The sequence below is a fragment of the Amycolatopsis sp. NPDC051102 genome (assembly GCF_040682815.1).
In the GTDB taxonomy this organism is placed as follows: domain Bacteria; phylum Actinomycetota; class Actinomycetes; order Mycobacteriales; family Pseudonocardiaceae; genus Amycolatopsis.
On the sequence record NZ_JBFBBT010000001.1, the window covers coordinates 284912 to 340612 of the forward strand.

Sequence of the window (55701 nt, forward strand, 5' to 3'; positions counted from 1 at the left end):
GACGCGGACAATCCGGGAGAGCCATGACCGTCAACACCCTTCCTTCGGCCGACCTCGACCTCGAAGTGCTGCTGGCGCACAAGGAGACGATCGCCGACGGCGTCGTCCGGCTGGTGTTCCGCCACCCCGCCGGGGACCAGCTGCCGCCGTGGGCGCCGGGCGCCCACGTGGACCTGGTGCTCCGCCCGGACCTCGTCCGCCAGTACTCCCTCTGCGGCGACCCCGGCGACCGCTCGGTGCTGGAAGTCGCCGTGCTGCGCGAGCAAACCGGGCGCGGGGGATCCGCGTACGTGCACGACGCGCTGCTCCCGGGTGAGCGGGTCCGGATCCGCGGTCCCCGCAACAACTTCCCGTTCGTTCGCGCCGACCGGTACCTGTTCGTCGCCGGCGGGATCGGCATCACCCCGCTCGTCCCGATGATCGCGGCGGCCGACGCCGGCGGCGCCGGCTGGCGGCTGCTCTACGGCGGACGGTCCCGCACGTCGATGGCGTTCGCCGCGCGGCTGCGGGAGCGGTACGGCGACCGGGTGCTGCTGTGGCCGCGGGACGAAGGGGGACTGCTCGACGTGCCGGGGGTACTGGACACCGCGTTCGACGGCACCGCCGTCTACTGCTGCGGGCCCGAACCGCTCCTGGCCGTGACCGAAGCGGCCTGCGCCGGGCGGCCGGATCTCACCCTGCACCTGGAACGCTTCTCGGCCAGGGAGAACACCGGCCCGGCGACCGGGTTCGACGTCGAACTCGCCCGATCGGGGTTGACCCTGTCGGTGCCCGCCGACCGCTCGATCCTCGAAGTGGCCGAGGACGCCGGGGTGCCGGTGCTGTCGTCGTGCCGCGGCGGAACGTGCGGCACGTGCGAAACCCCGGTGCTCGACGGGGTTCCCGACCACCGCGACTCCCTGCTCACCGGCGAGGAGCGCGCGGCGAACGAGACGATGATGATCTGCGTGTCCCGCTCCTGCGGCCGGAAGCTGGTACTGGACCTCTGAAATGCCTGTGACTACGACGAAACTCGGCAGCCTGGCGGCCGCCCTCCTGGCCGCCGCTTCCTGTGGCTGGGCACTGTGGACGGTGGCGGGGCACCTCGGCGACGTCCCACGGCCACCGGCGGCCGTGGTCGCCGCCCCACGACCGGCGCCCCTTCCCGCCACCTCGGCCATCCCCTCACCGACGCCGACCGGCCCGCCTCCCGCGTCGCCGGTTCCGACGACGGCCCCGGCGGTGCCCGGACCGGATCCCACCATTTCCGGCGGACCGGTCGTGACCGGCCGCCTTCCCCCGGTCGCGACGCCGCCCGGGACACCCGGGACACCCGGACAACCGACGCCGACCGGGGAATACCCGCCTCCGCCGGGAGAACCGCCGGTGACACCGCCGCCGCCGACCCCCACGGAAACTCCGCCACCGGAACCCCCGGTGACCGAACCTCCGCCGCCGCAGCAGCCTGCTCCGGAATGCGATTCGAGCGGATTGCTGGGACCGTTGCTCTGCACCGTCTTCGGCCTGCTCGGCTGAGTGCGGGGAAGTATTCAACGCAAACACGCGAGTCCCTTTTGATGACCCTATTGCTCACTGTGGGAACTATTTTTCGTGGCTGACTATTTCACGTCCAGTTAACATGGAAAATCCGAGCCGACCCCGTTGTTCGTGATTCACTTTTTCTCGTTCGGGCGGCCCGATTTCCGCCGGGCCGGAAAGAGAAAGGAAGCTCATGTCCCCAGAAGCTCCGCCAGGAGCCCGCACGAGGCGGCGTCGCGCCAAGTCGGTGGTCACGGTCACGCTCGCGGTCGCCACCCTCGGCGCCTCCGCGGTGGCCGCGGTCCCGGCCTCGGCGCAGCAGCCGATCGGGATCGGCCCCGTGCCGATCACGTTCCACATGAAGGACGACAACGGCAAGTGGTTCGACTCCGGCCTCAACCTGTTCGGCGACCAGTCCCTGGCCGTGGCCGAAATGCCCCGCCTCGGCACGCTCGGTGGCCTGACGACCGGGGGTGAGCTGTCCAGTCTCCTGAACTCCGACCTCCTCGGCGCGGTCGGCAACCTGACGCAGAACCTCCTGGGCCAGGTCCCGCTGCTCGGTTCGCTCGGCGGCGAGCTGGGGAAGGCGCTGAACCTCGACAGCACCCTGTCGGCGGTGAAGTCGATCGGGGCGAGCAACCGGCAGGCCGCGCCGGCAGCGGCGAAAGCGGAGAACCTGCTCGGGCAGTTCGGCCAGCAGCTGGCCACGATGCACGCCGACCAGCCGCTCAACCTGAACTCGCTGCCGATCGGCCTCGACCTGCAGGGTGCGCTCAACGACCTCGCCAAGTTCGCCGTCAAGGGACCGCCCGTGACGGTGAACTTCGTGGTCGACCCGAAGGAGTCGACCGGTGCCCGGAACCCGATGGGCCTGATCGCCCCCGAAGGAGCCGAGGGCTTCCCCTACGACATGCCCGGCGGGGCGTTCTTCGGGCAGCGGTCGATCCAGCTGACCGAGCCCGGGCTGTACGCGTTCACCGACATGGTGACGCCGTACATGCTGGGTGCCGTCGTGGTCGACGACCCGCTCACCATCGGCCTCGACTTCGGCAAGGCGTCGATGGTGAACTCGCGCAACCTCGTCGTCCCGACCAACTCCGACATCGTCAACCGGCTGGTGAACACGTTCTTCAACATCACCAACCCGAACAACTGGCAGCAGTTCAAGCCGGACTCGGAGAACAAGTTCGACGCGATCCAGCCGCCGGTGCCGATCCTGCAGTACGACGCCGCGGGCAACCCGGTGCTGATCCCGAACCTGGACGCCTACTTCGACAAGAAGTTCTCCTACCCGAAGACCCTGTCGAAGGGCAACCAGCTGCCCGCGACGCCGGGTGTCGGCGAAGTGTGGATCGACACCGAGGTCGAGGAGTGGGCCGGCAAGAAGGCGGTCGGTTCGGCCACGAAGGTCAACGTGACGAACTGGACGGTCGACCGCAAGATCGGTGCCCCGTCGATCAACATGAACAACCCGCACAACATGTGGACCGACAAGGACTACAAGTACCTCTACCAGACGGAGTGGTTCTCCAACAAGGTCGACGTGTTCGACCGGGAGACGGGTGCGTTCGTCCGGCAGACGCAGGTCGGCCAGAACCCGGCGCACGTGATGACCGAGCCGGGCAGCGACAAGCTCGTCATCGGCATCAACGCCGGCAACGAGGTCGTCGAACTGGCGCCGGGCGGCACGAACGTGCTCCGGAAGATCTCGGTCAGCCCGACCGGTGAGGTCCGGCACCCGCACGCGCACTGGACCAGCGCGGACGGCAAGACCGTCGTCACCCCGAACGTGATGACCAACAACGCGTCGGTGATCGACATGCCGACCGGCACCGTCCGGACCGAGAAGACGGGCCAGTTCCCGATCGCCTCGAGCATGGCCCCGGACTCCTCGAGGTTCTACACGGCGGACTTCCTCGGCGAATCGATCACGTGCGTTTCGCTCGCGGAGGCTGCCTGTGCGGACAACGGGCAGAAGGTGCACAGCAAGACGATCGACCTGTGGGCGAACTACAGCCCGCAGGACGGCCCGAAGAGCGGCGCGCCGTTCGGCGGGCTGATGATCCAGCTGCCGGTGAGCCCGGACGGCAAGGCGCTGCTCGGAGCGAACGTGCTGTCCCAGACGGTCACCGTGGTCGACCCGCGGACGAACAAGGTCGTCAAGGACCTGCCGTGCACGGCGGGCTGCCACGGCATCAACTTCGGCGCCAAGAAGGGTGGTGGCTACTACGCCTACGTGTCGAACAAGTTCTCCAACGTCATGCAGGTCATCGACGTCGACCCGAACGGTGACGGATCCATCGACGACGCGAAGGTGGCGGGCCAGCTGACCCTCGACCCGACCGCGACGACCAAAATGGACGGTTCGATCTCCGGGAAGGCCGGCTACGGCGGTCAGGGCGTGCTGCCCGTTCCGCTGGTCTACAACGGATGGGCTCAGCAGAACCAGGGGAACTGGCGGGCTCAATTGACCTGCCAGCAGCTCAACCCCATCACCCAGTCCGTTTGCTGACACACCCGGAAACGGTCCGGGGCCGGGTGCTTCCCGGCCCCGGACCACTCCGTTCGGAGGAGATCCCGTGGCGCATCGAAGGAAACCCCTCGTCAGAAGTCTTTTTGCCTTGCTCACGGCCGTGCTCGGCGTGCTGGCACTGGCCCCGCCCGTGGTGGCCCAGGTGTCCATCGTGCCCGATCGCGTCGACGGCGGTGGCACGCACACCTTCGCCTTCCGGCTGGCCAACGAGCGGGCCGACACGAAGTCCACCCGGCTGGAGCTGGTCTTCCCGGCGACCCCGCCGGTCGCCTACGTCAAGGTCGATCCGGCGCCGGGCTGGACCGTCGCCGTCCGGCCGCGGCCGCTCGACCCGCCGATCGAAGCCGGCGGCAAGGTGATCCGCGAGGCCGCGGGCGCCCTCGTCTTCGAAGGCGGTGCGGTCGCGCCGAGGCAGTTCGAGCAGTTCCTCGTCACCATGGGGCCGCTGCCCGCCGACGGGCGGCTGCTGTTCGAGGCAACGCAGACCTTCGCCAACGGAACGGTCGCGCACTGGAACCAGACGACGTCGCCCGCGCCGGCGATCACCTTCGGCGCCGGGCTCGTCGCTCCCGCGGCCGAAGCCGTTGGGCAGCAACCGGTTCCGGCCGAGAACGCCGACGTCCCCGCGGACCAGGCGCCGTTGAGCACCAGTGCCGCCGAGGGGCCCCCGTTCGATGTGCTGTGGGGAGCGTTCGGCCTCGCACTCGTCGTCATCGCGGTGGTCGGGTACCGCGCCCACCGCCGCCGGTTGCGCGCGCCCGCCCCGGAACCCGAGCGCGACCGGGCGGAGGTGAGCGCCGAATGACGGCGGTGAAGGACCGTCCCCGCGTCGCGACCCCGCCTCCGCGCGCCGGCGCCGGTCGGCTGGCCGCGCTGCTGCTGCTGGTTGCCGCGTGCTGGGGCACGCTGCTCGTCCTGACCCCGGCGGCGACCGGGGATCCGGTGCTCGTGACGACTTCGCCGGGCAGCACCGAAGTGGTGAAGTCGCCCGACGCCGTCGTGCTGACCTTCGACCGCCCGGTGCCGGCCGCGCTGGCCACCGTGCGCATCCTCGACCCCGACGGAAGCCAGGTCGTCTTCGCGCGGCCCACCCACGCGGGCGGCCGGAAGGACACGATCTCCGTGCCCATGCCGGCGGAACGGCACGAAGGCACCTACGCCGTGGCGTGGACCCTGCCGTCGAGCCGGCTGGAACCGGTCAGCGGCTCCTTCACCTTCGACGTGTCCTACCCGATCCGGCCCGACGGCGTCCCCGAGATCGAGACGACCCGCGACCCGGTCGTGGCGGCCGTCCACCTGACCGCGCGGACGCTGGCGGTCGCGGCGATGGTGGTGCTGGCCGGTCTCGCGTTCTTCGTCGCGGCGATCGGGCCCGCCGCCGCGCGGACCCGGGCCACTCGCCGGCTGGTCAAGACCACTTGGTGGCTCGCGATCGGAGGCACGCTCGTCGCCCTCGTGTCGTTCGGGCCGTACGCCGCCTGGGTGCCGTGGCGCGACGCGCTCGACCCGCACCTGGTGGCGGGCGCTCTCGAGTCCGACGCCGGGGGAGCGCTGCTCGCCCGCCTGGCCACGTTCGTCCCGGCCACACTGGGCCTCGCGCTGCTGATGAGGAGTGAGCCCGCGGAGGATCGGCGGCTGCGCGGCGCGGCGGTGCTGGGCTGTGCGTCCGCCGTCCTCGCCACCTGGACGTTCGCCGACCCGCGGCCGCCCGGCGCGCCGCCGGTCCTCGCACTCGCCGCGGACATCGGCCTCCTCGTCGCTCTCGCGGTGCCGGCCGGTGTCCTGGTGCTGCTGCGCTTCCCGGTCGCCCGCCACCGGCACACGGTGTCCCGGTTCGCGCGGTCGGTGGTGGGGTGCGCGGTGCTGCTCGCCGTCGCCGGGACCGCGCAGGCCTGGTCCGGGCACCGGCTCGGCTGGCTTCCCGCCGGAGCCCTCGCGCTCGCGGCGATCCTGGCCGTCCTCGCCCGGCTCGTTCCGCGCCGTCCGGCCAAGGAGCGGCTCGGCGGCCGGATCGTCGCGGTGACGGGAGCGGCCGCGCTGATCACCGCGGCCACCGCGACGCTGATCGCCCTCGACCCCGGCCAGAGCGCACACGCCCAGGGGCCAGCAGGGCAGGCCCCGGCGGCGATCCGGCAGCAGGCCGCGCCGGCGCGGCTCGCGTACGACACCGGCACGCTGGACCTCGTCGTCATCCCGGCGGCCGGCCGGCTCGACGTGCGCGTTTCGGTGCTGGGGCCGCACAACGCCGACACGACCGTGACCGCCGCGCTCGGTGCCACGCCGGTCCCGCTGGAGCGCGCCGGGAGTGGCTACTGGACGGGACAGGCGAGCGCGCCCGGATCCGGCCGGTCGGAGCTCGCGCTGACGCTGCGGGCCGGCGACGGCAGCACGCGCACGGTCAAGCAAGCCATCGACGTGCGATGAACGAATCGGGAGCCGCCTTGTCTTCGACGCCCACCGTCCCCGCGCACCGGGCCACCCGGCCGTCACCCCGCCCGCGCCGGGGCACCGTCCTCCAGCTCGTCGCGCGGCGGCTGCACTTCCTGGCGGGCATCGTCGTCGCGCCCTTCCTCGCGGTGCTGTGCCTGACCGGGCTCGTCTACGTGTTCAGCCCGCAGATCCACGACAGCCTCTACCGGTCCGACCTGTACGTGAACCAGGTCGGCGAGGTGCGGCGCCCGCTCGCTGAGCAGGTCCGCTCGGCGCTCACGGCGCACCCGGAAGCGACGCTCAAGTCCGTCCTCACCCCGCCCGCGGCCGACCGCACCACCCGCGTGGTGCTGACGGTGCCCGGGCCGGCCGGGACGCCGGACCGCACGGTCTTCGTCGACCCCTACACCGGGCTGATCAACGGTGAGCTGAGCACGGTGGAGAACCGGCTGCCCGCGAACACGTGGCTGCGCCGGCTGCACGGCAACCTGCAGCTGGGCGTGCCGGGCCGGCTCTACGCCGAGCTCGCGGCGAGCTGGGTGCCGCTCGTGGCCGCCGGCGGCCTGGTGCTGTGGCTGGCCCGGACCCGCCGGAAACGACGCCTGCGGGACGTGCTCCTGCCGTCCACCCGGGACCAGACGGGCTGGGCGCGGTTGCGCGCGATCCACGGCGCCGGCGGCCTGTGGCTGACGGCGGGCCTGGTGCTCGTGGCCCTCACCGGACTCGCCATGAGCCAGTTCGCGGGCGGCCGCGCGGACCCGGCAGCGGACCCGATCCACCTGCGGGCCCCGGTCCTGGCCGCGGCCCCGGTGCCGGTCCCGCCGGGCGGCGGGCCGATCGGCCTGGACCGCGCTTGGGCGGTGGCCTCGACGGCAGGCCTGGACGGTGAACTGGCCCTGGTGCCGCCGCCGGCTCCGGGCGCGCCCTTCACGGTCACGGAGCTCGCGGAAGGGCTGCCGATCCACCGGAGCGCGGTCGCGATCGACCCCTACACCGCGGAGATCACCGAGCGGATCGGCTGGAGCGACTACTCGCCGCTCGCCAAGCTGACCGCGCTGGGCACGCAGTTCCACACCGGCACGTTGTTCGGGCTCGCGAACCAGATCCTCCTCGCGCTGGTGGCGGTCGCCACGCTGGTGCTGCTCGCGCTGGGATATCGCATGTGGTGGATCCACAACCCGTACCGGGGACGCTGGGCGTCCCTGCCGCGGCCGGTGTGGCGCCAGCTGGCCGGCGGCCCGCTGACCGTGGTCCTGCTCGGGATCGCGGTCCTGGCGTGGGTGCTGCCCCTGGTCGGCGCGAGCCTGCTGGTGTTCCTGGCCGTGGACGCAATGCTGAGCCGGTTCAAGCGCCGCACGGCGTGATTCTCCGGGAACCTCATTTCGTTTCGTGCGAATGCGGTGCGGAAACACCGGCTTCCGGCTTGCGCTCTTCGAGGTGGTGCCGGGCGCGGCGGGCGGCCGCGATTTCCGCGTCGACGTCGATTTCGGCGATGACGAGACCGGCGCGGGAGCCGGTTTTGGCGCGGGTGGTGCCGTCCGGGCCGACCACTTTGGCCGACCCGAGGAACCGGGTGCCGTGCAGGACGCCCGCTTGGTTGGCGGAGACGAAGACCACCTGGTTCTCGGCCGCGCGCACGCAGTCGTAGACGTCGAACAGCCGGGCCTGCCGGTCCCGGGCGCGCGTCGGCGTTCTGCTGCCGGTGGCCCACGAACACAGGCACGCGAGAATTCCGGCGCCGTCGGCGGCGAGGGTGTGGGCGGGCTCCGGGAACGCCTTTTCGTAGTCGGCCAGCATGCCGAGCCGGCCGGCCGGGGTGTCGAAGGCGGTGAACCCGCGGCCCGGCGTCCGGTACACCGCCTCGGCCGGGGACAGGTGCACCTTGCGGTGGCGCCCGAGCACGCCGTCGCCGGACACGCACGCCGCCGCCGAGTAGCGCTCGCCGTGCTCGCCCGCTTCGGTGTAGCCGAAGCACACCACCAGGTCCCCGGCCAGCTTCACCACCTCGCGCACCTCGGGCCCGTCGGGGTCGAGCGCCGGTGCCGGCTGCTCGGGGTCGGCCCTCCCGAAGTCGGTGAAGGAGCCGCCGAGCGTGCCGTCCGGCAGCACCAGCACCGCGGCCCGCGCCTGGCGGGCCTCCTCGGCCAGCGCCGCGACCCGCCCCAAGCCGAACGTCAGGTCGCGGCCGAAGTGGGCGGCGACCGTGGCGATCCGGGATAGCCCCATTCCGTTCCTCCCGGCGCTGCCTCGGGTTTTCCGAGAGAACTGCGCTGCCGACAATGATGGCGGAACAGATGACGGGCAGATCACCTTTTCGTTGAACGCACATTACCTTGAATGGCTCGCCGGGTCACCTATTTGCCTCGGAGTGAACACCCTTGACTTTCGGGGAAGGTGCGCCTCGTCCATTCAGTTCGACGAAGCTCCATTCCACGTGGCGGCGTGGATGACCTGCACCCGGCGAAGCCCCGGCCTGGCCGGCCGGGGTTTCGCCGCACCGGTGGTCGTCACCCACCTCCGGGCGTGGACACCTGCGCCGGCGTGCTCGGCGACGCCACGGCTTCGGGCCGGTAGCCCAGGCGCCCACGGGTCGCGATCAGCGCCGCCGCCGCCGCGATGGCCGACGAGATCAGGAACACCAGTGCGACGTCGTCGGCTCCCGCGTCGGGGAACACGTCCGCCCACGCGACCGAGATGGTGTTGTTCACGCCCGTGTGGACCAGCATCGCGATCGGGAGGCTTTGGCCGCTGCGGTTGAATACCCACGTCATCAGGATGCTGAACAGCGTGGTCGTCGCGATGAACACCACGAGCGTCCAGACCGTCACGTCCGGCCAGCGGCCCCACTCCGAGAAGAACAGCGGCAGGTGCCACAGGCCCCACAGCGGACCCAGGATCAGCGTTCCGCGCAGCGGGCCGAACTTCGGCTGCAGGTGCGGGAGCGCGAAGTCACGCCAGCCGGGCTCTTCCGCGAGGCCGGTGGTGACCATCTGCAGCACCAGCCCGGGCACCAGGGCCACGAACACCGCCGCGCCCGGTACGTGGGCTTCACCGCCGTTCAGGGCCATGCCGGTCAGGACCAGCGCCGCCGGGACGCCGAGGATCGAGCCCACGTACCAGCGCCAGTTCACCTTCCACTTCAGCAGCCGGCCGGCCCAGCGCCGCAGGCCCGGGCGGCCCTCGGCGGCCGCCGTGACGAGGAAAGCCGCCAGGATCGGACCCAGGTAGGCGCCCGGCAGCACGCCGAACAGCTGCGTCGTCCCCATGATCTCCGGGAACGCGATCTCCGGTTCGACGCCGAGGCCGTTGCGGCCCAGGATGTACGGCGTCCACGCGATCCAGCTCAACGCCAACGCGAGGGTGAAGAAGCTGATGAGCGGGCACCGGGCGATCAGGCCGCGTAGTCCCGTGTTCCCAGGTTCAGCCATTGCTTTCCTTTCTCGAAGGTCGACAAGTCATTCGCCGGCGCGCAGCGTCCGGTCAACGAGTTCGTCCGCCACTGCTGCCATCGCCGTCTTCCTTCACCTGTCCGCGTTGCCTCCGACGCTAGGAGCCGAAAAGGCGCGGCACACGGGCCCGCGCACCCGAACCGGGGGTGTAGCCAGCTACACCCCCGTGGGGGGTTCAGTAGAGTCGCGGCACTACCGCAGGCAGGGGGCGGCGATGAGGACGGCGATCAAACGCAGCATCGCGGCCACCGCGGTGCTCGCGTCGGGCCTGCAGACGGCGCTGCCCGCGCTGGCCGGCGTGCTCGTCCTGCCGTTGCTGGTGCTGCTGCTGCCGTTCGGGCCGGCGGTGCTGAAGCCGGTGCGCGTGCTGGCCGGGCTGGAGCGTGAGCGGGCCGGACGCCACCTCGGGTACCCGCTGCCGGAAGCCGCCTACGCCGGACGCGGTGGCCGGCTGCGCGCGGTGCGGGACCCGGCGACCTGGCGCGCTCTGGTGTGGATGGTGGTGCACGGGTTCGCGGGTACGTTCCTCGGCCTGCTGGGCATCATGCTGTGGCCCGCGATCGCCGAGAGCGCCACGATCCCGCTGTACTGGTGGCTGTTCCCGCCGGAAAGCTTCGCCGGGATGTTCGTCATCATCCGGACGTGGCCGGAGGCCCTCACCCTGCCGCCGCTGCAGGCCGTGGTCTACGCCGCCGCGGTGGTGTGGCTGGTGCCGCTGATCGCGCGCGGCCAGCTGCGGCTCGCGCGGTCGCTGCTCGGGCCGGACGAGGCCGAGCTGCTGGCCCGGCAGGTCGAGCGGCTCACCGAAACCCGGGCCGAGGCGCTGGAATCGCACGGTGCCGAGCTGCGCCGCATCGAGCGCGACCTGCACGACGGCATCCAAGCGCAGCTGGTCGCGGTCTCGGTGCGGCTCGGGCTCGCCGCCCGCGCCCTGGCGACCGAGCCGGACAATCCCGCGGCCGAGCTGGTGCGGGACGCCCGGACGGGCATCGAAGACTCCCTGAGCAACCTGCGCAGCCTCATCCGCGGCATCTACCCGCCGATCCTCGCCGACCGCGGGCTCACCGGCGCCGTGCACGCACTGGCGGGCGGCCAGCGCATCCCGGTGACCGTGCGGGTTCCCGACGACCTGCCGCGCCCGCCGGCGGCGATCGAGGCGGCGGCCTACTTCGTCATCGCCGAGTCGCTGACCAACGTCACCAAGCACAGCACGGCATCGCACGCCGAAGTCATCCTCGACGGTGACAAGCAGAGCCTGCGTGTCACGGTGCGAGACGACGGCCGGGGCGGCGCCGACGTCCGGGGCGGCAGCGGGCTGTCCGGCATCCGGCGCCGGGTGGCGGCGCTCGACGGCACCGCCCGGATCGACAGCCCGGCTAACGCGGGAACGACGATCGAGGTACTGCTGCCATGCGGATAGTGCTCGCCGAGGACAACGCCCTCCTGCGGGAGGGGATCTCGCTGCTGGTCAAGAGCGCGGGGCACGAGATCGTCGGCATCGCGGCCAGCGGCCCGGAGATCCTGCCGATATTGCTGAAACACCGGCCGGACATCGCGGTGCTCGACGTCCGGCTGCCGCCGAGCTTCCGCGATGAGGGCCTGCGCGCGGCGATCGAGGCCCGCGACCACCTGCCCGGCCTGCCGGTGCTGGTGCTGTCCCAGTACGTCGAGCAGGCCTACGCGAAAGAGCTGCTGGAGACGGGCGCGGCCGGCACCGGCTACCTGCTGAAGGACCGGGTCGGCCGGGTCGAGGAGTTCCTGGACGCACTCGAACGCGTCGCGGCCGGCGGCACCGCGCTCGACCCGGAAGTGGTGTCGCAGCTGATGAACAAGCGCGACCCGCTGCAGAGCCTCACCGCGCGGGAACAGCAGGTGCTGCACCTCATGGCCCAAGGACTGGACAACCTCACGATCGCCGCCGAGCTGGTGGTCACCGAGCGCGCGGTGACCAAGCACATCGGCAACATCTTCCGCAAACTCGGCCTGCCCGCGAGCGACAGCGGACACCGCCGGGTGCTGGCGGTGCTGGCGTACGTCAACGCCTGAGGCCGGAGCGCCACAGAAGTGCCGCCTCGGCCGAGGCGGGCATCGAGTGAAGGGGGCTGGGATGAGCTTGAGCGTCGGCGATCGTCTGGAAATTCACGAGGTGATCGCGCTGCACGGTCACCTCTGTGACGCCGGCAGCTATGACCGGTTCGACGAGGTGTTCGCACCCGATCTCGAGGTCGACGTCAGCGATCTTGGTCTTCGGCCGATACCGGCCGAAGATTCGTCCCAGTCGCGTCTTGACGCGTATATCGCCGTCGCGCATCGACGGGCCCCGGGCAGTGCGCTTGCCGTGCACGTCACGAACGTAGTCGTCGGTGAAGACGGCGACGGTGCGCGGGCATGGTCAAAAGGGATCACCGTGAACCAGGACGGTTCGGTGGCCAGTTTCACCTACGAGGATCAGTTCGTGCGCACGACTCGGGGCTGGCGGATCAGGCATCGGAAAGTTTCCCCTCGACGCGAGCCTGGAGGCGGGGTCGAGCCACTCGTGCGGCCCGCCTGACCGTCGAGGATAGACGTCTCGGGCTTCTGGCCGCGCAGACTCCGCGAGGTCACCGGCGGCGGGTGGTCACACCCGCGGCGTCTCGTACGTCATGTCTCCGACAATCGGCGACACGACGATCGGAGCGGTCCGAACAATGAGCGACATCGACGTCCACGGCACGGTGGCCAGCGGTTTCGAGACGGTGCGCGAGGAATTCGCGGCCGCTGTCGGCGAGGAGGCGGGAGCCCAGCTGGCGGTGTACGTGCACGGCCGCCAGGTGGTCGACCTGTGGGCAGGCGACGAGGTGACCGGCGACACCCTGACCGGTATTTACTCCTCGACCAAGGGTGCCGCGACCCTCGTGGTGGCCCTGTTGGTGCAGGACGGCGTGCTGGAGCTGGACAGCTCTGTTGCCCGCTACTGGCCGGAGTTCGCCGCGGCGGGCAAGGACCGGATCACCGTGCGGGACCTGCTCACCCACCGTTCCGGCGTGATCGGCGTCGACGGTGGGTTCACCGCCGCCGAACTCGCCGACGACCAGGTGATCGCGCGGCGGCTGGCCGGGCAGCGGCCGTACTGGCGGCCGGGTTCTGCTTACGGCTACGGCGGGTTCGTGACGTTCGCGATGGTGGGTGAGGTGGTCCGCAGGGCCACGGGCCGGTCGCTGGGGGAGCACTTCGAACAGCGGGTGCGCGCGCCCTACGGGCTGGACCTGTACCTGGGACTGCCGGAGACGCTGGAGGACCGGTACCGGGAGGTGCTGCCGGGGCTGGCGGACCCGGACCGGCTCGCGGCGTTCTGGGCGAACGTCCCGGGACCGCACAGCCTCACCGGGATCGGCTACGGCCTCAACTCGACCCCACCCCTCGACCAGGTGGCCTTCCTCAACACCCGGCGGGTGCGCGCGCTCGGCCAGGCCTCTGCCGGTGGGGTGGGCAACGCCCGGGGGCTGGCCGGGATGTACGCGGCCCTGGCCTTCGGCCTGGACGGCCGGGCCCCGCTGCTCGAACCCGCCACACTGGGCGAGTTCGCCATGCTCCACTCCACCGGCCGCGACCTGGTCACCGGCGAGGCGGGCCAGTACGCCCTGGGCTTCCAGGCCAAGGGCGCGCGCTACCCGTTCCTGAGCGCGAACGCCTTCGGCCACAATGGATCCGCGGGCTCGGAAGCGTTCGCCGACCCGGTCGGCGGCCTCGCGTTCGGCTACACCCGCCGCCGCTTCTCCTTCGACTGGTCCTATCCCGAACACGACCGGCTGGCCGCCGCGGTCCACCACGCGGCCGCGGCTTCCTGAAGAGCCGCCACGACTTCGCAGGCCGAAGCTCGGTTGTCCCGGGGTGGCCTGGCGGTGCCCGGCTCCTCCGCCGGCCATGCCCGGGTTCTCCGGCAAACCCGGACGGTCCCCGCGAACCGGTTACCTCCTCGACCCGCTATCCGTCAGAGCAGTGACCACACCGGAGTCCGGAAAGGACACCCGCTCCATGACCAGCCATCAGGACCACCTCCAGTCGCGCCTTCCCGACCCGCCAAGCTCGTCCTTGAACGGGAAGAGGTCGGCTTCCAGTTCCCATCGAAAGGAAGAACTCATGCCCACCCGAGTGTGGCCCCGGCGGCTGCGCACCGTGTTCTACTGGTTCCTCGCCGCCGAATTCGCCATGGGCGCCGTGACCAAGTTCTGGCCCGGCCCCACTTTCACCGGACCGGCGTACTCCGTCAAGTTCGCCGACTGGGGCTACCCGTCCTGGTTCCGGTTCGTCGTCGGCGCGATCGAACTGGTCTGCGCGGTACTGCTCGTCGTTCCCGGCCGCCGGCCCCGGTTCCTCGCCGCCGCGACGCTGGTCCTGCTGCTCACCGGTGCGGTCACCACCCACATCGTCAACCACGACGAGCTCTACCAGAGTGTCGCGGCACCCACGCACCTGGTCATCATGGCGGTCATCGGCCTGGCGAACTGGCCGGCGGACTGGCGGGACCTGCTGCGGAGGTCACCGCAGATTCCTTCGGCGGCCGGGGGTTCGTTGTGAAGCTCACGGTTTTCGGTGCGAGCGGCGGCATCGGCCGCCTGCTGGTCGAACAGGCCATCGCCGCCGGGCACGACGTCACCGCGGTGGTCCGCGACCCGGCGAAGGTGGCGGGGCACCCCGGGCGGGTCGTGTCCGCCGACCTGCTCACCGCTGCCCCGGCGATCCTCGCCGGCGCCGTCTCCGGAGCGGACGCGGTCGTGTCCGCGGTCGGCCCGGCGAGCAACGCCACCGCCGGAGTCGCGTCCCAGGCCACCACGAAGATCATCCGAGCGATGCGTGAGGCCGGGGTCCACCGCCTCGTCGTGGTCAGCGCCGCCCCGGTGGGCACGACGCCCGCCCCGGGACGGCCCCACCCGCCCCGGCGCGACCCCGGGGACCGGTTCTTCCTCGGCGCCGTGCTCTACCCCATCCTCAAGGCCTTCCTGCGCCCGCAGTACCGGGATTTGGCCCTGATGGAGGACGTCCTGCGCGACAGCGGGCTGGACTGGACCGCGGTCCGGCCGGTGCAGCTCACCGGCAAACCGCCGACCGGCCGCTACCGCACCGCCCTCGACAGCAACCTCCCCGGTGGCCGGTACGTCGCCCGCGCCGACGTCGCGGACTGTCTGCTGCGCGTCCTCGACCAGCCGGAAACCGTCGGGCACACCGTCGGCGTCGCCGACTGACTCCGGCCGGGGTCTCGATGACCGAGCCGAGTGGTGGCGATCGTCGTGATCGGGGGAGGAGGGGAGGGGCGGCCGGAGCCGACCGTTGCGTCCGCCGACGGCGATATTTTGCTGGGGCAGCCGGGGCGGAACTTCGACTCACCCCGCGATCGCCGTCGACGTCCGCCAGCGGCCGGGCGGGGTGCCGTGGTGGCGCTTGAAGGCGGCGGCGAAGGAGAACTCCGAGGCGTATCCCAGGGAATGCGCGATCGCGGCCAGGCTCGCGTCGCCTTCGCGCAGCTGCTCGCGCGCCAGCGCCATCCGCCAGTCGGTGACGTAGGCCAGCGGCGCCACGCCGAGCAGCGAGGTGAACCGGCGCGCGAACGTCGCGCGCGACAGCCTCGCCTCGTCGGCGAGGTCGGCGACCGTCCAGGCGCGGGCCGGGGTTTCGTGCACGGCACGCAACGCCGCGCCGACCGCCGGATCGCGCATCGCGCGGAACCACGCGGGCGCGGCCTGCACGTCGGTGGTGAGCTGTTCGCGCAACGCCTGCACCAGGACGACGTCGAGCAGGCTGTCCAGCAACGCCTGCTGGCCCGGCGCGTCGCGGAGGATTTCGGCGGCGAACACGTCGAGGGTCGCGCGGAGGCTCGACCCGGCGTGCGGGCGCACCACGGTCAGGTCCGGTAGCCCGGAGAGCAGTCCCGCGCAGAGTTCGCCTTCGAAGGTGTATGCGCCGCAGAAGAACGTGGTCGGGTCACCCGACTCGGTGCCGAACTTCATCCGTCGCGCACCTCCCGCCGTGGTGGTGCAGCGCTCGTAGGCGAAGGGAACCACGTCGGCGCCCGGCGTGTGGGCCATGTACTGCCGGACCGGGCCGCGGATGAGGACGACGTCGCCGGGCAGCACCCGGCGGGACCGGCCTGGGTCGTCGGTCCACGCGAACGCCTCGCCGCCGAGGATGCCGTGGATCGCGAGCTTGGCGCCCGTGGGGAACTCGACGCCCCAGGCTCCGCGCGCCGTCGAGTGCGAGAACGCGGCGCCGCGAGCCCGCGAGCGTTGCAACAAGTCTGTCAGAACGTCCACGCATGAGACGATCGCATATTTTTTCGCGCGATTCCAGCATGGATCATGCCCTCCGGCTCCGGTTTGCTGGTCGTCGGAACAAGGAGTCCGGAAGGAGGGGCGACATGCCCCAGGCAGTGCGGTTCGACAACTACGGCGACATCGACGTACTGGAGGTTCGGGAGGTACCCAGGCCGGTACCGGCAGCCGGCGAGGTGCTGGTGCGCGTGCGGGCCGCGGGGATCAACCCCGGTGAGAACACGATCAGGATCGGTGCGCTGCACGAGCGGTGGCCCGCGACGTTCCCGTCCGGTGAGGGCAGCGACCTGGCCGGCGTGGTGGAAGAGGTCGGCTCCGGGGTGCGCAACTGGTCGCCCGGTGACGAAGTGATCGGCTGGGTGGACACCCGGGCCAGCCATGCCGAGCTGGTCGTCGTCCCCGCCGGGCATCTCGTGCCGCGAGACCCGGCCGTGCCGTGGGAGGCCGGCGGCTCGCTGTTCGTCGCGGGCACCACCGCGCACGCGAACGTGCGGGCCGTCGGGGCCGGTCCGGGCGACACGGTCGTCGTCGCGGGTGCCGCCGGCGGGGTCGGCTCGCTGACCGTCCAGCTGCTCCGGCACGCGGGAGCCACCGTCATCGGGCTGGCGGGCGAGTCCAACCACGCCTGGCTGCGCGAGCACGGCGTGATCCCGGTGGCTTACGGCGACGGCGTGCTGGACCGGATCCGCGAGGTGGCGCCGGAGGGGGTCGACGCGTTCGTCGACAACTTCGGCGACGGCTACCTCGACCTGGCGCTGGAGCTGGGCGTGGCGAAGGACCGGATCAACACCATCATCGACTTCGCCGGCGCGGCGCGGACCGGCGTCAAGGCCGAGGGCATGGCCGGCTCCGCGACCGTCGAGGTGCTGACCGAGCTCGCGAAGCTGGTCGCGGCGGGCGATCTCGAGGTCCCGATCGCCGCCACCTACCCGCTCGCCGAGGTCCGCGATGCCTATCGCGACCTGATGCGCCGGCACTCGCGCGGCAAGATCGTGCTCATTCCCCAGTGAACAGTGCGGCACCGAGGTCCGGCCACCACGGCGGAGCGGCGCCCGCGAGCCGGACGCGGAGATCGGCCCGGCGAGTTGATGGTCAGGTGCCGATTTCGGGCAGGGAAAAGCGTGCGACGCCGGTGATCGCGGCGAGCAGTTCCCCGACGCCGGCCAGCGTGAACTCCGTGATTTCGTACCGTGTGGTGGAATACGCGTTGAGGAATGACGGGATGTCCTCCACCCGCCGCCCCGGCAGCACTACGGGCAGGATGCGGCGGGTGGCCCGGGGCAGGTCCCGGGTGAGGTTGTCCCGGATCATCGCGGCCTCGAACTGCGCACCCCGCCCCACGTGCGGCTCCTCGGTCCCCTCCGCCCGCCGTTTGTAGTCGGGCGAAGCGATCACGAGCACGAAATCCGCTTCGGCGAGCTGCTCGATCGCCCACAGCGACCAGTCCCGGCGGCCGTCGTCGGCCCACTGGTCGAGCCGGACGTCGATTCCCGCACGGGTACGCAGGAACGTCGCGAACTCGCGGACGAGCGTGCGGTGCTGTTCGTCGTCGTGGGAATAGGTGATGAACACCCTCGGCGGCTTTCCCGTGCCCGGCGTGCTGCGTTGTTCCCTCGCCGGTTCGGCCCGCGACGCGATGCGCGGGGCGGCCACCTCGGCGTCTCGGCGGACGTCACCCCCGCGCACGGAACCCTTGACGGTGCCGCCGAAGATCACCGGCCCGGTGTTTGTCCCGGTGTTGGTGAAGGAGTTGTGCTGGGACATGGGCGTTCCTCAGATCCGGGGCGCGAGGGTTCCGCCGGAGACGTCGCCTTCGACCACCCCGCCGAAGACCATCGGCCCGGTGTTGCCGCCGTGGATGGTGACGTTGTTCGTCGTGACGGCGGCGACCCGGCGCTCGAACGATGCCGGCGAATATCCGGAATCGCTGAGCACCTTGCTGATCGCCGGCACCAGCCGGCTTTCCAGCAGCTTCGTGTACCGCTCGGCGTCGACGACCTGGAAGTAGTCGCGGGCGGCCTCGGCCGCGCCGAGTTCGCGCAACGTGCGCGCGGAGCCGTAGCGATCGGCGTTGAGCGTGTGCCCGTCGTGCGGCAGCGGCCGGATCACCTTGAGCGCGGCCCAGAACCGGCCCGGGCCGGTCACCGGGAGCTTCAGCCACCGGAGGAAGCCTTGCCAGACCGGCCGCCACCAGTCCGCGGTCATCGTGTCCCCGGCGCGGAGCTCCTGCCGGATCGGCAGGAGCACGCACGGCGTCCACTCGATGTACAGCGTGCTTTCCTCGACGGCCGCGTGCAGGAAGGCCGAGAGGACGAGTTCCCGGTTCCACGTCTCGACCTGGAAGCAGAGGTAGTACCGCGCCCACTCGCGCGGGCGGTGGTAGATCCGCCCTGCCTCCTCAGTCGGCAGGTAGTGCGCGGGCGGCTGGGAAACGCGGGCCAGGTAGGGCGTCGTGACCGGTTCGTGCACGCGGTCGATCAGGCCCTCGGCCGGGGTGAACACCATGCCCTCGACGTGCAGGTCCCGGAGGCGTTCGTCCGGCGACAGCGCGGCGTGCCGCTGCAGCTCCTCGACCGCCTTCCCGACTTCCTCGTAGAACCGCGCGGTGGTGAGCGGCTCGGCCGACGAGCCGGCGCCGTCGAGCCGCTCCAACGGCAACGCCAGCGACCACGGCGTGACGCTGGTCCCGGCGCCGACGAACGGGTTGCGCCCCCGGTAGACGACCAGCGGTACCCGGGCGTCGGGCGACTCGGCGACGCGGCCGGCGCGGTGGCGGTCGAGGACCCGGCGCAGCCGGGGCGGGCTGAAGAGGAGCGAGAGGCGATCGGGCGACGGGCGTTGCACCGCGCCCGGCACGCGGGCGCGGCGGCCGAAGTACCGCCTGACCGTCTGCCAGACCACGACGCGGTCCGCGATCAGGATGACCAGCATCAGCAGGGCCGAAACACTGGAAATCACGTTCGGGTCCAGCCCGAACCAGCTGGGCATCAGGTCAGTGGTGTCGAACTGGTTGCTCCCCGAACGGGCGTGGGAGGACTGGCTCGAGCTGCTCTGCAGCGAGGAGATCACCTCCCCGACCGCCGGGAGCAGGAGGGCCCCGGTGAACAGCGCGAAGACGACCATCAGCTTGCCGACGACGAACAACCCGGAGCCGGGCCGCCCCCACCGGACCGATCTCCAGATCGGTTTGACCGAGAGCACAGCGGCCCAGGCCACCCATCCGCCGAGGACAGGATTTGCCAGGCCGGTCGTCACGAACAAGATGGTCAGTAGCGCCAGGGCGCCGTCACGGAATTTGCGCCGGGTCCGCGCCGCGACGACTTCGGTGAGCACCGTGGCGGTGTCCAGGCCGGGCGTCAACGGCACCTGGCGGGTGTCTTCGACCAGCAGTTCGCGAACGGCTTCGTCGCAGTAGTGGCGGTCCAGGTGGGCTGCCGCCGCGAGGTAGCGGGTGTTGTCGTCCAGCGGCGGCAGTTCGGCTTCGGCGTGCTCGGCCGCGAAGCGCGTCCAGTCGGTCGTCGGCTCGTGGAGGGTCACGGGCGGCTCCGCTCGACCATGGTGTTCAGCAGCTCCGGCATCGGCTGCCAGTCCGAATCCAGGGCGGAAACGTACACGAAGTACTCCACTCCTCCGGTGCGCCAGTAGACCGCGCGCACGTGCCGCGTCCCCTGCGAGGAATCCCAGGTGAACTCCCAGTCGACGGCTTCGCTGCCGCGCACGTCGATCGGGTCCATCCGGACGCGGCGCAGGGCGCTGAGCCGGGTGGCCGTGTCCTTCTCGGCGGCGGCGTGCGTTCCGTAGAGGTCACCGCGGGCTTCGGTCGCGCCGTAGCGGACGTAGTGCGAGTCGTCGCGCGGATCGGTCGCTTGGAAAGAACCGGCGTTCTTCGGTTCGCTCGGCCAGCCGCGCGGGACGACGGTGCTGAACCCATCGGGCGCGGTGACGGTTTCGTAGTCCTGGTCGATCGGCGACGGCGTGCTCGGGGAAATCCCGTTCGCCGGGGCCGGGGATTGGTAACCGGGCGGAGCCGGATCCATTGCCGAAACCGACTGGACGGTTTGTGCTTCGCTTCCGTTCACGATCAGCAGTGCCGTTCCGACCGCCGCGCAAAGAAGGAAGTTGGCCGCACCGGCAACGGCTGCGAACCGGGTGTTGCTCGCGGACATTTCCGGGATCCTCCCAAAACCTCGATCTGGCCGCGTCGCCGAGAGCGGAGACCGTAGCATGGTGCCCCGGCCCGGATGTGCCCGCATTGGAGAATCCACCCGTGAACAGTTCCTTGAAAGATCTTTTCGCCGACTTGAAACGTCTGGAAGACGCGCTCGCCGCAGCTCCCGGAGATGCGCGAATCCGCGAGCGGCTCGCGTGCGCGCTCGCGGACTCGACCGTGCGGGTGCGCAGCCTGACGCGTGATCGCCGCCCGGTCATGGCCACGCCGGGACAGCGCGCGTTCTGCGCGGCGGCGGCCGACCGGATCCTCGAACTCGGCGCGGGCGGCGAGGCCGTCCAGGCGACGGCCCGATCGCTCAAAAAGCAGATCGAAGCAGGCGAGGCGTGGGCGTGGCGCACGCCGGTGACCGCACTCGCGCTCGCCATCGCGGCCACGGCACTCGGCGTCGCCTGGGCGATCAACGGCGGCCTCGACGGCGACATCGGCGCCGTGGCGGCGGCCAGCGTCCTCAGCAGCGTCGCGCTCGTCGTCGTGACGCTGCGACACCGGACGCGGCGCTGGCAGCTCGAAGCCGACCGGGTCGCAGCGCTCGTCTGCCGCAACGGCTTGTAGCGGAGCGGCCAAGGGGGCACACCGAGGCCGGCGAAAACCTTGTCGCTGCTCAATGTCCTCGTCGAGGGGAGTTAGTGCGACGCGGCCCGAGGGTCGGCGGCAGAGTGGACGCAGTGCAGATCGGCACGGCCGACGCCGGCCAGGACGGCCTGGGTCACGCGCTCGGAGAACTCCGGCCCCGATGGTGTGTGCCGGAACAGCCCGCGCAAGAAAATCGGCCCGGCGAACAGGTCCAGCACCAGGTCGACGTCGTCGAGGCGCACGTCGTTGCGTTGCTCCGCCTTCCGCAGGACCGCGAGGCACGCCTGACGGCGAGGGGCCCACACCACCTCGAGGAACTCCTGGCGCAGTTGCGGATCGTCGGCGAGGTCGGCCAGCAGCCCGGGGAGCACGCGGCGCATGGCGGGGTCGTCCAGGCCGAGCCGCAGCGCTTCCAGGTGCCCGGCGATGTCGCAGCGCAGGCAGCCGGTGTCGATCTCCGCCACTCCGACGCGGTCGCGGGCCATGGCGGCGATCACCAGGTGCTGCCGGCTCGGCCACCGGCGGCGGATGGCGGGCTTGGTCGTGCCGGCCCGCGTGGCGATCGCTTCCATGGTCAGCGCGGCGTAGCCGTCTTCGCGCAACAGCGCCGACACCGCGGTCAGCACGGCTTCGTCAATGCGCTCGTCGCGGTGACGTGGCATCGCCCCTCCCTGCTGTCGCGCGGTCACGCCACCTTAGGCGCGAGCACCACCTTGCCGAAAAGCCCACCCCGCTCCAGCAGCCGCAGCGCCTGCGGGGCCTTCGACAGGGGGAAGCGCCGGTCGACGACGGGAGACAGGGAACCCTGCGTCCACAAGCTCACGATCGCCTGCCACGACGTCTGCAGGTCGTCGGAAGCCACCGAGTTGAGGCTGAACGCCACCAGGGTCGGTGACGTGTGGAACCGACGCAGCAGAGCGGGGAAGAACTCCGGCGACGGCAGTCCACCGGCGCCGCCGCACAGCACGTACCGGCCGTTGTCCCGCAGCGATTCCACGTATGGCACCACACCGGGTCCCGCCACCGTGTCGACGACCACATCGTATTCCCGCTCCGGAACGACGTCGGCCGTCCGGTCGATGATCAGCCCGGCGCCCAGCGTCCGCAGCCGCTCGCCCCAGGCCGCCGACGAGGTGACCGCGGTGACTTCGGCCCCGCGAGCGGCCGCGATCTGTGTGGCCAGCACGCCGATCCCGCCACTGGCGCCCCGGACCAGGGCGCGGTCGCCCGCTTTCACGCCCGCCCGGCCGAGGGCGATCTCGGCGACGAGCGCGTTGACGCCCAAGGCGACCGCATCGGCGGCATCGGCGCCGTCCGGCACCGGCAGCACCCGGCCGGCGTCGGCGACGACCAGGTCCGCGTAGCCGCCGAACGACGGCAGGGCCAGCACCCGCCGGCCGACGAGGTGATCGGGGACGTCCGGTCCGGCCGACCGCACTTCGCCGACGACCTCGACCCCCGGTACTGCCCCGGTCGCGGGAGTGCCCAGGTACTCACCGCGCCGCAGCATGACGTCCACGAAACCGGCGCCGATCGCCTCGGTCTCGACGACGACCTGCCCGGGACCCGCGACCGGGTCCGGCAGGTCGGACAGCTCGAGCTCCCCGGACGGTTGCACGACGGCACTTCGCACAGTGCTCACCTCGTCAATTCGTTTCGATTCGGATCGGAACGAAATCTACGGGCACGGTGATCTTGGTGTCAAGGCGGGCTGTCATGTGGGATTCCTGGGCTGCATCGGGTACCTCGCGCCGGACGCTGCAGCGCCCGGCGCGATCGGTGCCTGGTTCCCCTGGTCAGCTCCGCCGGTATCGAGTGGAACAGGGTGATGTCGACGAACCGGCCGTCGTAGCCGGTGAAGGTGCTGATGGGTGGCGGGGAGTTCGTCAGCGAACCTGCGTTTCCCGGAGTTCGTCGAGGACCGAGACGATGAGCTGGGCGCGGTTGGCCACGCCCAGCTTGAGCTTGATCCGGCGAACGTAGGTGTCCACGGTGTGCGGGCTGATGTTCAGCCGGCGCGCGATCGAGTCGTACGTGTACCCGCGAACCACGTGCTCGGCGACCTGACGTTCCCGGGTGGTCAGCGCCTCGCCGGTCACCGGGTTTCCTGTCTGTACAGCCATTTTGTCGTCCCGTCTGCCTGATGTCCGGCGACTGTCCGCTTCGGGGCGCGTCCGCAGCCCGCAGATCAGTTCGGGCCCTCGCCCGAGTCCCCCGGAGGCGTCGGGCCGGAGTCGGACCGGACGGCGATCGTGGTGCCGTCCGCGACGCCGGTCAGGCCGGCTTCGGCGCCGGTCACGGCGATCGTGGTGGCCAGGAGCGCAACCGCCCACAGGCGCTTCACCCGGACTGCCCGAAGGTCGGCCGCCGATTCGCTGATCCGCTTGGTCATTGCGTTCTCTCCTCTGGTTTCCGGTCTTCTCCAGGACCGGAACCACTGTCTCGGCGAGGGTTCCCCGAGCGTTCCCTTCGCGGTACTCCCCGGCGGTAATGAAGCGGCGGCGTCCGGGAACAGGCCGATGACCTCGGCGGGAACGGCATCGCGGGCACGCTGGAAGGATCAGGACAGCTCGTCCAAGCGTCTCCACACGGCGTCGGCGGACACGGCTTCGGCCACGCGAGGGGCGTCCACGGGTCCGGACGTTCCGCCGAACTCCGCGGCCGCGAACCACCGGGGGCGGGGTGGTTCGATCGGGGCTCCGGCGAGGGCGCGGAACAGCTCGGTCGCCAGGTCGAAGCCGGTCGCGGTTTCGATCAGGCCGGCGATGCCGTGCACGGTGAAGCGAGGCGCCGCGCTCGCCAGGCGCGGCCCGCCGGCGGTCAGCACCACGCGGGTGTGCGCGGGGCCGAACTCGTAGCCGACGGTGTCCAGCATCCCGGTGACGAGCGCCCGCACCTGCTGCGCACCGGGTTCGGGGAGGTTCGCCGGGTACAGGTACCGCGCCCGGGTCCCGATCCGGTGGTGCTCGACGATCCCGACGACGCGGTGCATCCCGCTCACGGTCAGCGTCGTGACCACCACTTCGGCGCCGACGACCAGCTCCTCGACCAGGAACGGGCCGGTGTCCGGCCGGTGTCTTGCGGTTCGCATCCAGGCGGTGAGCGACGCGTCCGAATCGACGACGTCTTCGCCCGATGCCGTGACGATGGTGGCCTTCCCGCCCAGATCGGCGACCGCCTTCGGTACCTCGTCGGCGACCGGGACCAGGTGCTCGCGCACGACCGCACGCAGGCTCGACGCGAGTGCCTGCCGGAACGCCCGGACGTCGGCGAGCAGCCGAGGGGCGTCGGCGACCACCGGACCGGAGCCCGGCGGGATCCGCCAGGCCGGAGATCCGTCGGCGTCGAGCACGTGGGTGATGCCGTGGTCCTCCGCCAGCCGGCCGATGCCGGCCTCGGTGCCCCCGAGTTCGCCGGCCCGGTGCACCCGTCCGGGTGCCAGGCCCACGACCCGGTCCTCGCCGGTGAGCACCAGGACGTCCAACCCGGCCCGCACCGCCCGGTGCACGAGCGCGGCGTCCGGGTGGACCAGCAGCACCCGCGGCGGCGTCTCCGGATCCTGGACGCGGTGCCCCATGTCTTCTCCTTCGGCTCTGGCGGATGCCAACGGGTGAGGGTGACGTACCCGGGGAACGAACCACGGCGGAGCTTGGCGTGATGCTCATTTTCGCGGCAGGCCACCGAGATCGGGACCGGATTTCCGTGACTTGATCCGGTGGGTGCGGGCGGGCAGGGTGAAGCCACCGGCGGAAAAGCTTCCCAGTGAAACCCCCCGGGTGCCGGACCGGCCGACGGAACCGGCGCCGAGCGGTGGCTCGAGCGCCCGTTCCCCGGCTGCCTTTTCCGGGTGCCCTCCCGTTTTCACGCACCTTGCCGCGCCGGGCGCGTTCAGCCCCGTCCAGGTGCGTCGTACCCGAAGGAATTCGCATGCGATTCGGCTTGTTCTTCCTGCCGGCCGAAGGGCCTGGCCGGCACCGGTCGGCCGCTGAGGCCTACCGGGAACTGATCGACAGCGCGGTGGCTGCCGAGGAGCTCGGACTCGACTCCGTGTGGTTCGCCGAACACCACTTCTCCCGCTACGGCGGATACGTGCCCAGCATCCCGGTGCTCGGCGCGGCGGTGGCCCAGCGGACCGAGCGGATCCGGCTCGGCTCCGCGGCGACCATCCTGCCGCTGCGGGACGCGGTGGAGACCGCGGAGAGCTTCGCGATGCTCGACGTGCTCAGCGGTGGACGGCTCGACGTCGGCGTCGGCCGCGGTTTCCTGCCGCGGGAGTTCGCCGGCCGCGGGGTGACCATGGCGGAGCGGGCCGGCCGGTTCGCCGAAGGCCTTGCCGTGCTCCGCGCGGCCTGGGCGGACGAGCCGGTCACCTTCCACGGTGAGCACTACCACCTCGATCAGGTGGACGTGCTGCCCAAGCCGCTCCAGCGCCCCGGCCCTCCACTGTGGATCGCCGCCTCCACCGCACGGGACTCGTTCGAGCTGGCCGGCCGCGAAGGCATGGGCCTGATGGTCAACCCGTACAACCGGACCGCGGAGGAGCTGGCGTGCGGCTTGCGCTGGTACCGGGAGGCCCGCGGCGCCGCCGGGCTCGATCCCCTCGGGGGCCGGGTGCTCGCGAACCAGCACCTGTTCGTCGCGCCGACCGAGGAGGAAGCGGCGGAAATCCCCCGCCGGGCGCTGATGGAGTACCTCGGCGCCGTCGACACCGCGTTCGGCCGGGAGCTCTCCCCGCACGACTACTCCGAGATGTACCCCGGCAAGGTGCTCTTCGGGACACCGGAGACCGTCGCCGGCAAGATCCGGGAATGGGCCCGCGTGGGTGTCACCGACCTGTGCCTCATGCAGCACTTCGGCAGCCTGCCCCCGGAAACCGCGGCGCGTTCGCTGAAGTTGTTCGCCCGTGAGGTGATCCCGTGTCTCCGCTGAGCCGGCCCGCCCTGTCGGGTCCGCCCCTGCGCACGCCCCTGCGCTCCCTCGGCTCCGCCCACGGCTGGCGGGACCTGCTGCTGAAGGACGAGACCCAGCAGCGGTCCGGCGCCTTCAAGTTCCGCGGTGTCTGGCGGAGCGCCGGCCGCTACCCCGCCGGGACGGTGCTGGTCACCGCTTCCACCGGCAACCACGCTTCGGCGCTGGCCGAAGCCGCGCACGCCCGTGGACAGCACGCCCGGGTCTACGTGCCCGCGGCCACGCCGGACGCCAAGCTGCGGCGGGTCGCGCAGTGGGGCGGGGAAACCGTTGCGGTGGCGGGCGGCTACGACGACTGCGAAGCGGCCGCACGAGCGGACACCGACCGCGGGGGAGGGGTCTTCGTGCACAGCTTCGACGACGCCGGGATCATCGCCGGACACCAGTCCCTGTTCGTCGAAGCGGCGGCGCAGGGTGGCCTGCCCGACGTGGTCTACCTCCCGCTCGGCGGCGGCGGGCTGATCACCGCCGCGATCCGCGCGTGGGGCGCGACCGGGGTCCGGATCGTCGGGGTGGAGTACGCCGGAGCCCCGGCCATGGGTGCCTCGCTCGCCGCCGGGCGGCGGGTCACCCTCGGCTCCGCCGCCGGGCTGCCGGAAGGGCTGCTGGTCCGGCGGATCGGGGCGCTGGCGTTCGAGGCCTGCCGGTCCCATCGACCGGAGGTCGTCACGGTCGGGGACCACGAACTGCACCGGGCGATGGCGCTGCTGTGGACGCACGCCGGCATCCGGGCCGAGGCGGCCGGCGCCGCCGCGGTGGCCGCCGCCCTGCGCGAACGCGGTTCCGGCCGTCGTGCGCTGGCCGTCGTGTCCGGCGGAAACATCGACGAACCGCTGTGGCAGCACTGTGTCGAGGCGGCCGGTGCCCGCGCGGCGGACGGCCTGCGGACTTCTCGGGGAGCGTGAACATGGACTCGATTCCGGACCGGGCCGGGACCGCCCGCCTCGGCGTGATCGGCGGCGTGGGCCCGATCGCCACCGCCGACCTCTACCGGCTGCTGGTCGCCCGCCACCGGCAGGCCACCGGCGGGACCTACCCCGACGTGGTCGTCCACAGCCTCCCGCTTTCCGCCGGGCTGGAGACGGCGTTCATCACCGGCACGGCGGACGGCAGCCACCGCGCGGAGATCACCGCGTTGCTGCGGGAGGCTCTCGACCTGTTCGAAGGGGCCGGTGTGCGCCACGTGGTCCTTCCGTGCAACACGTTGCACGCGTACCTGCCCGGCCTGCTGCGGGGCCGGTCGCTGGGCTGGGTCGACATGGTCACCGCGGTCCACCACCGGCTGGCGGCCGACCGCCGGCGCCGGGTGCTGCTGCTCGGCACCGGTTCCACGGTCACCTCGGACCTGTACCGGAACACGGCCGGGGTGGAGTTCGCCCGCCCGGCCGCGGCGGCGCAGCGCGAGGTGGAGAGCCTGGTGCTGAGCTGCCTGGACGGTGACCTGTCCGGTGTCCCCGCTTCCCGGTTGCGGCGCCTCGCCGCGTCCGCCGGGCCGGTCGACGCCCTGCTGCTCGCGTGCACCGATCTGCACCTGTTGCGTGACCGGACCGATTTCGGGGTCCCCGTGGTGGACAGCCTCGGCTGCCTGGCCGATGCCTGCTCCCGCGTCCTCCTCGCCCAGCCGTCACCCGCCGCCGAGGCGGTCGGGTCCGGAGCACCGCGATGACCGGCCCGGATACCACGTTCGACGCGGCCGACGTGGTCGACGACCCCACGGCGCCGGAATGGGCGGTCCGCACGGCCGAGTGGATCCGCGACGAGGTGGCCGCGCCCGCGCCGGCGCTCGGCCGGGCCGGTGCGCTCTGCCCCTACATCCCGGCCGCACTGCGACGCCGCCAAGTCGTCCTCGTCGAGTGCCGGCTCTCCGGCGCGGATCCCGCCGCCTTGGACAGCTGGTTCCTGGCGCGCGCGGCCCGGTTCCGCCGGGAGGCCTCGGCCCGGCCGCCCGCGGAGGCGCTGTTGTCCTGCCTCGTCGTGGTGTACACGACGCTGACCGGGAACGAGGCCCTGGTCACCGGGGTGCGGGAACGGGTCAAGCCCCGGCTGCTCGCCGAGGGCCTCACCACGGGCGAGTTCTTCCCGCGGAGCCCGGACACCAGCGTCCGCAACGCCGGCTTCCCGGTCGCGAGGGCGCCCTGGCCCGCTCTCGCCCTCCGCCACTCCACCCCGCACGACGAGCTGTTCCTGGCCGGTCAGCCGCCGCTGCACCGGATCTTCCAGGCCAGCGGCCCGGGCATCGACCCGGGAACTGTCAGCGAGTCACTCCGCCCAGCAACGGCCGACCCCAGGGAAACCCGATGAGCACAAATCCGACTGTGAACACCGTGCCGGCTCCGTCCCCGGCGATGCCCCGAGACGAGGACCTCTATTGCGTGGTGGGGCCCGAGCTGCACCTCGTGGCCGCGCGGCCACGAGGTGCGGACCGGATCGACTTCGAAGTCCTCGACGACCGCGAAACCTGCCTGGGTTCGGTGCGCGCCGGCACGTTCCCCGGCGGAGTCGAACTCGTTCCCGACGGCGCGCTGCGCGGCTCGGCGGCGACGACGATCGCCGAGGCGGTCCGGCTGGCGGTCCGCACCGCGGCCAAGGCCTTCCGCGACGGCCTCGGCGAATGGCGGTTGAACGTGCCCGAACCGCTCGGCGCGGCGCTGCTGCCGCTGCTGTCCGAAGAGGGCTTCGAGCCGGCGGCGAGCGGAGGACTGCGTTCGACCCGCCGCGACTTCACCCGGGGGGCCGAGCGAGCCGACAGCATGGAAGGCGTCTACGAGGATCCCTACACGGTGCCGTGGAACTTCGTGCCGCTGGAAGCCGATGTGCTCGACCGGCTGACCGCCGTGGCACCGCCGGGCGCCCGGGTGCTCGACCTCGGGTGCGGTTACGGCAAGAACGCCCGCCGGCTGACCGGCGCCGGATACCGGGTGGCGGGGGCCGACATCTCGGCGTCGGCGGTGGCGCGAGCCCGGCGCCTGGTCGGTCCGGAGGTGCCGCTGGTGGCCGCGGACGCCACGGAGCTGCCGTGGCCGGACGCCTCGTTCGACGTGGCTCTCGACATCGGCTGCCTGCACTGCATGCCGGCCGGTGACCGGCCCGCCGCGGCGCGCGAACTCGCCCGGGTGCTGACCGGCGAGGGCGTCCTCTGCTCCCGGATGTTCTTGCCGCGCCCCGCCGGCTGGGTGGCGGCCCAGCCGTTCCGCACCACCGAGTTCGGGCTGACGGCCGAGGAGGCCGCCGCCCTGCTCGGCTCCGCCTTCGCGTGGGTGGAGCTCGAGCGCACCGACGAAGCCACGTACCTGGTGGCGAGGGGACCGGTGCAGCGATGACGACCGAGCTGGTCCTGCTGGTCGGCGGCCGCAGTACCGAGCACGACGCTTCCCTGCACAGCTACCACCGGGTGCGGGCGGCGGTCGAGGCCGCCCCCGGGAGGCTGTCCCTCGCCGCTGTCCTCTACCTAACCAGGCAGGGCGAGGTCCGCTACTTCGGCCACGGGCCGTGGCCCCGTGCGGAGGAGGAACTGAGCGCAGGCGAGGAACTTCCGGTGTACGAGGGACTTCGCCGGCTCAGGGAAAGCGGCGCCTTCGTCTTCTCGCTGCTGCACGGCAACGAAGGAGAGGACGGTTCCTGGCAAGGGGTCGCCGAAGTGCTCGGGTTGCGCGGGAACTTCGGTCCCGTCCTGGCCTCCGCGCTGGGGATGGACAAGCGGCTGCAGGCCGTGGTGGCCGCCGGCCTGGTCCCCGGGCTGCGCACGCCGAGCTGCTGGCCGGCCCCGCGGTCCGCGACCGGTTCGCCGGCCGCCCTGCGGGAGTGGGCTGCCGCGGTGGCGGCGGAGCTCGCCGGCCGGCCCGCGGTCGTCAAGCCCAATCGCATGGGCGCGTCGCTGCTCACCGAGCTGGTCCGCGAACCGGACGGCGCCGCGCTGGCCGGCGCGATCGCCGAGGTGCTCCCGTACGACGACCAGGTCCTGGTCCAGGAGTTCGTCGACGGCACCGAGTTCACCTGCGGGGTGATCCGCACCGAGGCGGGTGCGGTGGCGCTCCCGGTGGTGGAGGCGGTGACCGCCGGGGGCTTCCTCGGGCACCGCGAAAAGCACGCGTCCGGCCTCGTGCGGCCGCTGCTGCACACCCGCGACACCGCGGACACCCGGCGCGTCAAGGAAGCTTCGGTCCGGATCTTCGAGGAGATGCGGGTCTTCGGCTTCGCCCGGCTCGACTTCCTCGTCCGGGACGGGGAACTGTACTTCCTCGAGCTCAACACGCTGCCCGGGCTGATGGACGGCAGCGCGTTCCCGATGATGCTGGAAGCAGCCGGGTTCGGTCTGGTGGAGCTCATCGAAGGCTGCGTCGCCGAGCACGGCCGGCTGCCGGTCCGGGACAAGGTCCTGCCGTACCACATCGACCACGGATCGCCCGCTCCGCGGCGCGAAGTGTCCACAGAGGAGGGTCCGGTGCCGGACGAGGCCGCCGAGACGTTGATCGTGTTCCCCAACCGGGCCCAGCTGGCCACCGTCGCCGAAGCCGCGGCGGCGAGCGGGGTGCCGTTGACCGTGGTCCTGCCGGACGGCTCCGCGCCGTCCGAAGTCGCCGGAGTGCGCGTGCTGACCGCCGCCGAAGTGGCCGCCCGTCCGGCCCCGCCGCCGGGCGCCCGGGTCATGTGCTGTCACGAAAGCGGCGTGTACTGGGTGGCCGAGCACCGGGCGGCGGTCGGCACGCCCAACTTCGCCGAGGTCTGCCTGGAGATGCTGGTGAAGACGAAGCTCGCCGCGGTGCTGGGCGAGCTCGGCGTCACGGTGGTCGCCAAGCACAAGCTCGACCTCGTCGACGACCGGGCCGCCCTGCCGTACCCCGCCGTCGTCAAGCCGGACTTCGGGTTCGCGAGCATGCTGGTGAAGCGGGTCGCGGACGCCGGCGGGCTGGCCGAGTACGAGCGCTCCTACCGGCAGCTGCGCGAACGGTCGCTGCTCGCCGAATACGACCGGTTCCTCGCCGGCTACCCGGATGCCGACCCGTCCGGGATCGTGCTCGAGCCGGACCTCAGCGGGGACACGCTGTTCCTCACCGTGCCGTTCCTGGTCCGCGCCGGGGAACTCGCCGGCTTCTTCCCGGTGCGCGGGCTCGCGCAGCGCCGTGACGAGCTGACCGATTTCCACTGGTGCGCCTTCGGGACCGGGGGAGTGCCGCCGGAAGCGGAGGCCGCGCTCGACCGGGACCTCCGGCTCATCGCCAAGGGGCTTCGGCTGACCGGCGGGGTCTACGAGATCGAAGCGCTGTGGGAAGAGCGCACCGCGACGTTGCACGTCCTGGAATTTTCGCCCCGCGTGACCGGTGGCCTCATTCCCGAACTCGTCCGCCGCAGCACCGGTGTCGACGTGGAACTGCTGGGGCTGCTGTACTTCCTCGGGGTCGACGCCGGTCCCGGCGTCGTGACCGGCCCCGACCGCGACGAGCCGCACGTGCTGGCGCTGCTGGGCGAAGGCGACGAGCCACCCGAACTCCTCCGCGGTGCGACACCGGTCGTCAGCCGTCTCCGGCGGCTGGGCGACAGCGAGTTCCGCGACGTGATCTATCCCGCCCCGCCGGCTCGGGAGGTCCCCCGGTGACCGCGCCCGGACAGCCACGCCTGATCGCCTTCGAAGGTCTCGACGGCACGGGCAAGAGCCATCTGACCCGGGTGCTGGCCGAGACACTGGGGATCCCGCGGGCGGTGACGCCCGGGGACCTCTACCGCGGCGTCCGCGCACCGCTGCACGCGGCCGGTGGCCTGGCGTCGTACCTGATGTACCTCAGCGCGTGCGCGTGGGCGGTCGAGTCGGCCCAGCGGTCGGGTGAGCGTGCCCTGGTGGTCGATCGCTACTGGTTCTCCAGTGCCGTCCAGCACGGGTGGAACTGCGGGGCGTCGCCCGCCGAGGCGCTCTCCGCCCCGTGCCTGCCGCATTCGCTGCTGCCCCGGCCCGAGCTGACCGTGCTGCTGCTGGCCTCCCGCGAGGCGCGCCTGAACCGGCTCTCGCGCCGCCCGGGCACCGGCTCGCAGCTGGGTGATCCCGGGCCGCGCTACGAGGAGTACTGGACCGCGTGTGCCGCGCTCCTGCGCGACGATCCGCGTGCCGGCGGCGCCGTCCTGGTCCTCGACACGACGGAGAGCGACACCGGCCGGGCGATGGAGCCGCTCCTCGCCCATCCGGTGGTCCGGACCATCGCGGACCCGGCCGTGCGCCGGCTCGCCGGAAGAGGAGCGAAGACATGATCACGACGGTGGTTTCGCGCGGCGACCGCGGTTTCGCCTGGACCGGCGACCGGCTCGAAATCGCTTCCACCGATGCCGAAACGGGACTGGCCGAAGCGGCCGGGAAGACGATCACCCTGGCGTTCCACGGATATCTCGAATGCGGGGGAGGAACCGTGCTGTCCGGCCCGGCGGCGGCCGAGCGGCTGGCGGCAGCCTTCCTGGACCGCGGTGAAACGTTCCTGGACCAGGTGGTCGGCGGCTACTCGCTCCTGCTCGCCGACCGCCGGACCGGCCGGACCTACGTGGCGCGCGACGCGGGCGGGCTGGGCAGCCTGTTCGTCGCCCGCGAAGCGGACCGGACCGCCGTCGGCACCGAGCCGGCGGAGGTGGCGAGCGCGGCCGGCGCCGACCGGCCGAGCCTGCCGGGCTTCGCGCAGTACCTCCTGCTGAACTACACCCTGGCGGACAGCTGGTTCCTCGACGGGGTCCGGCCGGTGCCGGCCGGCGCGCTGTACCTGATCGACGCCGGAGAACTGCGGCGGCTCCGGGGCACCCCCGGCTTTCCCGGGCGTGGCGACGAGAACCTGCCGCCGCCCCGGACCGGTGAGCTGGCCGCGGCGCTGGCCGCCGCCTCGTCGGCGCTCGGCGGGGACTCCGTCGCGGTGCACCTGAGCGGTGGCGTCGACACTTCGCTGATCGTGCACGCGCTGCCGCGCGCCCGGAAGGTGCGCACCTACACCGCCTTCTACCAAGACGACGACGCGGACCGGGCTTGGGCCGCGGAAGTGGCCCGGGAGATCGGCGCCGACCACCGGGAGTTCCGCATCCCCGCCGACGAGTCGTTCCTCGACGTGGTGGAGAGCCTGGTCGGCGCGCTGGGCGCCCCGGTCATGGCGATCGGGGTGCCGACTTTCTGGTACCTCGGCCGGGCCGCGGCCGCCGCCGGCAGCCCGGTCGTCCTGTCCGGGGTGGCCGCCGACCACCCGCTGGTCGGCTGGAACCGGATCGACCGCATGGGCGCCGCCGCGGCCGATCCGCGGGACCTGGCGGCCCGCTGCACCGTGCACGTGCCGCCCGAGGTGCTGGCTCCGTACCTGGCCGACGCCGGCCTGCGGGCCGCCGTCGCGGAGGTGTCCGAACGGCTGCGCGAGCTGATGCCGCACGGCGACCCGCCGGCCCGTTCGATCGAGCGGTTCCACGCGGAGCACTTCCTGCCCGAGCACCTGCGGTCGGCCTCGGTGGCGCACGGCGGGCACGGCGTGCGGGTGCGGCACCCGTTCCTCTCGCCGTCGGTGTCCGGGCTGGGGTTCCGCGCGGCCCGGTCCCGCGAGGAGGCGCTCGGGAAGCGCTACCTGCGCCGCGAGCTGCACGCGCTGGGCTGCTGGGCCGCGATCCGGGCGGGCAAGCAGCAGCAGGCGCTGTCCTTCACGGGGTTCCGCGCCCTGGCCAGGGACCGCCTGCTCGACCGGCTCGCGGCCGGTCCCGGCCTGTTCGGCCTGGACACCGCGCGGCTGTCCCGGCTCGCCGCCTCGGACGAGCCGGCCGATCCGCGCGAACTGAGGCTGCTTTGGCTCGCGTATTCGTACCTCTGCTGGCAGGAGCGGCAGCGCGGCCGGGTTCCCGCGCTGCGGCGGTGAACCCCGAGTCCTGTCTCGTCCCCCAAGGAGCGTCATGACCCTCATCGCCTCCGGCGCGATCGTCGATCGCCGCCGGGACCCGTTCGCCTGGGCCGCCGTCTCGGACCTGCTGGACACGGCCTACGCCGAGGAACTCGCCGACCGGTTCCCCGCCGGCCTGCTGCGGGAGTCGCGCAGCCCGCAGGGGCACTACCTGCTGCGCGACTGCACCGTGCTCGAAGCCGGGGAGCCCACGGACATCGCGGCGGCGCTGCCCGAGCCGTGGCACCGGCTGCTCGACTGGCTGCTCACCCCGGAGTACCGGGCGTTCGTGCGCTCGGCGACGGGCGCCGAGCTGAGCGGCTGCCGGCTCAAGGTGCGGTTGTGCGAGTACGGACCGGGCACCTTCATGACCGCGCACACCGACCGGCCGGACCGGGTGGCCACCCAGATCCTCTACCTGTCCCGGTCGTGGAGCCCGGACTGGGGCGGCGGCCTGGACATCCTCACCGCACCGGTGGACGAGGACCCGGCCGCGGTGGCCGCGTCGCTCTGGCCGAAGTTCAACACGTCGGTGCTGTTCGCCCGCAGCGACCACTCCTTCCACGCGGTGCGGCGGATCAGCCCGCGGGCGCCGGTGCCGAGGCGGACCGTGCTCGCCCAGTTCGTGGCCGATCCGGGCGGGGCGGCGACATGTGCGGAGTAGCGGCGGTACTGGGCCCGGGAGCCACGGCCGGGACGGCCGCGCGGATGGCCGCCGCGCTGCGGCACCGCGGTCCGGACCGGGTCGCGGCCCGGGCCCGCCCCGCCGCGGCCGTGGCCGCCGCCCGCCTCGCCGTCACCGGGCCCGGCGAGGCCGGGGACCAGCCGATGGCGGACGGTGGCCTGCTGGTGTTCAACGGCGAGATCCACAACCACCGCGCGCTGCGGGCCCGGCTTCCCCGCCGGGGCTACCGCGGGGACAGCGACACCGAGACCCTGCTGGCGGCCCTGGACGAGTGGGGCGGCGAGGCGTTGTCCCGCCTCGAAGGCCCCTTCGCCTTCGTGCACGTCGCCCGGGACACCGGGGTGGTGACCGTCGCCCGGGACCGGTTCGGGGTGAAACCGCTCTACCTGGCCCACCACGGCGGGCGGTGGTTCGTGGCGAGTGAGATCAAGGCGCTGCTCGCCGGGGGAGTACCCGCGGTCGTCGACCCGGCCGCGCTGCGCGCCGTGGTCGCCGACTACTGGACGAACGGCGTCGAGACGCCGCTGCGGGGCATCCGGCGGGTGCCGGCCGGGGCCGTTCTCACCTTCGACGCCGAAGGCCGGTTGCTCGGCGACCGAAGGTGGTTCGAACCCGCGGACCTGGTCGACCCGGGTGCGGCGGCCCGGCAGGCGGCGCTGTCCCCGGAAGAATGGGAAGCGGAGCTGGAAGCCGTGCTGCGGGCGGCGGTGCGCAGCCGCTTGCCGCAGGACCCCGGCACGGGCGCGGGCGTGCTCTGCTCCGGCGGGCTGGATTCGAGTTTGGTGCTGGCGCTCGCGAACGCCGAGGGGCGGCGGCTGCCTGCCTACGTCGCTTCGTTCCCGGACCAGCCCGAGGCGGACGAGACCGGGTGGGCCGCCGAGGTGGCCCGGTTCACCGGCAGCCCGCTGACCCCGGTCGAGGTGACGGCCGACGTGTGGCGGGAGCACTTCGCGGCGTCGGTGTGGCACTTCGAATACCCGTTGGTGCACCAGAACTCCGTGGCGCTCGCCGCGGTGGCCCACCGGGCCCGGGCGGACGGCCTGCGGGTGCTGCTGTCCGGAGAAGGCGCGGACGAGCTGTTCGGCGGATATCCCTCCCGGCACCGGGCACAACGGCTGGCCTTCGGCGTCGGCGCCGGCTCGTTGGAGGTGCCCGCGCGTCGCAACGACGCGTTGCGGGCCGCGCTCGAGGTGGGGGCCGCGGCGGACGCCGAGTACGCACGGCGTCTGCGCGAGTCCCTGGACCGGGCCTTCGCGCACCTGCCCGGATCTCGGCGAGCCCTGGCGGTCGCGCTGGCCGGGGACCTGCGGCTGTTCCTCAGCCACGGGCTCAACCGGCTGGACAAGAACCTGATGCAGGCCTCGATCGAGGCGCGAGAACCGTTCCTGGCCACCGGTGTGGCCGCCTTCGCGGTGAACGCGCCGCTGGAAAGACACCTGGCCCCGGTGCTCAAAGCGGGGCTGGCCGCGGTCGCCCGCCGCCGGCTGCCGGCCGCGGTCGTGGACCGGAAGAAGTCCGGCTTCAATTTTTCTCTTTCGTCGTATTCGAAGGGGCTGGACGAGCGGTGCCTGGAAAACGGGGTGCTGCGCACGGTGCTGAAGGTGCCGTCCGGCCGGTGGCGCACCATTCTGGCCAATGTCGAAGAACGGACGAAGTTCCGGCTGTGGTCGGCCGAGGTGTGGTGCCGGTTGTTCGTCGAGGGAGCGGGGATTGCCGAGGTGAACGGCATGATCTGGCGCGAGTGACGTCCGCGTGAAGTGAAGGATGACGTCTCCGGTCGATCTTCGAAGCAACGAGGATCGACATTTTGTGCTGCGCTTTTTATCGAGGAAAAACAATTCCTCCAATTTTGGACAGGGGGCTTGTCGGGAGCGTTTCGGATCGGCTAGCTTTTGGTGAGCCGAGACCGAAAAAGGTTCTCGGATATCCCAGCCGGAATCTCTTCCGGCTCGTCACGAGGAGGAAAACCATGGAGCGTCAGCACTCCGCCGGTCTGCGCCCGACCCTGGACAAGTCCGGTCAGGCTCGCCGGCACTCGGCCGGTCTGCGTCCGACCCTGGACAAGATCGGCAAGTGACCTTCCGCTCCCGCTGAGGGAAGGTCACCGGGCCCGGCGCCCCCGCGCGCCGGGCCCGGCTTCCCCGCCCCTTTCCCTTTCGTTCCAGGAGGTCCGATGTTCGCCGTCGACCGGATGACCCTCGACAACGGGGTGCCTGTGCTCGCCCGGACCGACCACCGCTTCGCCACCGCCGCGGTGGCGGTGGCCGTCGGCGCCGGATCGCGTGACGACCCGGCCGGGCAGGGTGGCACGCTCCACCTGCTGGAGCACCTGCTGATGAGCTCGCGCACCGCCTCCTCCCGGCCGCTGGCCGAGGAGATCGGCGCCGGCGGCGGCACCGGCAACGCGGTGACCGCGCTGGAGCTGATGCTGCTGCACGCGCAGGTGCTGCCCGAACACGCCGCGCCGGCGCTCGCCACCCTGGCCACCGCGGTCGCCCGGCCCGACATCACCACGGCGGACTTCGAAGCCGAGCGCACCGCGGTGCTGCAGGAGCTCGCGGCGGCGGCCGCCGACCCCGCCGACGTCGTCCAGGACGCGTTCGTGGGGCAGCTGTTCCCCGGCCACCCGCTGGGCCGGCCGGTCGGCGGCACGCCCGAAGAGGTCCGGGCGGCGTCCCCGGAAGGGGTTCTCGCCGTGCACCGCGAGCTGCTCGCCACCGCCCCCCTCGCGCTGATCGCGGTGGGGCCGCTGACCGCGAAGGAGGTGGCCGATGCGGTGCGGGGAACCGGGATCGACGAGCTGGCCCGCCGTCCACGGGAAACCGCCGGGGCCGTGCTCCCCCCGCTTTCCGCGGTCCCGCCGGCCCGGGACTGGCCCGCGGAGTACTGCTGGCTGTCGATCGGCGGCCGCTCGCCGGCCGCGGACGATCCCGCCCGGCACGCCTATACGGTTCTCGGCCACCTGCTCGGCGGCGGGTCGTGCTCGCTGCTCTACCGCCGGCTGCGGGTGGAGAAGGGCCTGGGCTACCACTTCCAGGCTTGGCACCGCAGTTACCGCGACGCCGGGTCGTGGCGCGTGCTGATCGGCGCGGAGCCGGAAAACGGCCCGCTGGTGCTGGACATCGTGCGCTCCTGCCTGGCCGAGGTCGCGGCCGGTGCGGAGGCCGGCCTGATCGGCGTCGCCCGCCGGGCGGCTGCCTTCGACCTGCTGGAGGAGGCGGACAACCCGCTCGGCCAGGCGATCCAGCTGGCCCGCGGGACCGGCGCCGGGGTGCGTCCGTGGTCGGCCGCGGAGGAGGCCGCCGCGCTCCGCGCCGTCCCCGACGCCGAGATCGCCGCCGCGGCGGCGAGGCTGCTGGCCGAGCTCACCGTGACCGTGCGGCCGGAGGCGGGACGATGAGCGCGCCCGTCACGATGGCACCCGACTGGGACTCCTTCGCCGGCAGCGGCCTGCTGCACGAGGTCGGCGGCCACCGCTGTGTGGCCGGCGCCAGCACGGATCCCGACGGTCACGTCGACTGCCTGGTGGAGCACGCCCCCGAGCCGGTCGTCACCGACCCGGCGGCGCTGCGGCTGCTGGCCGGGACGGTGCTGGCGGAGCACCCCGGCGACCGGTGGCGGGACCTGGTGGTCCGCGTGCCGGGGCCGGTCGTGCCGGCTCCGCCGCTGGCTCGCGATCTCAGCCACCTCCGCTGTACCGGCGCCTTCGACGCCACGGTCCGGCCGCCGGACGGGGTCCGCATCGCGCCCTCCGCCGGCGCCGGCGACGAAGCGCACGTGCGGGACTGGCTCCGCCGCGCCGTCGTCACCGGGAACGGCGAGCGCGAGCTGCCGCAGGAGGACGAGGTGGTGGACCGGATCGTCGACGGCTACCTGACCGCGCCCGACCGGGTGTCCCTCGTGGCCTCGGTGACCACCGCGCAGGGACGGCTGCCGATCGCGCACGCCACGATGCTCACCGCGGCCGTCGACGACCTCATCGGAACATCGTTCGTGGACCTGGTGGACATCCTGGTGGAAGCCGGGCACGACGCCCGGGCGCTCATCGGCGCGCTGTCCGCCGCGTGCGCCCGCCACGCCCGGGCACTGGGGCGCCCCCTGGTCGGCAACGTCGTGCACAGCCGGTCCGACGCCGCCAACGGCGAACGCGTGGTGGCGTCACTGGTCCGGCGGGGCTGGGAGCTCACCGACACCTACTGGCGGTGTTCCCTCGAGGGCCTGCGGGGCGCGCGATGACTTCGTCCAGCAGCGGCTTCGAACCCACCCTCGACCTCCTGCGTACCCTGCTCGACGCCCAGGACGCGCCCCCGGACGTCCTGCTGCACCGGGCCCGCACGGCCAGCTACCTCCTGCCGCCGCTGGTGCTCTCGGTGGCCGACCGGGAAGGCCACCGGCTCGGCACCGGCTCCGAGGACGAGGTGCGGCGGCATCGCGAACGGATCGCGCTCTACCGGAAGATCGCCGAACTGGCCGTGTCGCACGGCGCGCGGGTGGTGAAGGGGCCGGCACTGGCCCGGTTCCTGCCGCCGTGGGTCGTGCGCACCTCCGGTGACCTGGACCTGCTGGCCCCCGGTGAAGCGGTGCTGTGGAAGATCGCGCTGGCCGTCGAGGAGCTGTTCGGCGCCCGGGAGCTCATCCTGACCCTCGCCGGGTGGGGAGCCGGGGCGCACCTGATGGTCGGGCTCGTTCGTGCCGCCGAGGACCCGTGGCTCGACCGCGAGCTCTGCGTGGAGATCGCCACCTTCGCCTACCCCGGTGACTTCGAACGGGTTCCGCTGCGGGCCGCGATGCCGGCCCGGGAGAGCACGGCGCAGCTGCTCGCGGTCGCGGAGGAACGGCTGCAGCGGACGTTCGGCGTCCGGGACGCCCTGGACTGCCTGGCCGTGCTGACCTCCGCGGAGGCCCCGGACCCCGCCGAGCTGGCCGAGGCGGCCACGGCCTGGTCCCTGGCGCCGGAGCTGCTGGAACTGGTCGAACTCGCGGAGGACGCGGCCGGCGCCGCCGCGGCGGTGCCGGCCGCACACCGGACGGCGCTGGCCGGGCCGGCGGCCGCGGAACGCGCGCGCCGGGACGAGATCGAGGCCGTCCCGGGTCCCGAGGGCGAAACCCGGCCCGAGCGGATGCGTCGCCTGCTCGCCGCCGGCGGGCCGGTGGCCGAGCGGCTGCGCGCCGCCTTCCCGGTGTTCGGGATGCCGCTGCGGAGCGGGACCGGGTTCGCTCCGGCGGACCGGGCCACGGTGTACGAAGACGGCGACCTCATCGTGCTCACCACGCCGCTGGACGCCTTCCTGCTCGTGACCGAGCAGGTGGTCGCGCCCGACCGGTACCGGCGGGCGCAGGAGCTGGCCGCCCGGCTCGCCACCGCGCAGCGCGGGGCGGTCACGGCCGGATCGGGGCAGTCATGAGGAGTGGCATCGCGGCTTCGCCCGGCCGGATCCGCGTCGCCGGTGAGGTGACCGCCGAACGGGTGCGGCCGAGGCGGCCGCGGTCGTGGACGACCGCGGCCGCGGGAAGGAGCCGGACATGACGGCGGCGTCTCCCGGCATCGAAGTGACCGATCTCGTCCGGGTCTACCGCGGCGGGAAAGCCGGTTCCCGCCATGCGCTCGACGGCATCTCCTTCACCGTGCGGCGAGGCGAGACGGTGGGGCTGCTCGGACCGAACGGGGCGGGCAAGACCACCCTGGCCCGCGTGCTGTCCACCCTGCTCACCCCCACGTCGGGGCGGGTGCGGGTGGCCGGCTACGACGTGGTCGCCCAGGCGCGGCAGGTCCGGGCGAGCATCGGCCTGGTCCTCGGCGGCGAACGAGGGCTCTACGGGCGGCTGACCGCGGACCAGAACGTGCGCTACTGGGCCGCGATGTGCGGGCTCGGCCGCCGGGAAGGCCGGCAGCGGACCCGGGAGGTGCTGCGGGAGCTGGGCTTGGCCGAGCACGCGGACCGTCCGGTGGAGCGGTTCTCCCGGGGCATGCTGCAGCGCGTGCACCTGGCCCGCGCCCTCGTCGCCGACCCGGCGGTCCTGGTGCTCGACGAGCCGACCGCCGGCATGGATCCCAACGCCGCCTTCGGGTTCGTCGAGCTCGTGCGGCAGTTGCAGGAGCGCGGCACCACGATCCTGCTCACGACGCACGACATGCGCGAGGCCCAGGAACTCAGCCACCGGGTCGTGCTGCTCGACCAGGGCCGGATCGTCGCGGCCGGGCGGCCGGCGGAACTGCTGTCCGGGCTCGCCGAGCACCGGGTGGTCAGCGTCGCCGCGGCGCCCGCCGGCGCGGTGGAGCGGCTGGCCGCGGCCGGCGGCACCGGCACTGCCGTCCTCGACCGGTCCGGAGAGCTCCGCTGCACGGTCTCCGGCACGCACCAGCTGGCCCGGACGCTGGCGGTGCTCGGCGAAGCGGGCTGCACCGGGATCTCGATCAGCACGCCGGGGCTCGACGACGTCTACCGCTCGCTCATCCCGGACCGGGAGTTCAGCGTCCGATGAGCGAACACGTCCGCACCGCCCTGCTGCTGGTCCTCCGCCGTCCCGGGGTGCTGTCCCTGCTGGTCTTCGTCCCGCTCTACTCCGTGGTGTTCTTCACCGTGGTGCGGCAGAACGGCCGGCCCGACCTGGCCGCCACCGTCGCCCTCACCAGCTTCGTGATGACCCTGTGGTCGCACGCGGTGTTCGTGTCCTCCGAGGCCGTCGACCACGACCGCGCCGAGGGGATGCTGGAAGTGCTGCTGGCCGCGCCCCGGTCGTACGCGCGGTCGCTGATCCTGCGGATCGCGGCGACCGAGGCGGTGTGCCTGCCGGCGGCGGCGGAGATCGCGCTCATCGGGGGATGGGGGTTCGGCTTCCCGCTGCGGATGGCCGCACCCGCCGCCTTCGTGGCGGCGCTCCTGCTCACCTTCGCGGGCACGGTCGGCTCGGCGATCCTGCTGGCCTCCCTCTTCGTGCTGATCCGGGGGGCGCGGACCTACCAGAACGCGCTCACCTACCCGTGCTACCTGCTGGCCGGTCTCGTCGTGCCCGCCTCCCTGCTGCCCCGGCCACTGGCCGCGGTGAGCCACGGGTGGTTCCTCGCCTGGGGAGCCGACCTGATGCGGGACGCCCTGCACGCGGTTCCCGCGGAGCTGCCGCGGCGGCTGCTGGTGCTCGCGGTGCTGGCCGCGGGCCAGAACCTGGCCGGCGTCCTCTTCATGCGGCGGGTGATCCGCCGCGCCCGGGACGGGGGTGTGGCGCTGCATGCCTGAACCGATTTCCCCCACGCCATCCCGCCGGGCGGCCCGCTGGCTGCGGGCGGCGGACCGGCAGCTGTACCTGTTCCAGATCGGGGTCAGCAGCGGCTTCGTCGACTACCGGCGCATGTTCACCTGGAAGTCCTGGTTGTTCGGCTGGGTGCTGCGGCTGGTGGCGCAGGTGGCGTTCTTCGCCTCGATGGGTCGGCTGCTCGGCGTGCCGGGCAGCCAGGACTACCTCGCGCTCGGCAACGCCGCCCTGCTCGGCCCGCTCGGTGCGCTGGGCGTGGTGTCGACGGTGGCGGCCGAGCGGCGGGCGGGCACCTTGGTCCTGCTGGTGCTCAGCCGGGCCGCGGCCTTGCCCGTGCTGGCCGCGCGCGGTCTCTACTGGGCGTTCGACGCGGTGCTGACCGCGACGCTGGCCACCGCGCTGCTGCCGGTGATCGCCGGTACGGCCGTTCCCTTCGCCGCGCTGCCGGGGATCTTCTGCCTGGAGGTACTGGGCACGGTGTCCTGTTACGCGCTGGCCCTCGCGCTGACCCCGCTCGGCATGCGTTTTCCCGAGACCCGCGGCTACCTGACCTCCGGGGTGCTCGTGCTGCTGATGCTGTTCAGCGGGGTCAACACCCGGCTCACCGGGGGAGGGCCCGGCTCCGTGCTCCCCATGACCCACGCACTGACCGGCATCCGGCAGCTGGCCGCGGGTGGGGCGTTCCCGTGGCCGGCCCTGGGTGGCGAGCTCCTCGTGTGGGGCGGGTGGATCCTCGCCGCCGCGGTCATGGTGCCGTGGGGACTGCGGCGTGCCGCCCGGTCCGGCGGCCTCGGCTGACTGTGCCCACCGGTGACTGCCCGCCCTCCGGCCGGCGGTAACGCGGGAGGAACGGAGCGGGAACGGCGCTCGGCAGGCTGAAGACCAGTCGAGACGCGGCGGAAGGAAGACCACCATGGGCGCGCCGTCCGGTGCACAGCAGGGCCCCGCCGACGCCGGGGGAGCGCGGCGAGGCGTGGCCGTGGCACCCTGCCCGGGCCGGGCGGCTTCGCTCCCGCGCGGCCGGGGAGTTCGCCGGTGACCGGTGCGGAGCGGATCTCCGGCCGCTCCAGGGCGATCGAGCCGGGGCCGCCGCCCGACGCATCCGGGGGACGCGCGAACCGCGATCTCGGGGCCGACGCCGGAACCGGGAGCCGACGGCGGCTTTCCCGGCTCGACGCGCTGATCCTGGAGGCCGTCGCCACCGGTGCGTCGAGCGTGCGGATCGCCTGCCGCCTGCACCTCAGCCGGCAGGCCGTGGATTACCACATCAAGGGCATGCAGCGGCAGTTCGGCGCGGTCAACCGGACGGCGCTGGTCGCGAAGGCCTGTGTGGCCGGGGTGCTGGAAGTCGTTACGTGGCCGCCGAAAGTGCCGCCGTCGGTCATCCGTGACCACCGCGACGCCGCCAGGCCGGTTCGCCGGCGGCCGTCGGGCCGAACCGAAGGAGACGAAGAGTGACCGCGGAAGCGCTGCGCCCGGAGCCGGGCGGGCACGGCCGGGTGCACGGGTTCCGGGACGTCCGCCGGGTCGAAGTCGTGCCGATTTCCGCCCTCACGGTGAGCGGCTCGCCGCGGTCGGGCGGTATCGACATGGCGCACGTCCGCGCGCTGGCCGGCACGGACGCGCCCTTGCCGCCGATCCTCGTGCACCGCCCGGGCAACCGGGTGGTCGACGGCATGCACCGGCTGCGCGCCGCCGTGCTGCGCGGCAGGCGGGAAATCGAAGTGTGCTTTTTCGACGGATCGGAAGCCGACGCGTTCATCGCCGGAGTCCAGGCCAATGTCACCCACGGGCTGCCGCTTTCCCTGGCCGAGCGGGAGGCCGCGGCCGTGCAGATCATTTCCTTGCGGCCGCAGCTGTCCGACCGGGCGATCGCCATGGCTTCCGGATTGTCCGCCCGAACGGTGAAACACCTCCGTTCACGTTCGACTGCGGGAATTCCTCAATCGCACGAACGGGTCGGCCGCGACGGCCGGATCCGGCCACTGGACGCCGCGGCCGGCCGCCGGCGCGCGTACGAATGCCTCCAAGCCCGCCCGGAGGCATCATTGCGCGAAATCGCCCGGGAAGCCGGAATAGCGATCGGCACGGCCCGCGATGTGCGAGCCAGGGTGCAACGCGGAGAAAACCCGCTCCCGCCCAAATTGCGGGGGCGAACCGGCTTCGCCACGGAAGAACCGCTTCGGCCGGCGCCGGTGGCGCCCCGGCCCCTGGCACCGGATTCGTCGGCGGCGCTGCGGGTGCTGAAGAAGGACCCCGCGTTGCGGTTCAGCGAGCGGGGCCGCGAGCTGGTGCGGTGGCTGGTGGCGCAGGCTGCGGTCCCCGCCGATCTGCCTGCCATGCTCGACTGCGTTCCTCCGCATTGCGTGGAGGCGGTCGCGGCGGTGGCGGCGGCGCACGCGCGGCGGTGGCAGGACGTCGCCGAGCAGCTGCGGCGGCGCTGACCGGCCGGTACGGCGGTGCGGTTCACGTCGCCGTGGTGAGCCGGCCGGTGCGGACCTGGTGCCGGACGGAGCCGACCACGGCGAAGTGGGCCATCGCCAGCCAGCCGAGGCCGATCAGGCACTCGAGACCGAGGTGGGTCAGGAACGGCACCGTCGACGGCGTGCCGGCCACGGCCGCGCGGACCGCGGGCAGCCCGTTGCGCACCGGGATCAGGTGCAGCGGAACGCTCCAGACCGGGTTGCCGGCGGGTGCCGCGGTGTTGACGCCGGTTCCGGCCAGCAACACGATCGTCAGCGTGCTGGTGAGGAAGGTGCGGGCTTCCGGCCAGCGGATGCTCAGGCCGGAAACCGCCATGGCCATGGCGTACGTGGAGAGCGTGAGCACCACCTGTCCGCAGAAGATCAGCGGGAGAGCGCCGTGCTGCACGCCCAGGCCGAGCAGGGCGGAAACCACGCCGAGGGTGACCAGCGAGGTCAGGAGCCCGTCGAAAACCCAGTACAGGCCCCGGGACAGCAGTACCACCAGCGGATCCGTCGGCGACAGGAGCAACAGCTGCAGGGTGCCGAGCCTGCGTTCCAGCGAGGTGGAGGCGACCACGCCGAGGCAGCCCAGCGGCGCCAGGACGAGAGCGTTGCCGACCGCCGCGTAGCGTTCGTCGGCGACCGTGCCGGTGAGCCGGCCCAGCATGGCGAAGAACAGCACCTGCGCCACCAGCCGCAGCAGCCAGCCCAGCAACCAGGACTTCCAGGTGAACAGGCGCCGGTAGTCCTCGAAGCTGCTGAGCAGCCCCAGCCACAGCACCTGGAACAGCGAACGCGCCTTGTCAGTCATGGAACCGCACTTCCCCTCGCCGGAGCCGGAGCAGGACGCGCTGCAGCATCAGGGTGCCGGCCGCGCCGGACGCCACCGCCAAGGCGGCCGCGAGGCCCAGGTCCCGCCAGCCGCCGGGGGAGCCCGCGGCCGCGGCCCGCAGGCCCTCGACCGCCCAGGTCAGGAAGAAGGCGTCGGAGAGCTGCCGGAGCCCTTCGGGCAGCGAAAAATGCGGCAGGATCAGCCCGCCCAGGAGGTAGAACGGGTAGGTGAGCGCGTTCTGCAGGGTGCGCGCCCCCCGCACCAGCACCAGCAGGCCGCTCAGCAGCAACGCGCCGGCCGCGCACCCGGCCAGGCAGGTGAGCACCGCCACGAAGAACTGGAAGGGGACCCGGATCACCAGGCCCGTTCCGTGGGTCAGGAGGCCGACCACCGCGACCTCCGCGATCACCGGGGCGGCGAGCACGGTGACCGTGACGATCCGGACGACCAGCGAAACCAGGTACCCCGCCGGCGCGGTCAGGTTGACCTCCATCGTGCCGCTGAACCGCTCCTCGTCGATCACGTGCGAGGCGGTGAAGACCGCGTGCCCCCAAGCGGCCATCACGAAGGCGGTCAGGCCCAGCGACGTCAGCAGCTCGGCGGACGGGCGGTGCGCCGCGACGGCTCCGAAGAACACCACGACGTAAAGCGGATTGATCAGCAACGGGGCCAGCGAACCGAGGCGGCGCAGCACCAGCCGGAGCTGCATCCGCACCGAGTGGATCGCCACCCCGGCCACCCCGGTCACAGCGAGAACTCCCGGTCCGCGATGAGCGTCCGGTAGACCTCGAGCAGCCCGGGGCCGGCCGTGCGGATGTCCCGCGCGTTCTCTTCGGCGAGCACGGCGAGGACGGGGGAGACGTCCTCGCGGCGGGTCACGCCGACGACCACCTTGCCGCTGCCGTCCACTGTGCACTCGCCGACCCCGGGGAGCGCCTCGAGCCGCCGGACGGCGGCCGGGGCGACGTGGGTCGCGCTGATCGTCCGGACACCGTCGAGCGCCCGCCCGAGCCGTTCCGGGTCGTCCGTGGCGAGGATGCGGCCCCGGTCGAGGAAAGCGACGCGGGTGCACAGCTGCTCGGCCTCGGCCATGTCGTGCGTGGCCATCAGGATGGTCTTGCCCGCCGCCTGCAGGTCCTCGACCAGCCGGCGGAACCCGATGGCGGCGTTGGGATCCATGCCGCTGGTGGGCTCGTCGAGGATGAGCACGGGCGGATCCGCCACGAGCGCGCGGCCCAGGTGGACCCGTTGGAGCATCCCGCGGGAAAAGGTCTCGACCGGTTCGTCGGCGCGGCTTTCGAGGCCCAGTTCGGCCAGCAACGAGGCGATGCGGGTCCGGGCGACCCGCGACGGGACCCGGCACATCGCCGCCCAATACTCCCAGTTCCGGCGGGGGGAAAGCCGTCCGTAGAGCCCTCGTTCGCCCCCGAGGACCAGGCCGACGCACGAGCGCACCGCGCGGGCTTCGGTCACCACGTCGTGCCCGGCGACGCGGACGGTGCCGGAGGTGGGCAGCAGGAGGGTGCTCAGGATCCGGGACAGGGTGGTCTTGCCGGCGCCGTTCGGGCCGAGCAGGCCGAAGACCTCGCCGCGTTCCACACGGAGGTCGATGCCGTCGAGCGCCACGTGGCCGGGCCGGCGGCGCTGGGTGAACACCCGCCGCAGCGCGGTCACTTCGATGGCCGCCATGTCAGGCTCCCGGGACGGGCGTGGCGGTCCGCAGGCTCTTGCTGAGCCGGCGGGCGTGGTCGACGTCCGCGGCGTCGACCCGGGCGCCGGTCAGCATGAGGTAGTCCCCGACCGGCGTGTGCACCAGTTCTCCGCCGGGCGTGGGGCCGCCCGGGTGCCAGGTGGTTCCCGGCCGCGCGAAGCGGTCCAGCAGCAGGCCGAAGCGGACGTTGTCGGCGCTCGACCATCGGCCACCCGCCAGCGCCGGGTCCGCCGAGGGACCTGCGCACCGGCGCCGGGCACGCTCCGCTTCGGCCAGGGCCGGGAGCCGGCCGGGAACCCGGCCGCCGGACAGGGCAGTGGCGAGGGTGACCAGTTCGAGCAGCTCCGGGGCGACGCGGAAGGCGGTGACCGCTTCCTCCGCGGCCGGCCCGGCCAGCAGGTCCGGTTCCGCGGCCAGCAGAACCGCGCAGTCGAGCACGTGCTTCACCGAAAACGGCCCCTGGCAACGCTCTTCGGCGACGGCGAACAGCTGGGTCAGCGGCTCCGAGGACGGGAAGCCGGGACGCATCGGGATGGCCGCCTGGTCGCCGGCGTAGGCGAACGTGCTGATCTCCACCTCGAAGTCGGACTCGCTGAGCGGGTCGTCGGATGGCCAGTCGAGCCCGATGAGGCAGTGATCAGTGCCGTCGTGCCGGATCAGCGTGAACACCGAGGGAACGGCGTCGTAGCCGTCGATCAGGCGCCGCGCCGCGGCCCAGAGCTGCTCCTCGGAGGAGACCACGAGGTCGAGGTCACCGACCGGGCGCTGCAGGTGGGCGGGATAGCGCCGGGCGAGCGCGGGTCCTTTCAGGACGGTGGGATTCGCGACGGCGCGGACCAGAGCCAGCGCTTCGGCGTACCGGCGGGCCCGGACTCGTTGCCGCTCCAGCACCAGGGCGGTCCGGGCGCCGATCGGGTGCCCTTCGGCCGCGGCCGCGCTGAACACGAGGGGAGCCAGCGGCTCGCCGAGGGCCCGGGCCAGCCGCCGCACGGGTTCGTCGGGATCCACGCCTGCCGCGGCGTACAGCTCGGTGAGGCCGATCATCGGAGTGCGCCTTTCGACGAGAAGACGGTCAGGGGCATCGACAGCGAGTCCTCCAGGTGCCAGGTGTCGTTCACGCAGCCGACGACCGCGTGCCCGTCGTCGAGGCCGATCCGGGTGATGCCGGTCAGATCGAGGCGGAACAGCGTCCGGGCGGGGCTGCCGAGGAGCGCGCAGAGCACTTCGTTGATGACTCCGCCGTGCGTGACGACGATGGTGCGGGCGCCTTCCGGGCACCGGCGCAGCGCGCCGAGGACGCGGGCGCGGAAGTCCCGGCGGTGTTCGCCGCCGGGCCAGCTTTCCCAGGCGCCGTCCCGCCACCGGCGTTCGTGGTCCGGGTGGCGGCCCGGGATGGCGTCTTCCAGCGTTCCCCGGTGGAACTCCGCCCAGGCGTGGTCCGCTGCCGGCCGCAAGCCACAGGCGGCCCCGATCCGGTCGGCGGTGGCGCCGGCCCGGCGCAGGTGGGAGCAGAGCAAGTGGTCCCAGCCGAACGCGGCGAGGCGGGTGCCGACGGCGTCGGCCTGCTCGCGTCCGGCCTCCGACAGCGGCGGGTCCCACCGGCCGTCGGGTGCGTGTCCGCGGTCGGTGGCTTCGTAGGCCCCGTGCCGGACCAGGCAGATCTCGGTCAGCGTGGCCGAGGCCGCCGGTCGTCCGGCTCGGCGGGAAGGAGCGGTCGCGTTCCCGAAGTCCGTCGTCACGTCCGCACCGTCACTTTCAGCGTTTCGGCCACCCGGGCCGCGGCGGCGCGCACCTGGCCGGGAGTGACCTGCTGCAGTGCCGCCTGCTCGGATTCCGGGGTCCAGGAAGGGTCGAGACCGCCGCGGAGCGCGAGGTCGATGGTGAGCTGCCACGGGTCTTCGGCGTCGCGCCGGCTCTGGCCGACCGCCTGCCGCACGGCGATGGCGTGCTCCCGCGCGCTCGGTCCAGTCTCGGCGATGCGGTGCAGCAGCCGCTCGACGACGGCGACGGCCTTCGGGACGTTGCCGGACTCGACCCCCATCAGCACTCGCCAAGCTCCGGCGTCGGTGTAGTGCGACGGCCAGGCTTGGAAGGTGTAGGCGAGCCCGGCCGCGTCGCGCAGCTCGCGGTAGAGCGAAGAAGCGGGGCTGGAACCGAGCAGGTGGCCCAGCACGGCGTAGGCGGCGCAGGCGGGATCGCGCGCCGGGACGGCCCGCCCGCCGACGGCCACCCAGGCGAATTCGCCCTCCGCCGCCGGTTCCGCCGCGGGGCCGGGACGGACCGGTTCCGGCGGGCTCCCGGGACGGCGGAAGTCCCGGGCGAGCAGGGCATGCTCGGGGAGCGCGGCGCGGATCCGGCCGGGGTCGGCGCCCCCGACCACGACGACGCGGTGGGGCGGCAGGCCCCGCTCCCGCTCGGCTTCGGCGTCGGCCGGCGTGAAGCTCGCCACGTCGCCGGGATCCCCCGCGACCGGCCGGCCCAGCGGGTGGCTGCTGCCGAACAGGTCGGCGAGGAACGCGTCCTGCACGACGTCGCCGGCGTCCGCGCGGGCGGTGGCGATCTCCTGGGCGACGACGTTCTTCTCCCGGATCAGGTCGGCTTCGGTGATCTGCGGGGATTCGACCGCCCGCCACAGCGCCGCGGCGACCTGCGGGGCGTCTTCGTCGGCCACCCGGGCGTAGTAGAGGGTCAGCTCGTTGCCGGAGCTCGCGTTGGCCGTGCCGCCGCGCTCCTCGACGAGGTCGGTCAGCGCGCTTCCGCTGCCGCGCGCGGACATCACGAGGTGTTCGAACAGGTGAGCCGCGCCGGCGCGGCCGGGGCGGTCGTCCCGGCTGCCCCGGGCCAGCGCCACGCACAGGGTGGTGGTCCGCAGCCACGGGCGGTGCCGGGCCACGAACGCGCCGGTGGTGTCTTCCGATGGGTTCGACGACAAGGGAATCAGCCCTCCAGCCGGGTCGTCCGGCGCGGCGAGGGCGGATTTGCGCGACGAACCGGTGTCCGCCGCGCAAATCCGCCCCGGTGACGCTTAGTTGGCCTTCTTCACGACGAGCTTGTTGATGCGCGGCCGGAGACCGGCCGAGTGGTTGCGGGTCATGGTGGACCTCCCTTCGGGGGAATAGAACGGTTCCTGGAATCGAAAGCCGCCGGTTTCCGCGAGTCGCCGGTCACCGGCTCGGGTCGCTTTCGACGACGAGAAACGTATCCGCGGATCCCGGCCGGTATCAAGTGTTCGACTTGGATTGTCCGCGCCCATTGATCGCTTGACTTCGGCACTGCGTCGGCTGAGGATCGAATCCACAGATGACTCATTCGAGATTGGGGTCGCTTTGTCGGTTGAAATTGCTTCCGAATCGAGTGCGGCAGACATCGTCTCCTACTTCCACCGCAAAGCGGGCCGGTACGACGAGGTGGACCAGCAGGTCTACTGGCGGTTGTCCGACGAGCTGCTGTGGAGCACGCTCTCCGGCGGTTTCCTGGACGAGCTGCCGCCGGACTTCACGTTCCTGGACGCCGGCGGGGGGACCGGGCGGTGGACGCAGCGCGTGCTGGACGCCTACCCGCGGGCCCGCGGGGTCCTGGTCGACCTGTCCCCGGACATGCTGGCGGTGGCCGGGACCAAGCGGACCGGCAGCCGGGCCGAGCGGATGGAACTGGTCCAGGGCGACCTCGGCGACCTGCCCGCGGCCGTGCGGGACCGCCGGTTCGACGTGATCTGGAACTTCCACAACGTGATCGGTTTCGTTCCCGATCCCGCCGCGGTGCTCAGCGCGCTGGCCGGCCTGCTGTCCGAGGACGGCGTGCTCGTGACGCTGGCCCCCAACCGGTACCACGGCGTCTACTTCAACCTCGCGACCGGCCGGTTGGACGCCGCTCGCCGGGCCGCCGAGACCGGCGTCTCGACGTTCACCGACGACATGCCGCCGCTGCGGTTGTTCACCCCGGACGAGCTCACCTCGCTGTACGCGGAGGCCGGCTGCCGGGTGGACGTGCTCACCGGCTTTCCCTGCGCGGTGTACCCCGCCCGGCAGGAAACCCAGCTCGACGGCTCCAGCCCGGCGGTCGCCGACCTGCTCGGCGATCCGGCGGTCTTCGCCGATGTGCTGGCGATCGAGAAGCAGCTGGCGAAGGCCCCCGATGTCGCCGCGCGGGGCAACAACATCTTCGTGGCCGGGCGGCGGAGGCCCTCGTGACCACCGCGAGCCCCCTGCACATCTGCAACGTCGAGGCCGCGTTGTGGCGCGGCGACCGGTGGCTGCTGATCCGCCGCGGCGACGGCGAGCGCCACGCGGCCGGCCAGCCGGCCCTGGTCGGCGGGAAGGTCGAGCACGCCGAAGAGCCGGGCGCCGTGCTGGAGAACGCGGTACGCCGCGAGATCGCGGAGGAGGTCGGGCTGGAGCCCGGCGGCGCGCTGCACTACGTCACCAGCGCGCACTTCCGCCTCGCGGACGGCACCAGCGTCGTGAACGTCGTGTTCTGCGCGCCCGCTCCCGAGGCCGAGCCGGTCGTCCGGGACACGCGGGAGGTCGCCGGGTTCGCCTGGCTGACCGCCGCGGAGATCGCGGCGTCGGACGCTCCCGAGTGGACGAAGGACTACCTGGCCCGGTCGGAGCGGATCCGGCTGCGGGTGACGGGAGGTGCAGCTCATGCCGGTCCGTGAGAAGCCGGTTTTCAAGGACTTCCTGAACCTCGACGACCGGGTGCTGGGGCTCGTCGCGGACCGCTACGGGCTGGCCGGCGTCGACTGCTTCCTGCCCATCCTCCTCGACGGCGATCGCTGCACCCTGCTCGACGTGCGGTCGGAGACGAGCAAGAAGGCGGTCCTGGAAGCCGGCGACCGGAAGTACTTCCTCAAGCAGATCCCGTGGTACTGCGACGATCCGGCGCGGATCGCCATGTCGACGCGGCTGCAGGAGGGGCTGCGCCGGTCCGGCCTGCCCGTGCCGCGGCTGGTGCCCACCGTCGACGGAGACCTGTGGACCTCTTTCCGCGGCGAGTCCTTCGTCCTGTTCGACTACGTACGGGGCCTGCGGTACCGGGGCGAGCGGGCCCAGCGCCGGGCCGCGGCGCAGGTCCTCGCGCGGCTGCACCGGTGCCGGGCCGCCGTGGACGCCGTCTCGTCGGAGGACGTGTTCACCCTGGCGGCGGACCACGTCACCCTCCTGCGCAAGGTGGTTCCCGAGGCGGCCTCGGTGTTCGAGGAACTGCTGACCCCGCTGGAGCGCCGCGCCCGCAACGCCGGCTTCGGCGAGCTTCCCGCCACCGCCGTGCACGGGGACTTCAACCCGTGGAACCTGCTGTTCGCCGCCGGCCACCGGGTGACCGCGGTGGTGGACTTCGACAACTGCGACGTCCAGTCGCGGCTGCACGACGTCGCCGAAGCGGTGCTGACCTTCTGTGTCCTGCGCTACGCGGAAGACTCCACGAACTTCGCCGTCCGGCAGCCGGCGGCGGTCGACTGGGCGGCGGTGACGGACTTCCTCGCGGCCTACGACGAGGTGGCGCCGCTGTCGGGACGTGAGCGGGCGTGCCTGCCGTTCGCGCTCGGGGCGGTGTGGATCGAGCTGACCTGCCTGGGACTGCTGCGGCACGACTTCGGTCCGGGCGTGGTGGACCGGTGGCGGCCGGTCTTCCGCTCGCTCGCCGAGCGGACGTTCTCCGGGGAGGCACCGTGACCACGTCCCTGCCCTCGGTCCGCGTCGTCCTGGTGTGCGGCGGAAAGGGCGGCGTCGGCAAGTCCACTGTGGCCGCCCGGCTGGCCACCGGACTGGCCGCGCGCGGCTGCCGCACCGGGCTGCTCGACGCGGACCTGCAGGGGCCGAGCCTGCCGGTGCTGTTCGACGTCCGGGAGCGGCCCGCCGTCCGCGACGGGCGGATCCGGCCCGTGGTGCGCGGGGGAGTCCGCCTCATGTCCACCGGGCTGCTGGCGGACTCCTCGCGAGCGCTCGCCTGGAAGGGGCCGCTGGTGCGCGGCGCGCTGCGGCAGCTGGTGCGGGACGTCGACTGGGGAGACGTCGAGACCCTGGTGATCGACACCCCACCGGGGACCGGCGAGATCCACCTGGCGCTCGCCGACCTGCTCGACGTGGCCGCGGCGGTCGTCGTGACCACTCCGCAGCCGATGGCCGTCGAAGACACCTACCGGTGCGTCGCCATGCTTCGCCGGCTGGGTATCGCCGTTCCGGCCGTGGTCGAGAACATGGCCTACTACTCGTGCCCGTGCTGCGGTGCCCGTACCGAGCCGTTCGCCGCCTCGGGCCTGGCCGCCACGCTGCCGGCGGAGACCGGCGATGCGGCCACCCGCCTGATCGAGCTGCCCTTCGCCCCCGCGCTGGCCGCCGGTCCCGGACCCGGTGCCCGGCGCGCCACCGGCGCCGACGCCACCGCCGAGACCGCGTTCGCCGCGCTGCTCGACACCCTGGCCCCCGTCCGCTCGCCCAGGTCCTGACCAGCGCTATCCCGTCGTCCTCCCGAGAAAGGCCCTTCCTGTCATGGACATCGCCACCCGCCCGGTCCCCGCTCGCACCGAACGCGACCTGGAAACCACGCTGGGCAGTTCCTGGTTCCGGGCGATCACCCGGATCAACGCCGAGCTCGTGGGCGCGACGGCGGACTTCTACCGGGCCCGCGAAGTTTCCCCCGTGCTGATGCCGGTCACCGTCAACTCGGTGTCCAGCCCGATGGGCCTGGGCAGCGACAGCCTGCCGGTGCGGGTCGACCTGTTCGGCACCCCGACCTACCTCGCCGACTCCATGCAGTTCCAGCTGGAGTTCATGCTCCGCATGGACTTGCCCGGGGCTTACTACATCATGCCGACGTTCCGCGGCGAAGACCCGGACAGCAGCCACCTCAACCAGTTCTTCCACTCCGAAGCGGAGATCGCCGGCGGGCTGGACGACGTCATGCGGCTCGTCGAGGGCTACGTCACGGCGCTGTGCCGCCGGTTCGCCGAGTCCCCGGTCGCGGCGGAGATCGAGCGGATCGCCGGTGGCCTGGACCACGTCCTCGACCTGGCGAGCCGCCCGCGGTTCCCCGAAGTGACCTTCGCGGAGGCGTGCACGCTGGTGGACCCGGCGTGCGTGGTGGACCGCGGCTCCGGGGTGCGGGTCATCACCCGGGAGGGCGAGCAGCAGCTGATCGACCGGTTCGGCGGCGTGGTCTGGCTGACCCGGATGCCGGAGAACTCCGTGCCGTTCTACCAGGCCACCGCGGGCGACGGCACGGCGTTGTGCGCCGACCTGCTCCTGGGCCTCGGCGAGGTCGCGGGCTGCGGGGAGCGGCACACGACCCGCGCGGCGACCGAGCGGGCCCTCACCGGGCACGGAGTGGACCCCGCCGAGTACGACTGGTACCTGAAGATGAAGGAGCTGGCCCCGATGCGCACGGCCGGCTTCGGTCTCGGCGTCGAACGGTTCCTCGCCTGGCTGCTGCGCCACCACGACATCCGCGACATGCACCTCATGCCCCGGCTCAAGGGCGTGCCCACGTGGATGTGACCGGCGCGGCGGGGACGGTCGTGCGCCCGCCGCGGGTCCGCCCCGGAGACCACGTCGCGGTGCTGTCGCTGTCCGGGCCGCTGGCCGCTCGCTGCCCGCGCCGGCTCGGCCGCGCGGCGCACGAGCTGAGCCGGCGGGGGCTGGTCCCCCGGATCGACCCGACCGTGCGGCTCGACACCGGTGCCACGGCCGGGCCGGCGCGGGTCCGGGCCGAGCGGCTGACCGCCGCGGTCCTGGACCCGGCGGTGCGGGTGGTGCTCTCGGCCGTCGGCGGGCTCGGTACCCGGGACATCCTCCCGCACCTGGACCGCGGCGTCCTGGCGGCGGCACCCACCGCGGTGGTCGGCTACAGCGACACCACGTCGTTGCTGCTGTGGCTGTACCACGAACTCGGCTGGACCACCTACTACGGACCGGCCGCGTTGCCGCAGTTCGGCGAGCACGGGGGCGTGTCCGGCTTCACCTGGGAATCCCTGTGGCAGCAGCTGTCCGGGCCCGGCGGCCCCCTGCCCTCGACCGCCCGCGTCGTCGTGGAGACCCTGTTCTGGGACAGCCAGGACGACCGGCCGCGCGTCGCCGCCGGCCCGGCGCCCCGCCGGGTGTGGGTTCCGGGCGGTGCCTCGGGGCCCTTGGTCGCGGCCAACATCGCCACGCTCGCCGACGACCTGCGGGCCGGCCTGCACGCGGGAATCCGATGGGACGGCCATGTGGTCTGCCTGGAAGAATCCGACTCGGCCTCGGCGGACGAGCTGCGGGCCGCGGTGGCGGTGCTGGCCGACAGCGGGCTGCTCGACGGTGCCGCGGCCCTGCTGTTCGGCCGCTTCGCCCAGGAACACCGGGGCGACTGGCCGGCCGGCCGGAGCCGTCGCCTGCTGGCGCCGCTGATCCGGCGGTGCGCCGGACCGGTGGTCGCCGACTGCGAGTTCGGGCACACCGACCCGGTGCTGACCCTGCCGATCGGTGCGGTGGCCGAGGTGCACGCCCCCGCCCGCGGCCGGCCCGCGATCGCCCTGCCGCCCCCACGAGCCCGGAGGACCTGAGCCATGCTGCCGACCGAACTCGCCGGCTGGATCTCCGGCCGGCTCGGCCCGGTTTCCGAGCCGGAGCTGATTTCCGAGTCCAACAGCCGGGTGTGGCGCGTGCGGGACCGGCGCGGGCGCCCGTTCGCGGTCAAGCACCTGACCGACCGGTCCAGCCGGATCGAAGCCGAAGAAACCGTCCGACGGCTGCTCGCCGAGCGGGGGAACCGCCGGGTCGGCCCGATCCTGGCCAGGTGGCGGAACCCGGACGGCACCCACTACGTGCTGACCGAGCACCGGGACGGCCGGGTGCTCGGCGACGCGCTCGGCGAAGCGGGGCCGGTCGCCGGGTGGGCCGCTC

General features: G+C 72.7%; 56 protein-coding genes (1 of these 56 running past the window's edge). 38 read left to right on the forward strand and 18 right to left on the reverse strand.

What is annotated here, in order from left to right; all coding sequences use genetic code 11:
• Positions 1–23: 23 nt before the first annotated feature.
• The 5 genes from AB0M93_RS01215 (at position 24) to AB0M93_RS01235 (ending at position 7845) form a co-directional block, all read left to right on the forward strand.
• Positions 24–989, forward strand: coding sequence for a PDR/VanB family oxidoreductase (locus AB0M93_RS01215; protein ID WP_364266786.1), 966 nt, complete (start codon positions 24–26; stop codon positions 987–989).
• Between the two features lie 722 nt (positions 990–1711).
• Positions 1712–4030 (forward strand): copper oxidase, encoded by a 2319-nt coding sequence (locus AB0M93_RS01220; protein ID WP_364266789.1) that lies wholly within the window; start codon positions 1712–1714, stop codon positions 4028–4030.
• Positions 4031–4139: 109 nt separating this feature from the next.
• Complete coding sequence (locus AB0M93_RS01225; RefSeq protein WP_364266792.1) at positions 4140–4856, forward strand: DUF1775 domain-containing protein; 717 nt, start codon at positions 4140–4142, stop codon at positions 4854–4856.
• Positions 4853–6475 carry a copper resistance CopC family protein gene (locus tag AB0M93_RS01230; protein ID WP_364266795.1) on the forward strand — a complete coding sequence of 541 codons (1623 nt, stop codon included), beginning with the start codon at positions 4853–4855 and terminating at the stop codon, positions 6473–6475. The genes AB0M93_RS01225 and AB0M93_RS01230 overlap by 4 nt, the downstream gene beginning before the upstream one ends.
• 17 nt (positions 6476–6492) lie before the next feature.
• The gene (locus tag AB0M93_RS01235; RefSeq protein WP_364266798.1) at positions 6493–7845 is read left to right on the forward strand and encodes a PepSY domain-containing protein; all 1353 of its coding nucleotides are present in this window, start codon (positions 6493–6495) and stop codon (positions 7843–7845) included.
• Positions 7846–7858: 13 nt separating this feature from the next.
• Here AB0M93_RS01235 and AB0M93_RS01240 read toward each other — a convergent pair whose 3' ends face one another.
• Complete coding sequence (locus tag AB0M93_RS01240) at positions 7859–8707, reverse strand: carbon-nitrogen hydrolase family protein (protein ID WP_364266801.1); 849 nt, start codon at positions 8705–8707, stop codon at positions 7859–7861.
• Positions 8708–8988: 281 nt separating this feature from the next.
• On the reverse strand, positions 8989–9909 hold the full coding sequence (locus tag AB0M93_RS01245; protein ID WP_364266804.1) for a CPBP family intramembrane glutamic endopeptidase: 921 nt from the start codon (positions 9907–9909) through the stop codon (positions 8989–8991).
• Positions 9910–10144: 235 nt separating this feature from the next.
• Here AB0M93_RS01245 and AB0M93_RS01250 point away from each other — a divergent pair, with 235 nt between their 5' ends.
• The 6 genes from AB0M93_RS01250 (at position 10145) to AB0M93_RS01275 (ending at position 15152) form a co-directional block, all read left to right on the forward strand.
• The gene (locus tag AB0M93_RS01250; RefSeq protein ID WP_364266807.1) at positions 10145–11350 is read left to right on the forward strand and encodes a sensor histidine kinase; all 1206 of its coding nucleotides are present in this window, start codon (positions 10145–10147) and stop codon (positions 11348–11350) included.
• A complete protein-coding gene (locus tag AB0M93_RS01255) occupies positions 11341–11976 on the forward strand; it encodes a response regulator transcription factor (protein ID WP_364266810.1) in 636 nt (211 codons plus the stop codon). Before AB0M93_RS01250 ends, AB0M93_RS01255 begins: the two co-directional genes overlap by 10 nt.
• Positions 11977–12037: 61 nt before the next feature.
• Positions 12038–12481, forward strand: coding sequence for a nuclear transport factor 2 family protein (locus tag AB0M93_RS01260; protein ID WP_364266813.1), 444 nt, complete (start codon positions 12038–12040; stop codon positions 12479–12481).
• 136 nt (positions 12482–12617) lie between these two features.
• Positions 12618–13757 (forward strand): serine hydrolase domain-containing protein, encoded by a 1140-nt coding sequence (locus AB0M93_RS01265; protein WP_364266815.1) that lies wholly within the window; start codon positions 12618–12620, stop codon positions 13755–13757.
• 292 nt (positions 13758–14049) lie between these two features.
• A complete protein-coding gene (locus AB0M93_RS01270) occupies positions 14050–14487 on the forward strand; it encodes a DoxX family protein (RefSeq protein WP_364266818.1) in 438 nt (145 codons plus the stop codon).
• Positions 14484–15152 (forward strand): NAD(P)H-binding protein, encoded by a 669-nt coding sequence (locus tag AB0M93_RS01275; protein WP_364266821.1) that lies wholly within the window; start codon positions 14484–14486, stop codon positions 15150–15152. The genes AB0M93_RS01270 and AB0M93_RS01275 overlap by 4 nt, the downstream gene beginning before the upstream one ends.
• A 138-nt stretch (positions 15153–15290) precedes the next feature.
• Here AB0M93_RS01275 and AB0M93_RS01280 read toward each other — a convergent pair whose 3' ends face one another.
• Positions 15291–16217 (reverse strand): AraC family transcriptional regulator, encoded by a 927-nt coding sequence (locus tag AB0M93_RS01280; protein WP_364266824.1) that lies wholly within the window; start codon positions 16215–16217, stop codon positions 15291–15293.
• Between the two features lie 104 nt (positions 16218–16321).
• Between AB0M93_RS01280 and AB0M93_RS01285 the strand changes: the two genes are divergently transcribed.
• Entirely contained in the window at positions 16322–17245 is a 924-nt protein-coding gene (locus tag AB0M93_RS01285; protein ID WP_364266827.1) for an NADP-dependent oxidoreductase, read from the forward strand.
• An 82-nt stretch (positions 17246–17327) separates the two neighbouring features.
• On the opposite strand, the gene AB0M93_RS01290 is transcribed toward AB0M93_RS01285, so the two are convergent.
• The 3 genes from AB0M93_RS01290 to AB0M93_RS01300 are packed head-to-tail and all read right to left on the reverse strand — an operon-like array spanning position 17328 to position 20272.
• Positions 17328–17999, reverse strand: a complete 672-nt coding sequence (locus AB0M93_RS01290) for an SEFIR domain-containing protein (protein WP_364266830.1) — start codon at positions 17997–17999, stop codon at positions 17328–17330.
• Positions 18000–18008: 9 nt separating this feature from the next.
• A complete protein-coding gene (locus AB0M93_RS01295) occupies positions 18009–19772 on the reverse strand; it encodes a hypothetical protein (RefSeq protein ID WP_364266832.1) in 1764 nt (587 codons plus the stop codon).
• Complete coding sequence (locus AB0M93_RS01300) at positions 19769–20272, reverse strand: hypothetical protein (RefSeq protein WP_364266835.1); 504 nt, start codon at positions 20270–20272, stop codon at positions 19769–19771. Before AB0M93_RS01300 ends, AB0M93_RS01295 begins: the two co-directional genes overlap by 4 nt.
• Before the next feature lie 263 nt (positions 20273–20535).
• On the opposite strand from AB0M93_RS01300, the gene AB0M93_RS01305 reads away from it, so the two are divergent.
• Complete coding sequence (locus tag AB0M93_RS01305) at positions 20536–21018, forward strand: hypothetical protein (protein WP_364266838.1); 483 nt, start codon at positions 20536–20538, stop codon at positions 21016–21018.
• Positions 21019–21089: 71 nt separating this feature from the next.
• Here the strand turns inward: AB0M93_RS01305 and AB0M93_RS01310 are convergent, their stop codons facing one another.
• From AB0M93_RS01310 to AB0M93_RS01330, 5 genes are all read right to left on the reverse strand, one after another.
• Entirely contained in the window at positions 21090–21701 is a 612-nt protein-coding gene (locus tag AB0M93_RS01310; RefSeq protein WP_364266841.1) for a TetR/AcrR family transcriptional regulator, read from the reverse strand.
• Positions 21702–21724: 23 nt separating this feature from the next.
• On the reverse strand, positions 21725–22672 hold the full coding sequence (locus tag AB0M93_RS01315) for a zinc-binding dehydrogenase (RefSeq protein ID WP_364266844.1): 948 nt from the start codon (positions 22670–22672) through the stop codon (positions 21725–21727).
• A gap of 253 nt (positions 22673–22925) precedes the next feature.
• Positions 22926–23162 carry a helix-turn-helix transcriptional regulator gene (locus AB0M93_RS01320; RefSeq protein ID WP_364266847.1) on the reverse strand — a complete coding sequence of 79 codons (237 nt, stop codon included), beginning with the start codon at positions 23160–23162 and terminating at the stop codon, positions 22926–22928.
• A gap of 65 nt (positions 23163–23227) precedes the next feature.
• Positions 23228–23431, reverse strand: coding sequence for a hypothetical protein (locus AB0M93_RS01325; protein ID WP_364266850.1), 204 nt, complete (start codon positions 23429–23431; stop codon positions 23228–23230).
• Between the two features lie 168 nt (positions 23432–23599).
• Positions 23600–24616: a hypothetical protein gene (locus AB0M93_RS01330; RefSeq protein ID WP_364266853.1), complete on the reverse strand. Its 1017-nt coding sequence runs from the start codon at positions 24614–24616 to the stop codon at positions 23600–23602.
• A 350-nt stretch (positions 24617–24966) separates the two neighbouring features.
• Between AB0M93_RS01330 and AB0M93_RS01335 the strand changes: the two genes are divergently transcribed.
• The 18 genes from AB0M93_RS01335 to AB0M93_RS01420 all read left to right on the forward strand — a co-directional run bounded on the left by AB0M93_RS01335 (position 24967) and on the right by AB0M93_RS01420 (position 44264).
• Positions 24967–25968, forward strand: coding sequence for an LLM class flavin-dependent oxidoreductase (locus AB0M93_RS01335; protein ID WP_364266856.1), 1002 nt, complete (start codon positions 24967–24969; stop codon positions 25966–25968).
• Positions 25956–26912, forward strand: a complete 957-nt coding sequence (locus AB0M93_RS01340) for a pyridoxal-phosphate dependent enzyme (RefSeq protein WP_364266859.1) — start codon at positions 25956–25958, stop codon at positions 26910–26912. Before AB0M93_RS01335 ends, AB0M93_RS01340 begins: the two co-directional genes overlap by 13 nt.
• 2 nt (positions 26913–26914) lie before the next feature.
• A complete protein-coding gene (locus tag AB0M93_RS01345) occupies positions 26915–27673 on the forward strand; it encodes an aspartate/glutamate racemase family protein (protein ID WP_364266862.1) in 759 nt (252 codons plus the stop codon).
• Positions 27670–28308 (forward strand): DUF6875 domain-containing protein, encoded by a 639-nt coding sequence (locus tag AB0M93_RS01350; RefSeq protein ID WP_364266865.1) that lies wholly within the window; start codon positions 27670–27672, stop codon positions 28306–28308. The genes AB0M93_RS01345 and AB0M93_RS01350 overlap by 4 nt, the downstream gene beginning before the upstream one ends.
• Positions 28305–29327: a class I SAM-dependent methyltransferase gene (locus AB0M93_RS01355; RefSeq protein WP_364266868.1), complete on the forward strand. Its 1023-nt coding sequence runs from the start codon at positions 28305–28307 to the stop codon at positions 29325–29327. Before AB0M93_RS01350 ends, AB0M93_RS01355 begins: the two co-directional genes overlap by 4 nt.
• Positions 29324–31600 carry an ATP-grasp domain-containing protein gene (locus AB0M93_RS01360; protein ID WP_364266871.1) on the forward strand — a complete coding sequence of 759 codons (2277 nt, stop codon included), beginning with the start codon at positions 29324–29326 and terminating at the stop codon, positions 31598–31600. The genes AB0M93_RS01355 and AB0M93_RS01360 overlap by 4 nt, the downstream gene beginning before the upstream one ends.
• Entirely contained in the window at positions 31597–32244 is a 648-nt protein-coding gene (locus tag AB0M93_RS01365) for a hypothetical protein (protein WP_364266874.1), read from the forward strand. Before AB0M93_RS01360 ends, AB0M93_RS01365 begins: the two co-directional genes overlap by 4 nt.
• Positions 32241–33863 (forward strand): asparagine synthase-related protein, encoded by a 1623-nt coding sequence (locus AB0M93_RS01370; protein WP_364266877.1) that lies wholly within the window; start codon positions 32241–32243, stop codon positions 33861–33863. Before AB0M93_RS01365 ends, AB0M93_RS01370 begins: the two co-directional genes overlap by 4 nt.
• A gap of 34 nt (positions 33864–33897) precedes the next feature.
• The gene (locus AB0M93_RS01375; RefSeq protein ID WP_364266880.1) at positions 33898–34548 is read left to right on the forward strand and encodes a 2OG-Fe(II) oxygenase family protein; all 651 of its coding nucleotides are present in this window, start codon (positions 33898–33900) and stop codon (positions 34546–34548) included.
• Positions 34536–36314 carry an asparagine synthase (glutamine-hydrolyzing) gene (gene asnB / locus AB0M93_RS01380; protein WP_364266883.1) on the forward strand — a complete coding sequence of 593 codons (1779 nt, stop codon included), beginning with the start codon at positions 34536–34538 and terminating at the stop codon, positions 36312–36314. Before AB0M93_RS01375 ends, asnB begins: the two co-directional genes overlap by 13 nt.
• Before the next feature lie 428 nt (positions 36315–36742).
• A complete protein-coding gene (locus AB0M93_RS01385) occupies positions 36743–37969 on the forward strand; it encodes a pitrilysin family protein (protein WP_364266886.1) in 1227 nt (408 codons plus the stop codon).
• Positions 37966–38805, forward strand: coding sequence for a hypothetical protein (locus AB0M93_RS01390; protein WP_364266889.1), 840 nt, complete (start codon positions 37966–37968; stop codon positions 38803–38805). The genes AB0M93_RS01385 and AB0M93_RS01390 overlap by 4 nt, the downstream gene beginning before the upstream one ends.
• Positions 38802–39974 (forward strand): hypothetical protein, encoded by a 1173-nt coding sequence (locus AB0M93_RS01395; protein WP_364266892.1) that lies wholly within the window; start codon positions 38802–38804, stop codon positions 39972–39974. Before AB0M93_RS01390 ends, AB0M93_RS01395 begins: the two co-directional genes overlap by 4 nt.
• Positions 39975–40092: 118 nt before the next feature.
• A complete protein-coding gene (locus AB0M93_RS01400; protein ID WP_364266895.1) occupies positions 40093–41052 on the forward strand; it encodes an ABC transporter ATP-binding protein in 960 nt (319 codons plus the stop codon).
• On the forward strand, positions 41049–41804 hold the full coding sequence (locus tag AB0M93_RS01405) for an ABC transporter permease (RefSeq protein ID WP_364266898.1): 756 nt from the start codon (positions 41049–41051) through the stop codon (positions 41802–41804). The genes AB0M93_RS01400 and AB0M93_RS01405 overlap by 4 nt, the downstream gene beginning before the upstream one ends.
• The gene (locus tag AB0M93_RS01410; RefSeq protein ID WP_364266901.1) at positions 41797–42618 is read left to right on the forward strand and encodes a hypothetical protein; all 822 of its coding nucleotides are present in this window, start codon (positions 41797–41799) and stop codon (positions 42616–42618) included. The genes AB0M93_RS01405 and AB0M93_RS01410 overlap by 8 nt, the downstream gene beginning before the upstream one ends.
• 237 nt (positions 42619–42855) lie before the next feature.
• Positions 42856–43278 carry a LuxR C-terminal-related transcriptional regulator gene (locus AB0M93_RS01415; RefSeq protein WP_364266904.1) on the forward strand — a complete coding sequence of 141 codons (423 nt, stop codon included), beginning with the start codon at positions 42856–42858 and terminating at the stop codon, positions 43276–43278.
• Positions 43275–44264 (forward strand): streptomycin biosynthesis protein, encoded by a 990-nt coding sequence (locus AB0M93_RS01420; protein WP_364266907.1) that lies wholly within the window; start codon positions 43275–43277, stop codon positions 44262–44264. The genes AB0M93_RS01415 and AB0M93_RS01420 overlap by 4 nt, the downstream gene beginning before the upstream one ends.
• A gap of 22 nt (positions 44265–44286) precedes the next feature.
• On the opposite strand, the gene AB0M93_RS01425 is transcribed toward AB0M93_RS01420, so the two are convergent.
• The 7 genes from AB0M93_RS01425 to AB0M93_RS01455 all read right to left on the reverse strand — a co-directional run bounded on the left by AB0M93_RS01425 (position 44287) and on the right by AB0M93_RS01455 (position 50126).
• Entirely contained in the window at positions 44287–45096 is an 810-nt protein-coding gene (locus AB0M93_RS01425; protein ID WP_364266910.1) for a hypothetical protein, read from the reverse strand.
• Positions 45089–45865: an ABC transporter permease gene (locus tag AB0M93_RS01430; RefSeq protein WP_364266913.1), complete on the reverse strand. Its 777-nt coding sequence runs from the start codon at positions 45863–45865 to the stop codon at positions 45089–45091. Before AB0M93_RS01430 ends, AB0M93_RS01425 begins: the two co-directional genes overlap by 8 nt.
• The gene (locus AB0M93_RS01435) at positions 45862–46806 is read right to left on the reverse strand and encodes an ABC transporter ATP-binding protein (protein ID WP_364266916.1); all 945 of its coding nucleotides are present in this window, start codon (positions 46804–46806) and stop codon (positions 45862–45864) included. Before AB0M93_RS01435 ends, AB0M93_RS01430 begins: the two co-directional genes overlap by 4 nt.
• 1 nt (position 46807) lies before the next feature.
• On the reverse strand, positions 46808–47872 hold the full coding sequence (locus AB0M93_RS01440) for a hypothetical protein (protein ID WP_364266919.1): 1065 nt from the start codon (positions 47870–47872) through the stop codon (positions 46808–46810).
• Complete coding sequence (locus tag AB0M93_RS01445; protein WP_364266922.1) at positions 47869–48567, reverse strand: histidine phosphatase family protein; 699 nt, start codon at positions 48565–48567, stop codon at positions 47869–47871. Before AB0M93_RS01445 ends, AB0M93_RS01440 begins: the two co-directional genes overlap by 4 nt.
• A complete protein-coding gene (locus AB0M93_RS01450) occupies positions 48564–49760 on the reverse strand; it encodes a pitrilysin family protein (protein WP_364266925.1) in 1197 nt (398 codons plus the stop codon). Before AB0M93_RS01450 ends, AB0M93_RS01445 begins: the two co-directional genes overlap by 4 nt.
• A gap of 93 nt (positions 49761–49853) precedes the next feature.
• Entirely contained in the window at positions 49854–50126 is a 273-nt protein-coding gene (locus AB0M93_RS01455) for a hypothetical protein (RefSeq protein ID WP_364266928.1), read from the reverse strand.
• Positions 50127–50154: 28 nt separating this feature from the next.
• On the opposite strand from AB0M93_RS01455, the gene AB0M93_RS01460 reads away from it, so the two are divergent.
• The 7 genes in view from AB0M93_RS01460 to AB0M93_RS01490 are tightly spaced (at most 43 nt apart) and all read left to right on the forward strand, a layout consistent with a single transcriptional unit that may run on beyond the window.
• A complete protein-coding gene (locus tag AB0M93_RS01460) occupies positions 50155–51018 on the forward strand; it encodes a class I SAM-dependent methyltransferase (RefSeq protein WP_364266931.1) in 864 nt (287 codons plus the stop codon).
• Entirely contained in the window at positions 51015–51485 is a 471-nt protein-coding gene (locus AB0M93_RS01465) for an NUDIX domain-containing protein (protein ID WP_364266934.1), read from the forward strand. The genes AB0M93_RS01460 and AB0M93_RS01465 overlap by 4 nt, the downstream gene beginning before the upstream one ends.
• Positions 51472–52500 carry a phosphotransferase gene (locus AB0M93_RS01470; RefSeq protein ID WP_364266937.1) on the forward strand — a complete coding sequence of 343 codons (1029 nt, stop codon included), beginning with the start codon at positions 51472–51474 and terminating at the stop codon, positions 52498–52500. Before AB0M93_RS01465 ends, AB0M93_RS01470 begins: the two co-directional genes overlap by 14 nt.
• Entirely contained in the window at positions 52497–53273 is a 777-nt protein-coding gene (locus tag AB0M93_RS01475; RefSeq protein ID WP_364266940.1) for an Mrp/NBP35 family ATP-binding protein, read from the forward strand. Before AB0M93_RS01470 ends, AB0M93_RS01475 begins: the two co-directional genes overlap by 4 nt.
• 43 nt (positions 53274–53316) lie before the next feature.
• Positions 53317–54321 carry an asparagine synthetase A gene (locus tag AB0M93_RS01480; RefSeq protein WP_364266942.1) on the forward strand — a complete coding sequence of 335 codons (1005 nt, stop codon included), beginning with the start codon at positions 53317–53319 and terminating at the stop codon, positions 54319–54321.
• A complete protein-coding gene (locus AB0M93_RS01485) occupies positions 54312–55361 on the forward strand; it encodes an LD-carboxypeptidase (protein ID WP_364266945.1) in 1050 nt (349 codons plus the stop codon). The genes AB0M93_RS01480 and AB0M93_RS01485 overlap by 10 nt, the downstream gene beginning before the upstream one ends.
• A 3-nt stretch (positions 55362–55364) precedes the next feature.
• Positions 55365–55701: the start of a hypothetical protein gene (locus AB0M93_RS01490; protein WP_364266948.1), read on the forward strand. Its footprint extends 590 nt past the window's final position; 337 of the gene's 927 nt are visible here — the first part of the coding sequence; it begins with the start codon at positions 55365–55367; its stop codon lies beyond the right edge, outside the window.

What these genes read in the sequence shown, in the direction of transcription:
- AB0M93_RS01390 (WP_364266889.1), top strand. Translation starts at nt 37,966, where the DNA reads ATGAGCGCGCCCGTCACGATGGCACCCGACTGGGACTCCTTCGCCGGC.
- AB0M93_RS01400 (WP_364266895.1), top strand. Translation starts at nt 40,093, where the DNA reads ATGACGGCGGCGTCTCCCGGCATCGAAGTGACCGATCTCGTCCGGGTC.
- AB0M93_RS01345 (WP_364266862.1), top strand. Translation starts at nt 26,915, where the DNA reads ATGGACTCGATTCCGGACCGGGCCGGGACCGCCCGCCTCGGCGTGATC.
- AB0M93_RS01435 (WP_364266916.1), bottom strand. Translation starts at nt 46,806, where the DNA reads ATGGCGGCCATCGAAGTGACCGCGCTGCGGCGGGTGTTCACCCAGCGC.
- AB0M93_RS01470 (WP_364266937.1), top strand. Translation starts at nt 51,472, where the DNA reads ATGCCGGTCCGTGAGAAGCCGGTTTTCAAGGACTTCCTGAACCTCGAC.
- AB0M93_RS01370 (WP_364266877.1), top strand. Translation starts at nt 32,241, where the DNA reads ATGATCACGACGGTGGTTTCGCGCGGCGACCGCGGTTTCGCCTGGACC.
- AB0M93_RS01290 (WP_364266830.1), bottom strand. Translation starts at nt 17,999, where the DNA reads ATGTCCCAGCACAACTCCTTCACCAACACCGGGACAAACACCGGGCCG.
- AB0M93_RS01230 (WP_364266795.1), top strand. Translation starts at nt 4,853, where the DNA reads ATGACGGCGGTGAAGGACCGTCCCCGCGTCGCGACCCCGCCTCCGCGC.
- AB0M93_RS01255 (WP_364266810.1), top strand. Translation starts at nt 11,341, where the DNA reads ATGCGGATAGTGCTCGCCGAGGACAACGCCCTCCTGCGGGAGGGGATC.
- AB0M93_RS01405 (WP_364266898.1), top strand. Translation starts at nt 41,049, where the DNA reads ATGAGCGAACACGTCCGCACCGCCCTGCTGCTGGTCCTCCGCCGTCCC.
- AB0M93_RS01410 (WP_364266901.1), top strand. Translation starts at nt 41,797, where the DNA reads ATGCCTGAACCGATTTCCCCCACGCCATCCCGCCGGGCGGCCCGCTGG.
- AB0M93_RS01270 (WP_364266818.1), top strand. Translation starts at nt 14,050, where the DNA reads ATGCCCACCCGAGTGTGGCCCCGGCGGCTGCGCACCGTGTTCTACTGG.
- AB0M93_RS01240 (WP_364266801.1), bottom strand. Translation starts at nt 8,707, where the DNA reads ATGGGGCTATCCCGGATCGCCACGGTCGCCGCCCACTTCGGCCGCGAC.
- AB0M93_RS01395 (WP_364266892.1), top strand. Translation starts at nt 38,802, where the DNA reads ATGACTTCGTCCAGCAGCGGCTTCGAACCCACCCTCGACCTCCTGCGT.
- AB0M93_RS01385 (WP_364266886.1), top strand. Translation starts at nt 36,743, where the DNA reads ATGTTCGCCGTCGACCGGATGACCCTCGACAACGGGGTGCCTGTGCTC.
- AB0M93_RS01220 (WP_364266789.1), top strand. Translation starts at nt 1,712, where the DNA reads ATGTCCCCAGAAGCTCCGCCAGGAGCCCGCACGAGGCGGCGTCGCGCC.
- AB0M93_RS01265 (WP_364266815.1), top strand. Translation starts at nt 12,618, where the DNA reads ATGAGCGACATCGACGTCCACGGCACGGTGGCCAGCGGTTTCGAGACG.
- AB0M93_RS01215 (WP_364266786.1), top strand. Translation starts at nt 24, where the DNA reads ATGACCGTCAACACCCTTCCTTCGGCCGACCTCGACCTCGAAGTGCTG.
- AB0M93_RS01440 (WP_364266919.1), bottom strand. Translation starts at nt 47,872, where the DNA reads ATGATCGGCCTCACCGAGCTGTACGCCGCGGCAGGCGTGGATCCCGAC.
- AB0M93_RS01350 (WP_364266865.1), top strand. Translation starts at nt 27,670, where the DNA reads ATGACCGGCCCGGATACCACGTTCGACGCGGCCGACGTGGTCGACGAC.
- AB0M93_RS01300 (WP_364266835.1), bottom strand. Translation starts at nt 20,272, where the DNA reads ATGGATCCGGCTCCGCCCGGTTACCAATCCCCGGCCCCGGCGAACGGG.
- AB0M93_RS01285 (WP_364266827.1), top strand. Translation starts at nt 16,322, where the DNA reads ATGCCCCAGGCAGTGCGGTTCGACAACTACGGCGACATCGACGTACTG.
- AB0M93_RS01355 (WP_364266868.1), top strand. Translation starts at nt 28,305, where the DNA reads ATGAGCACAAATCCGACTGTGAACACCGTGCCGGCTCCGTCCCCGGCG.
- AB0M93_RS01480 (WP_364266942.1), top strand. Translation starts at nt 53,317, where the DNA reads ATGGACATCGCCACCCGCCCGGTCCCCGCTCGCACCGAACGCGACCTG.
- AB0M93_RS01320 (WP_364266847.1), bottom strand. Translation starts at nt 23,162, where the DNA reads ATGGCTGTACAGACAGGAAACCCGGTGACCGGCGAGGCGCTGACCACC.
- AB0M93_RS01330 (WP_364266853.1), bottom strand. Translation starts at nt 24,616, where the DNA reads ATGGGGCACCGCGTCCAGGATCCGGAGACGCCGCCGCGGGTGCTGCTG.
- AB0M93_RS01245 (WP_364266804.1), bottom strand. Translation starts at nt 9,909, where the DNA reads ATGGCTGAACCTGGGAACACGGGACTACGCGGCCTGATCGCCCGGTGC.
- asnB (WP_364266883.1), top strand. Translation starts at nt 34,536, where the DNA reads ATGTGCGGAGTAGCGGCGGTACTGGGCCCGGGAGCCACGGCCGGGACG.
- AB0M93_RS01250 (WP_364266807.1), top strand. Translation starts at nt 10,145, where the DNA reads ATGAGGACGGCGATCAAACGCAGCATCGCGGCCACCGCGGTGCTCGCG.
- AB0M93_RS01360 (WP_364266871.1), top strand. Translation starts at nt 29,324, where the DNA reads ATGACGACCGAGCTGGTCCTGCTGGTCGGCGGCCGCAGTACCGAGCAC.
- AB0M93_RS01260 (WP_364266813.1), top strand. Translation starts at nt 12,038, where the DNA reads ATGAGCTTGAGCGTCGGCGATCGTCTGGAAATTCACGAGGTGATCGCG.
- AB0M93_RS01335 (WP_364266856.1), top strand. Translation starts at nt 24,967, where the DNA reads ATGCGATTCGGCTTGTTCTTCCTGCCGGCCGAAGGGCCTGGCCGGCAC.
- AB0M93_RS01375 (WP_364266880.1), top strand. Translation starts at nt 33,898, where the DNA reads ATGACCCTCATCGCCTCCGGCGCGATCGTCGATCGCCGCCGGGACCCG.
- AB0M93_RS01425 (WP_364266910.1), bottom strand. Translation starts at nt 45,096, where the DNA reads ATGACTGACAAGGCGCGTTCGCTGTTCCAGGTGCTGTGGCTGGGGCTG.
- AB0M93_RS01310 (WP_364266841.1), bottom strand. Translation starts at nt 21,701, where the DNA reads ATGCCACGTCACCGCGACGAGCGCATTGACGAAGCCGTGCTGACCGCG.
- AB0M93_RS01325 (WP_364266850.1), bottom strand. Translation starts at nt 23,431, where the DNA reads ATGACCAAGCGGATCAGCGAATCGGCGGCCGACCTTCGGGCAGTCCGG.